The organism is Pseudomonas sp. KB_15 (genome assembly GCF_052114525.1).
Lineage (GTDB): Bacteria > Pseudomonadota > Gammaproteobacteria > Pseudomonadales > Pseudomonadaceae > Aquipseudomonas.
In genome coordinates this window covers 533431-589520 of the sequence record NZ_JBFREX010000003.1, presented here as the reverse complement: position 1 = coordinate 589520, position 56090 = coordinate 533431, and the positions used below count along the sequence as shown (strand labels likewise).

The following is a 56090-nucleotide window of genomic DNA, read 5'->3' as shown; positions in this document are numbered from 1 at the left end:
GCCAAGGCTTTCCTCGAACATGCCGGCGATGGCGGGTTGGCCTGGTGGCTGCGAGCAAAACTGGCGGTGCGCGAGGGCGATAAAAACGCGGCCGCCGCAGCCTATGCCAAAGCAGCCCAGGCCTTCCCGCAGAATGAATCCTGGGGCGAGCGACGGACACCGGACTTCGATTATGAAACACTTCAACCCAAATGCCGGGTCGAGGGTGAAAGTGCGATCCTGGCCCTGCAACGCGGGGACTACCTGCAGGCCTTCGATCAGCTGTATCGCAGCAAAGGCATTTACTGGTTCGACGCCGCCACCGTCGCCGAGCGCGTGTTGACCCTCGAAGAACTCAAGCACTACGTCGACACACAAGTGCCGGCCCCGCCGCCGCTCAGCCAGCAAGACCGCGACAATTACGTGCCCTTGCCGGTGGCGGCGAGCCTGCGCAATCTGCTGGGCCGGCGTTTGTTGCGCGAGGGGCATTACGAGCAAGCGCCAGCGTACTTCGATAATGACGGCTTGCGGCACAAGGCCAGGCTGTATGGCGAGCAACGTCTGGCGGCTGATTCAGCCTGGTGGCCGACCCGTCGCGCCGCCGCGCTGTTCAATGCGGCCTGGACGGCGCGCGAGTGGGGCATGGACATTCTGGGCTATGAAACGGCGCCGGATTACGCCACGTTCGGCGGTAACTTCGTTCTCGAAAACGCCGAACTCAAAGTCGGTCCATTGGTGGCCGAGGACGAAGTGAAGCGTCAGCAGGCCAGCGCTGCCCAGCCAGATCGGCGTTACCACTATCGCTTCGTGGCCACGGCGCTGGCGAGCAAGGCCGCGGATAACTTGCCTCACACCAGCCAGGCATTTGCAGCGGTGCTGTGCGAAGCGTCGGGGTGGAACAGCAGCCTTGAGGAGCAAAGTGCGATTTATCAGCGTTATGTCAAAGAAGGGCCTTACGTGGAATGGGCCGCCGATTTCGGCCACCAATGCCCGTATCCCGACTTCGAGAACGCCGACAAACGCTACGTGACTCAAGTCACCGACGCTGCGCGTTCGGCCTTGCGGCCGTACAAGACACTGTTACAGATTGGTGGCGTACTGGCGGTCGCGGCAGCCGCGCTGTTCTGGTTCAATCGCCGCCGCAAGGCGCAGTAAGGTTCAAGCCTGTTGCACGAAGGTCAGCCGTACGGCGAAACCGATCAACAGGCTACCGAACAACCATTGCTGCAAGCGCTGGGCAGAGGGGCTGCGTTGCAGCCACCGGCCGAGTGCCGCGCCGACCAGGGCGTAAGTGCTGTCGAACAGCAAACCAACGCCGACCAGCACCACGCCCAAGGTCACAAATTGCCCGAGCACTGGCCCGGCCTGTGGATTGATGAATTGCGGTAGCAGCACCGAGCAGAACAACAGTGCCTTGGGGTTGAGCAGGTTGGTCAACAGTCCACGCCGGATGGCTGCGCCCCAGCGCGGTTTTTCGCCGGTTGTGTCGGTGTTGGTCAAGCTCGGCAGCATCGTGGTTCGCAGGCACTGAATACCGATCCACAGCAGATACGCGGCGCCTGCCAGGCGCACCACGTCGAAGGTCCAGGGCGCAGCCTTGAACAGTGCTGCCAGCCCCAGCGCCGCCAATGCCACATGACAACCGCGGGCGATGCCCAGGCCCACTGCCGTGGCCAGCGCGGCGCTTTTGCCCTGGCGGGCACCGGTCTGCAGCAGCAGGATCATGTCAGGCCCCGGCAAGAGATAGACCACTGCCAATGCCATGAAAAACAGCCAGAGCCCTTGCATGTTGCACCCCATTCGTTGTCGATTCGGTCGTGCCAGTCTAGGGCCGGAGGGTGGGGCAGGTGCTTGCGTTGTCAGCTTCTATCGGAGTCTGTATTGGCATAATCTGCCACTTTATTTCGCTTGAACCATCGGGATCTGCCAAACCATGAAACTTGACGCCTACGACCGCAAGATTCTCGCGGCACTGCAACGGGACGGTCGCCTGAGCAATGTGCAACTGGCAGACGAGATCGGCCTGTCGGCATCGCCTTGTTTGCGCCGGGTCCGGATGCTTGAAGAGGCGGGGGTTATTCGCGGCTACCAGGCCAATCTGGATCGCGACGAAGTGGGGTTGGGGCTGACGGTGTTTGTCGGGGTCAAGGTCGAGCGTCATAACGACGAACAAGCCGAATCCTTTCGTCTGGCGGTGACGGCATTGCCCGAGGTGATTTCGGCGTTTCTGGTGTCAGGGGAGTCGGACTTTCTGCTGCAGGTGGTGGTGCCGGACTTGCGTGCTTATGACCGGTTTCTCACCGGGCGTTTGTTGAAGCTGCCGGGTGTGAGCGACATCCGCAGCAACTTTGCGATTCACACCGTGAAGGCACCGGGGGCGTTGCCGTTGGAGCATTTGCCGCTTTAGACCGAGTCGTTTGCATCGTCGGAACGCCGCCCGGAGCAAGCTCGCTCCTACAGGGTTTGCGCTGTTCCTGTAGGAGCGAGCCTGCTCGCGAAGGCGATAGATCAGTCACTGCAACTCTTCAAGCCTTACATCTGCGTCGCCATCCCCTCCACATTCATCGCCGCCTGACGCAACGCCTCGGAGCGGGTCGGGTGTGGGTGGCAGGTCAGGGCGATGTCTTCGGCCGAGGCGCTGAATTCCATGGCCACGCAATACTCGCCGATCATTTCACTGACACTCGGGCCAACCAGATGCACGCCGAGGATTTCGTCCGTGCGCTCATCGGCCAGCACTTTGGCGAAGCCTTCGGTTTCGTGGTTAATCTTCGCCCGGCTGTTGGCGGTGAAGGGAAACTTGCCGACCTTGTACGCCCGGCCTTCAGCCTTGAGCTGTTCTTCGGTCTTGCCGACGCTGGCCAGTTCCGGTTTGGTGTAGACCACGCTGGGGATCAGGTCGTAGTTGACCTCGCCAGCCTTGCCGACGATCTGCTCGACGCAGGCCATGGCTTCGTCCTCGGCCTTGTGCGCGAGCATGGGACCTGAGGTCACGTCACCAATCACCCAGACCCCGGCGGCTTCGGTGCGATGCCCCTTGTTGGCGAGGATGCCGCGCTTGTCCGTGGTGAGGCCGACGTTTTCCAGGCCCAGGCCCTGTGTATAAGGTCGGCGTCCGATGGCCACCAGCACGTAATCGGCTTCCAGCAACTCGGCAGCACCGCCTGCGGCAGGCTCGATGCTGAGCTGAACGCCATTGGCGGAGCTGGTGGCGCTGGTCACTTTCGAACTCAACCTGAAACTCAAGCCTTGCTTGCTCAGGGAGCGTTGCAGGGTTTTGCCGGCTTCGATATCCACGCCGGGGCAGATCCGGTCAAGGAACTCGACCACGGTCACCTGCGCCCCCAGGCGCCGCCATACCGAACCCAGCTCCAGGCCGATCACGCCGGCGCCGATCACCACCAGATGCTTGGGCACCTCGGTCAGCGCCAGGGCGCCGGTGGAGTCGAGGATGCGTTTGTTATCGATGTCCACGCCGGGCAGGGGAGTGGGTTCGGAGCCGGTGGCGATGATGATGTCCCTGGCGCTCAGTTCGGTCTTGCCACCGGCGCTATCGGTCACCGTGACTTTGCCCGGTCCGTCGATGTGGCCCCAGCCTCTGATCCAGTCGACTTTGTTTTTGCGGAAAAGAAACTCGATACCCTTGGTCAGCCCGGTAACGCTTTCATCCTTTTGTTTCATCATCTGGGCGAGGTTGAGACTGGGTTTGACTTCGATCCCCAGGTTAGCGAATTCCGCGCCCATGGCTGCGTCGTAAAGTTCGGAGGCATGCAGCAACGCCTTGGATGGCATGCAGCCGACGTTCAGGCAGGTGCCGCCGAGTGTGGCGCGTCCTTCCACGCAGGCGGCTTTCAGACCCAGTTGTCCGGCGCGGATCGCCGCGTTGTAACCGCCGGTGCCACCGCCGAGTATCACAACGTCATAGGTGCTCATGGATGTACTCCTGGATCGAAAGGGGAAGGGATGGGTAAAAGTAGTTCCTGGATAAAATTACGAACGTAATATGTGCGTTCTGCCGCATTTCGGTCAAGGCTTCAGGTACGCGACAGGCTGGGCATCTTTAGATGGCGCGCTTGAATACGGAAATTTCACCATTTTCGTTATATCGTAACGAATTGCAATGTTAGCGAAGACACTCTGGGGTGGTATGCAAGTCGATCTCGATGTTGATGAAGCGCCGTTAGCCGGGTTGCCGCGCTTTCAGCAGGCGGTCATACAAGGGCGACGGTTACGCCAGTTCGCCATCGGTGCGGGAATACTCGCGACGGTAGGTGTGCTGCTGGCATCTTTTGCCTGGCTGTTTTCTTCGCAAACACTGTGGCCAGCGTTGCTGCTGAACCTGAGCGCGGCGTCTGTGGTGTTGATGGCGGGTGCGCAATCGGCCTGGTGGGTGGCCCAGTGGCGTGCCCGCGCAATGAATCCCGTGGTGCCGGAGGGCGTTGTCGACGAATCTGTCGCGCCTTCGGGGTGGTATGAACGCTTGCTGGACCGGATCAGCCGGCAATCGCAGCACCTGCTCAGGCAAATAGGCGCGCCGACGCTGTGGCTTGGCGGTTGGGCCGTGTTGGCGCTGGTGGGTGTCGAACAGGCCTGGAACCTCACGTTGCCCCCGGCAGCGTTGGGCCTGGCAGCCACTGTCGGGGCGGCGTGCTCCTTGCTGTTGGCGTTCGGTCTGTTGGTGATGGAGCGCCATCTGGCGCAGGAAAACACTGCGCAATGGCCGGAAGCCGCCGCGTTGGCGCAATTGACGCGTGTGGCGATCATCAGCCTGGTACTCGCTGCTTTTTGCCTGTTGTTTGCCGATGAAACCTCGGTATGGCCTGTACGCCTGGCGGTGTTGATCGGACTGCTGCCGGGGTTGGTGGCAGCAGAACTGTTGCTGCGCGCGGTGTTGTCATTGTTCAGTCCGCGCCGCGAACGCCTGGAACCGGAGCTGCTGGCACGCAGTTTTGTCGCCGACATGCTGCGCTGGCCACCACAGCCCTTGCTGGCGTTGCAGCACGAATTGCATAACCGCTTCGGCATCGATCTGCGGCAGATCTGGGCCTTCACTTACATGCGTCGGGCGTTTCTGCCGGTATTGGCGGTGGTTTCGCTCGTTGGCTGGTCGCTGACTGGCATTCACGAAATTGCGCTGCAAGGGCGTGGCATCTACGAACGATTCGGCAAGCCGGTGGAGGTGTTTGGCCCGGGTTTGCATATGGGTTTGCCGTGGCCATTGGGCCGTGTGTTGAGCGTCGAGAATGGCGTGGTTCACGAGTTGGCCACCAGTATTGGCGAAACCTCGGCCCCCGCTCAGGCCGACCCTGCTGAAGGCCCGGCCCCGGCGATTGCCAATCGCTTGTGGGACGCCAGCCATGTGAACGACAAATCCCAGGTGATCGCCAGCAGTCGAGCCGACAAGCAGAGCTTTCAGATCGTCAACATGGACGTGCGCTTCGTCTATCGCATCGGTCTGAGCGATGAGGCGGCGTTGGCCGCGACCTATAACAGTGCCGATGTGCCGATGTTGATTCGCAGCACCGCCAGCCGAATTCTGGTTCACGACTTCGCCTCACGCACCCTCGACGGTTTGCTGGGCGAGGACAGGGTAGGGCTGGCTGAAGAAATCGGTCGTGCCGTCCAGGCTGACTTGCAAAAACTCGACAGCGGCGTGGAAATTCTCGCCACGGTGGTCGAGGCGATTCACCCTCCGGCCGGTGCTGCCAATGCCTATCACGGCGTGCAAGCGGCGCAGATTGGTGCGCAAGCCTTGATCGCCCGTGAACGCGGCGCCGCTGCCGAGGCCACCAACCAGGCGCAGTTGCAGGCCAGTATCGCCCGCGATCAAGCGACAGCCAGCGCGCGGGAAATCAATGCCGGCGCCCAGGCAGCGGACCTGAAATTCAATGCCGAGCGAAAAGCCTATGCCAGCGCTGGCCAGGCCTTTGTGCTGGAGCAGTATTTCAGTCAATTGTCCCTGGGTTTGGTCAACGCCAAATTGCTGGTTCTCGATCATCGTCTGGGCGGCAGCAGCAATGCGCCGACCATCGACCTCCGTACTTTCACGCTGCCGGTTGACCCTGCGCCGTCGCGTAAAACCGCTCAGCCAGGAGCTGCCAATTGAGCCAGTCCCATACACACGATCACGATGACCACAGCGGCCACGATCACGGCCATGGCGGGCATCACCACCACGGCCATCACCATCATCACCATCATGGCGATCCTCAGGAGGCCGGACCGTTTCCATGGCGCCGCATGGGTTGGGCTGCTTTGTTGGTGGCGTTTGCTGTCGCTGCCGCGAGCCTGGTGCAGGTGCGTTCGGGTGAGGCCACGGTGATCACACGCTTCGGCAACCCTTCACGAGTCTTGCTGGAGCCGGGGCTGGGCTGGCGCTGGCCGGCGCCGTTCGAGGCGGCAATCCCGGTGGATCTGCGGCTGCGCACCACCTCCAGCGGTTTGCAGGACGTGGGCACGCGGGACGGTTTGCGCATCATCGTTCAGGCTTATGTGGCGTGGCAGGTGCAGGGCGACCCGGACAATGTGCAACGTTTCATGCGTGCAGTGCAGAACCAGCCCGATGAAGCAGCGCGGCAGATTCGCACCTTTGTCGGTTCCGCACTGGAGACCACCGCCAGCAGTTTTGATCTGGCGAATTTGGTGAATACCGATGCCAGCCAAGTGCGCATCGCCGACTTCGAAGCCCAACTGCGCAAGCAAATCGATCAACAGCTGCTCACCACTTATGGCGTGCGTGTGTTGCAGGTTGGTATCGAGAGGTTGACGTTGCCATCGGTGACGCTCACCGCGACTGTCGACCGGATGCGTGCCGAGCGTGAAACCATCGCCACTGAACGCACGGCCATCGGCAAGCGTGAAGCTGCACAAATTCGTTCCGCCGCCGAGCGTGATGCACGAATTGTGCAGGCCGATGCCACAGTGAAAGCCGCGGATATTGAAGCGCAATCACGCGTCGAAGCGGCACAGATTTATGGTCGCGCCTACGCGGGATCGCCGCAGCTCTACAACCTGCTGCGCTCGCTCGACACCTTGGGCACGGTAGTGACGCCGGGGACCAAACTGATTCTGCGCACCGATGCTGCACCGTTCCGGGTGTTGGTTGACGGTCCGCCGAGCCTCGACAACAAGTCCGGATCGCAGCCATGAGTTTGGTTCCACGTGGAACAAATGAGTTGAGCAGTCCCTGGATTCAGGCCGGGCGCTTGGCGTTTATTGCCCTCTACGCGGTGACGGTGTTGGCGGCGTTGGCGTGGGCGTTTTCCAATGTGCGGCAGATCGATCCGCAAAATCGCGCAGTCGTTTTGCATTTCGGCGCGTTGGATCGCATTCAGAATGCAGGGTTGTTACTGGCCTGGCCGCAACCGTTCGAGCAGGTGATTTTGTTGCCCGCGGCGGATCGGGTGATCGAGCGTCGAGTGGAAAACTTGTTGCGCAGTGGTGCCGCGATACAGGCGGATCGCGTGGCCAGTTTTGCCACACCGATCAGCGATGCCCTAGCAGGCTCCGGCTATCTGTTAACGGGGGACGCCGGGGTGGTGCAACTCGATGTGCGGGTTTTCTATAAAGTCACTGAGCCCTATGCGTTCGTGCTTCAGGGCGAACATGTGTTGCCGGCACTGGATCGGCTGGTGACCCGCAGTGCCGTGGCGCTCACGGCCGCACGGGATCTGGACACTATTCTGGTCGCTCGCCCGGAGTTGATTGGAGCCGATAGCCAGGCGGCGGAAAGACGCGAGCGCTTGCGCGGTGATCTGGTGCAGGGCATTAACCAGCGCTTGGCTGAGCTCACTGCGACAGGGCAGGGTTTGGGGATCGAAGTGGCGCGGGTCGATGTGCAATCGAGTCTGCCCAGTCCTGCGGTCAACGCCTTCAACGCGGTGCTGACGGCCAGCCAGCAAGCCGATAAAGCCGTCGCCAACGCACGCACAGATGCCGAGAAGTTAACGCAGACCGCCAACGAGCAAGCCGACCGCACGCTGCAGGTGGCCCATGCCCAGGCGAGTGAACGACTGGCCAAAGCGTCTGCTGATACCGCCACTGTGTTGAGCCTGGCCAAGGCTCAGCAGCAAGGTACCGACCCGCAAATGTTGCTGCGCATCTATCGCGAGCGGATGCCGAAAATTCTCGGCCAGGCCGGATCGGTCACGACGGTCGATCCCAAAGACGATTCCCGCCTGATCATTCAGGGAGCTGCACAATGACCGCTCAAACCGCCGCCGCACCGAGCCTGTTGTCGTCGACCGAACAGCGCCGCGCCGCGCGCCAGTTGACCCTGGCCATGCTCGCATTGGGCCTTCTCGCGCTGGGTTTGATCTGGCATTGGCTGGCGCCGCAGCAGAGTGGCGTCAGTCAACTGCTGCTGGGTTTTGCCTCGGTGCTGGTCGCCGTGCCGGTCATGCGCTCGGCCTGGTACAGCCTGCGTTATCCAAGCCTGCACGGCATCACGGATCAATTGATTGCCCTGGCCATGCTGGGTGCCTGGGCCACCGGGGATCTGCTGACGGCAGCCCTGTTGCCGATCATCATGATCTTCGGACACGTGCTGGAGGAGCGCAGCGTGATCGGTTCCCAGGAAGCGATTCACGCCCTCGGCAAACTGACGCGCAGCCACGCACGCAAGGTTCAGGCGGACGGCTCCATCATCGAAGTCGACAACGGCACGCTCAAGGCCGGCGATCTGGTCGAAGTGCGCGCCGGGGACCGGGTGCCGGCGGATGGCCGGGTGTTAGCCGGCCAGGCCAGTCTGGACACCGCCTCAATTACCGGCGAATCCGTGCCGATGGAGGCCGGCGTCGGCATGACGGTGTTCGGTGGCGCGATCAACCTTGACGGTCTGCTGCGAATCGAAGTGACCCGCACCGGCCATGAATCGACCCTGGGCAAAGTCATCGCCCTGATGCAAAACGCCGAGCGCTCGAAGCCGCCGATCACCCGTCTGCTGGAGCGTTACGCCGGCAGCTATATGGTACTGGTGTTGCTGCTGGCCGCCGTGACCTGGTTCATCACCAACAACGCTCAAGCGATGCTCGCGGTGTTGGTGGCGGCCTGTCCTTGTGCGCTGGTGTTGTCGGCACCGGCCACGGCGATTGCCGGGGTGGCCGTGGCGGCGCGGCACGGGATTCTGATCCGCAGCTCTGCGTTCCTTGAAGAGTTGGCGGACCTGACTTCGCTGGTGGTCGACAAGACCGGGACGCTGACTTTCGGCACCTTGCGCCTGCAATCCATCGACAGTCCGCTGGAGGATCGCAGCCATGTCCTGAAACTCGCCGCCAGCCTCGGCTCGGCCAGCAGTCACCCGGTCAGCCGTGCGCTCGCGGGGTTGGTGACCCAGGAACATTTCCTGCTGCTTTCTGACATTCATGAACGCCAGGGCCTGGGCGTGGTGGCGATGACCGGGCAGGGTGAAGCGGCGCTCGGCCGGCCGGAGTTGTTCGCGCAACTGGGCATCAGCACAACGGCGGTTCCCGATCACGACGGTCCGATTGCAGGGCTGGCGCTCAACGGGGAGTTTCTTGCCTGGCTGTTGCTGGCCGACAGCGTCAAACCCGAGGCGCAGTTTGCCTTGGGTGAGTTGCGTGAACTGGGTCTGGGCCGTCAGTTGTTGCTCACGGGGGACCGCCATAGCGTCGCACAGACACTCGCCCGGGATGTCGGGATCAGTGACGTCGAAGCGCAAGCCCTGCCCGAAGACAAACTGAACCGCGTGCTCAAGGAAATCGACAGCGGCTTCCGGCCAATGGTGGTCGGCGATGGCATCAACGACTCCCTGGCCCTCAAGGCTGGCGTGGTGGGTGTCGCCATGGGTGCCGGCGGCGCAGACATCGCCCTGGCTTCGGCTGACATCGTGTTGATCGGCAGTGACCTGCGCCGCCTCGGCACCTGCGTGCGCCTGAGTCGTCAGTGCCGTCAGACGTTGCAGGTCAATGTGATTATCGGACTGGGCTGGACCCTGGCGATCGTGGCCTTCGCCGCGTTCGGCTGGCTCGGCGCTGCCGGGGCGATGATTGCGGCGTTGCTGCATAACCTCAGCACTTTGTTGGTGTTGGGTAATGCCGGTCGTTTGCTGCGGTTCCAGGAGCCGTTGCTCAAACTCAAGGATGAAGCCTGAAGGCGAATGCTCTAAACCGGGTAATCACGGTGCTTCAACTTTTTAGAACTGTGCGCGCGCTTTGTAGTCATTGGAGATGAGGGCACATCATTTTGTGCATTCGCGGCGGCAGGTTTAGGCGTCGCGAATCATTGAAAGCGGCTATTAATTCGATAGCCAGCTATTTTTCAAAGATGGTCTACCCTCTGATCAGACGTCTGAAACAAGGGGAATTTCCATGCTCGCGCAACTTCCACCGGCCTTACAGAATCTGCAATTACCGCTTCGCCTGAGACTCTGGGATGGCCATGAATTCAATCTGGGGCCGACACCCAGCGTCACGATTGTGGTCAAGGACCCACAAATGGTCACCCAGTTTACCCATCCAAGCCTGGACGCCCTTGGCGCTGCATTTGTCGAAGGCAAACTGGAACTCGAAGGTTCCATCAGCGATGTGATCCGCATCTGCGATGAATGGAGCCAGGCATTGCTGGATGAAGGCGACGACAATCAGCCGGTTCGTAGCGTCCACGACAAAGAGACGGACGCCAAGGCGATTTCCTACCACTACGACCTTTCCAACGCGTTCTATCAGCTGTGGCTCGACAGCGACATGGCGTATTCCTGCGCTTACTTCGAGACCGGCAGCGAAAGCCTCGAGCAGGCCCAGCAAGCCAAGTTCCGTCATTTGTGTCGCAAGCTGCGCCTGCAACCCGGCGAATATCTGCTGGATGTGGGGTGTGGTTGGGGCGGATTGGCGCGTTTTGCTGCGCGAGAGTTTGGCGCGAAAGTGTTCGGTATCACCCTCAGCAAGGAGCAGTTAGCCCTGGCCCGGGAACGTGTAAAAGCGGAGGGCCTGGACGACCTGGTCGAACTGCAACTGCTCGACTATCGAGATCTGCCGCAGGATGGCCGTTTCGACAAGGTGGTCAGCGTCGGCATGTTCGAACACGTTGGACACGCCAATCTGGCGGAGTACTGCAAGACTCTGTTCGGTGCGGTGAAAGAGGGCGGCCTGGTGATGAACCACGGGATCACCGCCAAATACACCGATGGCCGTCCGGTGGGGCGCGGTGCCGGTGATTTCATCGGGAAATATGTGTTCCCCAACGGCGAACTGCCGCACCTGTCGATGATCTCTGCGGAGATCAGTGAGGCCGGGCTGGAAATCGTCGATGTCGAAAGTTTGCGCCTGCACTATGCGCGCACCCTGGATCACTGGAGCGAACGCCTGGAGGATAACCTCGAAGCGGCGTCCAGACTGGTGCCTGAGCACGTGCTGCGGATCTGGCGGCTTTATCTGGCCGGTTGCGCTTATGCGTTCGCCCGGGGCTGGATCAACCTGCATCAGATTCTGGCGGTGAAGGCCCACGCCGATGGCAGTCATGAACTGCCATGGACCCGTGACGACATCTACCTCTAGAGAATCGGTGAAATCAGCCGGGCGACCCGCATGCCGACCTGCTGCAGGCGGTGGGTCTCCCGGCCTTCTTCTTTGGCGATTTCGTGGGCGTTGGCGAAGTCATCGTTGAGCATCAGCTCCACCTCGGCGGCAAACGCGCGGTCGACGGTTAGCAACATCACTTCGAAATTCAGCCGGAACGAACGGTTGTCCATGTTGGCGCTGCCAATGGCGCTGATTTCGCTGTCGACCAACACCACTTTCTGATGCAGGAATCCGGGTTCGTATCGAAATACCCGCACTCCGGCGCGCACCGCTTCGAAGGCATAGAGGCTGGAGGCGGCGTAGACGATGCGGTGGTCAGGTCGTGACGGCAACAGCAGGCGCACATCCACACCGCGCAGTACCGCCAGGCGCAAAGCTGCGGATACGGCTTCGTCGGGGATGAAATACGGGCTGGTAATCCATACTCGTTCCGTCGCCGCATGGATGGCTTCGACAAAGAACAGTGAACAGGTTTCGTAGGAATCTGCCGGCCCGCTGGCGAGTAACTGGCACAGCACGCCATCTTCCGGATAAACCTCGGGCAGGATCAGTGGCGGCAGTGCACGAGCCGCCCAGAACCAGTCTTCAGCGAAAGACTCCTGCATACACGCCACCACCGGCCCGCGCACTTGTACGTGGGTATCGCGCCATGGTGCCAGGGGCGGCTTCTCGCCCATGTACTCGTCACCGACGTTGTGGCCGCCGACGAAGCCCAGAATACCGTCTACCACCACGATCTTGCGGTGGTTGCGGAAGTTCACCTGAAAGCGATTGAGCCAGCCACTGCGGGTGGCGAAGGCTTTGACTTCGACCCCGCCATCACGCAAGGCCTGCACATAGCCGTGGGGCAGGGAGTGGCTGCCGATTCGGTCATACAACAGGTAAATCGGTACGCCTTCGGCGGCCTTCTTTAACAACAGGGTTTGCAGGCGTTGGCCGAGGTGGTCGTCGTGAACGATGAAAAACTGGATCAGCACGGCATTTTTCGCCTGGCTGATGGCATCGAAAATGGCGTCGAATGTCTGCTGGCCGTTGATTAACAGCCGCATCTCGTTATTGGCCAGGCACGGCATGTTTCCCAGTTTCGGCAGCGCTCTGAGTGAGGCATACGCCGAGGAAGCGCGAGCGGTGAGGGCTTCTTCCACCCAGGGTCGCCAGTTGAGTTCGGAGATGGCCTTGCGCATTTCCTCGTTGGCCTGCCGTCGGGCCTTGATGTAGCCATCGAACGTGCTGCGGCCGAACACCAGGTACGGGATCAGCGTGAGGTAGGGGATGAAAAACAACGACAGGGCCCAGGCAATCGCACCTTGGGCGGTACGAACGGTCAACACGGCATGTATGGCCGCGATCATGCCCAGCGAGTGCAGCAGGGCGATGGTATAACCGAAAATATGCGGTCCGAAATAATCCATGGGGGGCTGCCTTGCTCCTGAAGATTCAGTGCTTAACAGACCATGTTCCGTGCAGAATGTCGCTAATTAATTGGCCCATGAACCGAAGCCTGCGGCGGACGTCTAACGGCCACAACTGATCAGGAGTTACTCGATGAACGTTCGTCTGCTGGGTTTGGCCATGGCACTGGGTTTGGCACTTCCTGTGGCGGCTCACGCGCAAATGCTGCAACCAGGATTGTGGGAGCTGACCACGAGCAACATGAAGGTCGATGAGCAGAATATGCCGGACCTGCAATTGATCCTCGGTCAGCTCCAGAGCCAGATGACCCCTGAGCAGCGTGCACAGCTGGAAAAACAGGGCATCACCATGGGTGGTAAAGGGATCCGGGCGTGCCTGACCCCGGAACAGGTCAAGACCGATAACATTCCGCTGACCGATCCGCAGTCGGGCTGCAAGCAGGAAATCACCGACCGCTCCGGCAATCAGTGGAAATTCCGTTTCAGCTGCCCTAGAGCCCAGGGGGCGGGCGTGGCGACATTCCTCAGTGATCGCGAGTTCACCACCAAGGTCAACGGGACGTTCAACGCCACCGGGATTCAGCAGAAGGGCAGCCTCGAATCCCGTGCCGTCTGGCTGGGGCAGGATTGCGGCACTGTGAAGCCAAGAGCTTAAAAGCTTCGTCGGATCGCCGCCCGGAGCAAGCCCGCTCCCACATTGATTGTGTGTCGAACACAAATCCCCTGTGGGAGCGAGCCTGCTCGCGAAAGGTCCGCACGGCCCTCTAAATCCCGGACCGACTCAACCACTCACACGCCGCCTCGACAGCCATCCGGCCAAAATCCTCCCCGGTGCGACTGCGCACACTGACAAATCCGCCCGCCTGTTCTTTTTCGCCAACCACTACCAGGTACGGCACGGACCGGCTGTGCTGGCGAATCTTGTAGTGGACCTTTTCGCTACGCAGGTCGGCCCTGGCGCGCACGCCCCTTTGGCGCAAGGATTCGGTCACCGCTTGTGCATAAGTCGCCTGGCGGTCATCCATGCTCACGACGACCACGTGGGGTGGAACGCGCCAGTGTTGCAGTTCCTGATGGCTCGACCAGCAGGTGCCGTAGATCCGTTGTTGCAACGTGCCGCTGATGTGATCCAGGGCAAACGCCTGCAAGACTTTGGTGGTTGGGACGTGCGGCCCATGGCTCTGGTACTCGGTGTCTCTCAGACGGTACAGCGACACCTCTTCGCGCGGTGGCTGACGACGGATCGAGTGATTGGTCGCTGCCAGTGACTGCATGCGCGCTTCGATGAGGGGCAGGTCTGCCGGGGTCAGCGGTCGCTCGACTGCAAACTCGTAAAAGAAGCCATCGCCCAACTCCTTGCCCGCGTGCATTTGCGCATGTGGGTAAAGTTGCTTGATCGCCATGGCCAGCATCAATGCACAGGAGCGGCGCAGGATCTCCAGGCCGTCCGGCTCCCGGGGGGTGACAATGCTGACCCGGGCATCCGCCTCGATCATGTATTCGCAGTCCACCAGTACACCATTGACCCGACCCGCTACGGCCGCGCTGGCCAGTTCGGAGCCGATGCTGGCAGCTAATTCGTGCACGGAGAGCGGTTGGTCGTATTCACGCAATGAACCATCGGGCAGGGTGATCTGGATCATGGTCGGCGTACTCAAGTGCTTCTTACGAGCGCTATTGCATAAACCGTAGGCGCAAACCCTGGCAGCTGTCATTACGACGTTTGTCGTGCCAGGAAAATTGCCCCGACACGATCACGGTGCTGATGCTGTGCCGAAAGCTCCGGCGGGCGAAGGGGGCGGCCGCATTGCGACCGGATTGGTTGCCTGGAAACGGCAACGCCGCCGGGCTCGGGCTTGATCAGCGCCCGATCTGCCCAATCGCCTTCTCGAAAATAACCGCGATCGGGAATGGCGAACAGGTCGGTGTGGGGTTCTTGCGGATCATGGCTTGCTCAACGCGTTGTACAGGGTGTTGAGGTTGTACTCGAACAACCCGGTGAAGGTGCTGGCCGGACCGCTCGCCGCAAGGGCATCGGAGTACAGCGTGCCGCCGATCTGTGCGCCGCTTTCATCCGCGATCTGCTTGAGCAGGCGGGCGTCCTTGATGTTTTCCATGAACATGGCTTTGACTTTGGCCTGACGAATCTGGGTGATCAGTGCGGCCACCTCGGTGGCTGAAGGTTCGCGCTCGGTGGACAGGCCTTGAGGCGCCATGAATTCGATACCGTAGGCTTGGCCGAGATAACCGAAGGCGTCATGGGACGTCACGATCTTGCGGTTGCCCGGTGGCAGTGAGCCGAGTTTTGTCTTGGCTTCGGCGAGCAAGGTGTAGACCTGTTTCAGGTACACCTGGCTGTTGTGCTCATAGTCGGCTGTGTTCGCCGGATCAGCAGCGATCAGCGCCTTGGTGATGTTCGCGATGTACAACTCGGCGTTCGCCAGGTTATGCCAGGCGTGCGGGTCGGGAACGGTTTCGCCGTCTTCATCCAGGCTACGCGGTATGACTCTGTGGCTCGCGCTGATGACCGGCGCCTTGGTCTCGGTGCTGGTCACCAGGCGATCCAGCCAGGGCTCGAAACCCAAGCCATTCTTGATGATGAGTTTGGCTTTGAGCAGTGCTTTGGCGTCGTCCGGTGTCGGCTCGTACGTGTGTGCATCCGCGTCCGGGCCGACCATGTTGGTGATCTGGATATGATCCTTGCCGACCTGTCGGGTCATGTCGGCCAGGATGCTGAAGCTGGTGACGACCTGAAGTTTTTCGGCGGCAGACAGCGACATCGACACCATCAAGCTGAACAGCACGAGTAAAGCGCGCATCGGATAACACCTCATTGGGATGTGAGCAAAGGCGGGTGGCGCAGCAAGCCGTGCACCGGTCCGAACATTACGGACAACAGATACCACCCGCCCGCCACCAGCACGATTGCCGGGCCACTGGGCAGTGAGTAATAGAAAGAGATCAACAAACCGAGCCACACCGAGAGGCTGCCGAGCAAGGCGGCAATGACGATCAGCACCGGCAAGCGGCGACTCCAGAAACGCGCCGCAGCGGCAGGCAACATCATCAAGCCGACCACCATCAACGCGCCGATCGCCTGGAAACCGATGACCAGATTCAACACCACCAGCGTCAGGAACACGCCGTGGGCCAGTGGGCCGAGTCGGCTGACGGTTTGCAGAAAAAGCGGGTCGAGGGTGTCGAGCAGCAGTGGTTTGTAGATCAGCGCCATGGCAATCAGGCTCAGGCCCGAAACCCAAAGCATGCCGGTCAAGGTGGGGCCGTCGACAGCCAGCGCCGAGCCAAACAGCAGGTGCAACAGGTCCAGGCGTTTGCCGGCGATGCCGAGAATCAGTACGCCACAGGCCAGGGAAATCGGGTAAATCGCCGCGAGGCTGGCGTCCTCTCGCAGGCCGGTGCGTCGCGTAATCCAGGCCGCGAGGCCTGCCATGCTCAGGCCGGCACCGAGGCCGCCGACGGTCAATGCCGGGAGGCTTAACCCGGCAAACCAGAAGCCTAGAGCCGCACCGGGAAGGATGCCGTGGGCGACAGCATCGCCGATCAGGCTCATGCGCCTCAGGATCAGAAATACCCCCAGGGGCGCCGTGCTGCACGCCAGGACCAAACCACCGAGCAGCGCCCGGCGCATGAAGACGAACTCGTGGAACGGTTGCCAAAATTGCGCAGCAGCGGTCATCAGGCCACCTGCGATTGAGGTTGTTGGCGGATCAGTTCGGCGCTCCGGCCGAGTACGCAACCGCTGCTTTTGATCAGCAGCGTTTGTGGGATGTGCTCGCGGACGGCGGCGAGGTCATGGCACACAACCATCAGCGTCCGGCCTTCGAGGTGCCAATCGTGCAGGTGCTTCCAGAGCAATGCCTGGCCAAGTTCATCGAGGGCCGCGTGGGGTTCATCGAGCAACAACAACGGGGCGTCGGTCAGGCTCAATCGGGCGAGCAGGGCGCGTTGCAATTCGCCGCCGGAGAGGGCCATCAAGGGTCGATCTTCGAGGCCGTTCAGGCACCAGTTTTCGAGGACGGTCTTCAGTCGTTGACTGCGGATCTGCGGTGATTGTTTATTGCCCCAGAATCCGGCGGCGACCAATGCCTGAAGGCTGATCGGAAATTGCCTGTCGAGGTGTTGTTGCTGGGGCAGGAACGACACACTGCCCTTGAGTGGAACACTCAGTCGCACCTTTCCGGCCAACGGTTTTTGCAAACCGGCGATGACCTTCAACAGGCTGCTTTTACCAGAGCCGTTCGCACCGATGATGGCGGTCAGGCTGCCCTTTGGCAGTTCCAGGTTCAGCGCCGGCGTGAGTGGCTGACCCGGTGCGCCCCAACGCAAGGCGTGGCAACCAATCATGCGACCTCCCAGTTGAAACGGCTTTCGGCCACGGCGTCATGGGCGTGCAGGCTTTCGGCGTGGATGACACGGATGTGGAAGGCGTTAATGCCCGTGGAGCGTTTCAGGGCCAGATTCAAACGGCGAGCGGCGTCTTCGCAGAACATCAGGTTCTGACCATTGGCCAGGGCGAAGGCTTGTTCGTCGGCGCGTTTTACCGCTGTTTGAACGGCTGTGCCGAGTGCGGCTTCGGCGTCGTTGATGACGGCGATCAGAGGCAACTCATCGACAAAATCAGCCAGCCGTACGCGCAACTTTGCGCTGCTGCGTTGGCTGTGAGGTGTGGCGACGATGCCGTTTGTGGAGCCGAGCCACGCTAAAACGTCGGCGTGTTGCAGTGGCTTTTTGGCGAAATCATCGACGAACTGCTGCTGAATCAACTGTCGAGACAGAGCTGCGGAACATGGGCAAGTTGAGGAATAAGGCACGTCGATTTTTAGTTCCACGTGGAACATCGCGTTGTTCAAACGTGCTTCGATGCTCACCGGATAGCTTTTCCAGCCTGCCAAAGGACTGATCAACGCTGGCCTTTTCAGCAACAAATCGGCGTGAATGGTTAAGTGAGCTCTGCTGGATAGCCCTTCATGGCTCTCAAGAAAACGCTGCAAAACCCTGCGCAATAGAGCCGGTGAAAGGTTTTCATGCTCCAGTAATTCAAGCGCCAGATAGAGCCGTGACATGTGAATGCCGCGCGCGTTGCCATCGTTGAGACTCACGCCGGCATCGGCCTTTGCATTCAGTCGTTGGCCATCAAACAAAACGGGAAGAGCAATGCCGCACATGCCCACCCACTCCAGTGGCAGGGCTTGGCGTGAGGCCTGCGCGGCGATATCCGGCAGAGTCAGCGCATTCATGAGCAGGTCCATCGTGGGAGTTGATTTGTCATGTTATAGTATAACAATGCAATCCACGATGCCTTTTTCATGAACAGGCTTTCATCATGCACGACGCCACTTGCTCAACCTGATTCTGGCCAGCGCGGTCATTGGCGCGTCGGCTACGCAAATTCGAAGAAAAACAGGCAGGCCTAGCAGCCGGCGATCCGGCTGCAGGTGAACTTGGCGCTGCTGCCGCCGGAGCTGGAAAACCGGTTGATCGTGGTCCAGCCGACGCGCTGGTTGTAGCCAACCCAGGCCTCGCCATCGGAAGCGATGCCGGTGAAAAACGTAAGCTGGCCGTAGCGGCTGTTGGTCTGCACCCAATAGCGCTTTCCGGCCATTTCGAAACCCCGCAGATAGATTGTGCTGCCGGCGGTGTTGACGCTGTAGGCATTGCCATCGGCATCCACGCAGGCCAGCAGGTTGGCGCTGCGGGTGCACCTGGCCAGGCTCGGGATCTGTGCCAGCGCATCGGCAGCCACCAGCAGGGAAAGGATTATCAACGCAGGTTTCAGGGCGTTGCGCATGGGGATTCTCACGAAGGGAACACGTTCAGCATCCTGTCCTTTGCCCTGATGAGCAAGAGGGGATGGCTTGTTTGTATTGTTATATTATAACATCAAAATAAGCCCGACACAGCGACCGGGCATCCCTGTGAGGAATATGCAGATGTCCAATCGACTCCCCGTGACCGTTCTCTCCGGCTTTCTTGGTGCCGGAAAAAGTACACTTCTTAATTACATACTACGTAATCGCGATGGCTTGCGGGTTGCAGTCATCGTCAACGATATGAGCGAAATCAACGTCGATGGCACCGAAGTCCAGCGCGATGTCAGCCTTAATCGGGCTGAAGAACGGTTGGTGGAAATGAGTAACGGGTGTATTTGCTGTACGTTACGTGAAGATCTGCTGGAGGAAGTAAGTCAACTCGCCAGGGACGGCCGCTTCGACTATCTGCTGATCGAATCCACCGGTATTTCCGAACCGCTGCCAGTGGCGGAAACCTTCACCTTCCGCGATGAAAATGGCCAGAGCCTCAACGACATCGCACGTCTCGACACCATGGTCACGGTGGTCGATGGCATGAACTTCCTGCTCGATTACCAGGCGGCCGAAAGCCTGGCTTCCCGAGGAGAAACGCTTGGGGAAGAGGACGAGCGTTCGATTACCGATCTGCTGATTGAGCAGGTCGAGTTCGCCGATGTGATTTTGCTCAGCAAGATCGATTTGATCAGCAGCCACGAACGCGAGGAACTGATCGCCATACTTGAACGGCTCAACGCCCGGGCGGAAATCATTCCGATGGCGATGGGCGAAATCCCCTTGAACAAGATTCTCAACACCGGTCGTTTTGACTTCGAAAAGGCGGCCCAGGCACCGGGATGGTTGCAGGAACTGCGTGGCGAACACGTGCCCGAAACCGAAGAGTACGGCATTGCTTCCAGCGCTTACCGGGCTCGCCGGCCGTTTCATCCGCAGCGCTTCTTCAACTTCATCGACGGCTCTTGGGACAACGGCAAACTGCTGCGCTCCAAGGGCTTTTTCTGGCTGGCAAGCAAGCACATGGACGCCGGCAGCTGGTCCCAGGCCGGAGGTATGATGCGCTATGGTTTTGCCGGGCGCTGGTGGCGTTTCGTACCGAAAAACCAATGGCCGCAGGATGCGGAAAGTACCGCCGGGATCATGAAAAACTGGACTGCCGACAGCGGGGACTGTCGCCAGGAACTGGTATTCATCGGCCAGAGCATCGACTTCACGCAGCTAGCGGCCGAGCTGGATGCCTGCCTGCTGACCGATGAGGAAATGGCGCTCGGTGTGGAAGGCTGGCAATTGCTGCCTGATCCATTCGGCCCTTGGTACGAAGAGGCTGCCTGAGCCTTTACTGTCGCTTCAAGGCTTGAGCCAGGTGCCCTGGCTCTGGGCCTCGCAATACGGCTGCAAATACGCCGCGTCGGTGGCAACGCCGTAATAGTGAATATCTTGCCGGTAGGGCATATTGGCGACTTGGGCGTTGCTGCAGATACCAAATGCGCCGTCGGGGCATTGGTCGACATACTTCACGTCGACTTTTTGCCCCGGCAGGTTCGGTTGGCAGAAACCATCGGCGAAGAGCTTTGGCGGGATGTTGCGGTTCTGCTGGCAAACCTTGATGTCAAGCCGCTCGGCCTGGCTGTGAACCACACAGGCCTGGGCCAGCGCCTCGCCTGAAACGAGCGCCAGGAGCAACAACAAGCCAATCAACCGCATCCATCACCTCCTCAGAAATCATCGACCATGCTGCAGAATATCCCCACTCATGTCATTGCCGGCCCATTGGGCGCCGGCAAGACCAGCCTGATCAAGCACCTGCTGGCCCAGCGCCCGGCAGGCGAGCGGTGGGCGGTGCTGATCAACGAGTTTGGCCAGATCGGTCTCGACGCTGCGCTACTGACCCAGGACTCCGATGGTATCGCACTGGGCGAAGTGGCCGGGGGCTGCTTGTGTTGCGTCAACGGTGCACCGTTTCAGATTGGTCTTGGGCGTTTGTTGCGCAAGGCGCAACCGGATCGGCTGTTCATCGAACCCTCAGGGCTGGGGCATCCGGCGCAGTTGCTCAGGCAATTGAGCGAAGCGCCCTGGCAAGGCGTGTTGGCTGTTCAGCCTTGTGTGCTGGTGCTGGACGCCCAGTCGCTCGCCGCTGGCAATCCCTTGCCGGAAGCGCAACAGCAAGCGCTGAGCCATGCGGGATTATTACTTTTGAACAAGTCTGAAGGTCTCGAAGAAGAATGTCGCCAGCGAATCGCCGCGCAATTGCCGCCGACCCCCCTGTGCTGGACACAACAGGCGGAATTACCGTTGGGCGAGTTGCCGGGGCTGAATGCCAAAGCGCTGGCAGGTGTGGATAACTTCGTCGTGCCCAAGGGATTGGCGCAGTTGCCGGCCGTCTGGAGCGATCGCGCATTGCCCATTTGTTTGAGTCAGGAACAGGACGGTGGCTGGAGCATCGGTTGGCGTTGGCATCCAAGCCAGGTGTTTGATGCCGCTCTGGTTAGCCAGTGGCTTGAAAGCCTTGACTGGAGGCGGGCGAAGTTGGTTATCCACAGTACCCAAGGGTGGATTTCGGCGAACGCGGTGGATAACTCGGTGCTGGACTGGCGGCCCAGTGAATGGCGGCAGGATTCGCGTATCGAGCTGATTTTCAGTGAGCTGCAGAATGCAGAAAGACTGCAGAGTGATTTGGCGGCGTGTCGATCCGGATCGGGTTAATGGCTCAAGGCCGCCACTTGGTATGTTCCTGACGCCACTGGCTCAGCTCGATCACCTCTGCGCGAGGCTTCACCACATCGACCACCGGTTCGGTTTCGTCGAATGGGACCGGGTAGGGCGCCAGCTCAATCTGTGCGCTGTGAGCGCCGAACTGGGTAATGGTGCCGTTGTGGCGGGCTTCACCGGTCACGGTGAATTCGAAGTTATACACACGGGCCAGACGTCGCCGACCACTGGCGTCCCTGATGAACGCGATTTTTTTCAAGGCCACGTTGCCGTCCAGCAATTCGATCCCTAGCTTGCTGCAATGCTGTTTGACCCGCTCCAGCGCACGCTCGCGCAAGCCGTGGTTGTGCCATAGCCATGCGCCTGCAGTGGCGAACAGCATCAGCACGAATATATTTCCAAGGGTCAGCATCAACAGGGTGCTCCAACAAGATAGTGTCAGCTTAACTGTGTCGCTGGTCTGTCGTACAGGCTGCGTTTAGTCGCATACTGCGCGGCTAGAATTTCAATCGTTTTACGGAAATCCACCGCATGAAACGTACTCCGCATTTGCTCGCTATCCAGTCCCACGTGGTATTCGGTCACGCCGGCAACAGTGCCGCGGTTTTCCCGATGCAACGGGTCGGGGTGAATGTCTGGCCACTCAACACTGTGCAGTTCTCCAATCACACCCAGTACGGTCAGTGGGCCGGTGAGGTGCTGGCGCCGCACCAGATTCCTGACCTGGTCGAAGGCATCGCGGCGATTGGCGAGTTGGGCAACTGCGATGCGGTGCTCTCCGGTTACCTCGGCAGTGCGGCCCAGGGCCGGGCGATCCTGACGGGTGTGGCGCGGATCAAGTCGATGAATCCCAAGGCGCTGTACCTGTGTGACCCGGTCATGGGGCATCCAGAGAAGGGCTGCAGTGTTCCGGCGGAAGTCAGTGATTTTCTGCTGGAAGAGGCCGCCGCCGTGGCGGACTTCATGTGCCCGAACCAGCTGGAGCTGGACAGTTTCTCCGGACGCAAGCCGCAATCGCTGTTCGATTGCCTGGCAATGGCGCGTGCATTGCTGGTGCGCGGCCCGAAAGCGGTGCTGGTCAAGCATCTGGACTATCCCGGTAAACCGGCAGAGGTCTTCGAGATGCTGCTGGTGACGGCCGAAGGCAGTTGGCATTTGCAGCGCCCGTTACTGGCGTTTCCGCGTCAGCCGGTGGGCGTGGGCGATCTGACGTCCGGGCTGTTCCTGGCGCGTGTTCTGTTGGGCGACAGTCTGGTGGCGGCCTTCGAGTTCACGGCGTCGGCGGTGCATGAAGTGCTGCTGGAAACCCAGGCCTGTGCCAGCTACGAGTTGGAGCTGGTTCGGGCTCAGGACCGGATTGCCCATCCGCGGGTGCGGTTCGAGGCGACCTCGATCAGCCTTTGATTTTGCGTTGATCCCATTCGCGAGCAAGCCCGCTCCCACAGGTATGGCACTAACCTTGTGGGAGCGAGCCTGCTCGCGATAGCGGTCTGAAGATCGCCAAAGAACAACCCGCCTCAGGCGTCGCCCTTGATGTCCTGATAACGCTTTTCCAGCTCCTGACGAATCTGCCGGCGCTGTTGGGCCTGCATGTAGCGGCGCTTGTCTTCACTGTTCTGCGGTTGCAGCGGTGGTACCGGTGCAGGTTTACGCTGGTCATCCACCGCGACCATGGTGAAGAAGCAACTGTTGGTGTGACGCACCGAGCGCTCGCGGATGTTCTCGGTCACCACTTTGATGCCCACCTCCATGGAGGTGTTGCCGGTGTAGTTGACCGAGGCGAGAAAGGTCACCAGTTCGCCGACATGGATCGGCTCACGGAAAATGACCTGATCAACCGACAGGGTCACCACATAGCGGCCGGCATAACGGCTGGCGCAGGCGTAGGCCACTTCGTCGAGATACTTGAGCAGGGTGCCGCCGTGAACATTGCCAGAGAAGTTGGCCATGTCGGGGGTCATCAATACCGTCATCGACAGCTGGGCGTTTCCGGGTTCCATAGCATTCTCACGGGTCAAGGCCAGGTTTGAGGGATGCACCTCTGCGGGTGCCTCAGCGGTTTTTTCAAACCAACAGTTATCGGGACGCCGGGTGCGGAGTCGCCGTCACGCCGGATCGATCTGTTTCCATATATTGCACCGCCTTTCTGCCCGAAGTCGCGGTGTTACCCTGCAAAAAACCCTGCCTCAAAGGCAATTCCTACGCGCAATCCAGATTTTTGTTCTGCTCGATCAGGCTTTTCCTGCGTCCGGGGATCGAGCAATGTCATCCAGGGAGCCTCACGCCATGCATGCCATCAGTTTCATTCAGGATCTGGCAGTGATCATGTTGATCGCAGGTGTGGTAACCGTGATTTTCCATCGCCTGAAACAACCGGTGGTGCTGGGATACATCGTCGCCGGTTTCATCATTGGCCCGCACACCCCGCCATTCGGCCTGATCCATGACGAAGAAACCATCAAGACCCTGGCCGAACTCGGTGTGATTTTCCTGATGTTCTGCCTGGGCCTGGAGTTCAGCCTGCGCAAGCTGTTCAAGGTCGGTGCCACGGCATTCATTGCAGCGTTCCTGGAAATCGTGCTGATGATCTGGATCGGCTACGAGATTGGTCGCTGGTTCGACTGGAACACCATGGATTCACTGTTCCTCGGCGCGATCCTGGCGATCTCCTCGACCACCATCATCGTCAAGGCGCTCAACGATCTGAAGCTGAAGAACGAGCGGTTTGCACAGCTGATATTCGGTGTGCTGATCGTCGAAGACATCCTGGGCATTGGCATCATCGCACTGCTGTCCAGCATCGCCGTCAGCGGTACGGTCAGTTCCGGTGAAGTGTTCTCCACAGTCGGCAAGCTATCGCTGTTCATGATCGTCGCATTGGTCATCGGTATTCTGATGGTGCCGCGGTTGCTGGCTTACGTGGCCAGATTCGACAGCAACGAAATGCTGCTGATTACCGTGCTGGGCCTGTGTTTTGGCTTCTGCCTGCTGGTGGTCAAGCTTGAATACAGCATGGTCCTCGGGGCGTTCCTGATTGGCGCGATCATGGCTGAATCCCGGCAACTGCTGAAAATTGAGCGCTTGATTGAGCCGGTTCGCGATCTTTTCAGTGCGATTTTCTTTGTGGCCATCGGGCTGATGCTCGATCCGGCGATCCTGCTTCAATACGCGTGGCCAATCGCCGTAATCACCGTAGCCGTGGTGCTTGGCAAGATGCTGTCCTGTGGCCTTGGTGCATTTATCGCCGGCAATGACGGACGCACCTCGCTGCGGGTCGGGATGGGTCTTTCACAGATTGGCGAATTCTCTTTCATCATCGCGGCACTGGGCATGACGTTGCAGGTCACCAGCAACTTTTTATACCCCGTGGCCGTGGCTGTTTCGGTGATCACGACCTTGCTGACGCCTTATTTGATCCGCGCGGCTGATCCATTGTCGATCAAGCTCGCCGGCGTCATGCCGGAGCGCCTGGGACGGGTGCTGGGGATGTACGGCGAATGGCTGCGCAGCATTCAGCCCCAGGGTGAGGGGGCATTGCTGGCGTCGATGATCAGAAGGATTTTGCTGCAGGTTGGGGTCAACCTGGCATTAGTGATCGCGATCTTCCTCTCGGGCGCATTCTTCGCCGAGCGCATGTCGGCCTACGTGCAAGGCTGGATCAGCGACCCGAGCTGGCAGAAGGCATTGATCTGGGGTGGGGCGCTGTTGTTGTCGCTACCTTTTTTGATTGCGGCGTACCGCAAGCTAAAAGCATTGTCGATGCTGCTGGCGGAAATGGGCGTGAAGCCGAAAATGGCCGGGCGCCACACGCAACGAGTGCGTCGGGTGATCGCCGAAGTGATACCGATCCTTTCGCTATTGGTGATCTTTTTGCTGTTGGCAGCCTTGTCGGCCAGTATTCTGCCGACCAACAAGTTGCTGGTGCTGATCGCCGTGGTCGCGGCCGCCGTGGCGGCGCTGCTGTGGCGCTGGTTCATTCGTGTGCATACGCGGATGCAGGTGGCGTTGCTGGAAACTCTCGACAATCACAAAGAGTCGTCCGGGCATTGACCACCCAGCGGCGTTGGCTGGATCAACTTTCCAGCCAGACGTCCCGCGCCCAGTGCCACACCGACTCCCAGGATTCTTCGGTGATCAGCTCTTCTTCGCCGGACCACAACACCACGGTGCCGTCTTCTTCGACGCAGTAGTAATTGTCGCCGTCCTGGCAGATCGGGATCAGGTCGCGTGGTACGCCAGCATCCCAGGCATTTGCGGCCACATCAGGCAGGTAGGTATGCGACTGCGGGTCGGTGACGGTCACCGGCTCCAGGCTGCCATAGACTACGTCGCTGACCGTCAGCAGAAACTCTTTGAAGACGAAAGGAATGTTGATGAATAACTCTTCTTCAACTTCCACCAATTGATCTTCGTCGGGCAACTCCAAGGGGACCGGTACCGGTTCGTTGGCTTCACGCAGTTGTTCGATGATTTCTTCCACGTCCGGGATCCTCTTGCTTGTATGGCGCGGTTTATATGGGGCGGTTTATACAGTAGCTCGCTATAGATGCAACCGCGAAATAGAAAACCCCGGCCGAGGCCGGGGTTTTGTTTACAGCAAGTAAAGCGCCGAGGAGGATCAGCCGTTCTGGCGGATACCGGCCACCAGCCAAGGCTGGTTTTCGCCCTGTGCACGTTCCATGTTCCAGCTTTCACTGAAGACTTCACCCTGGTCGAAACGCGAGGTTTTCGACACGCCAGTGAAGGTCAGGGTGGCGATGGTCTTGTCGGCGCGATCGTCCACACCGTCCAGTTGTACATTGAGGTTATCAATGTAGGTGGACTGGAAACCGTCGCCCAGGTCAGCCCGCTCACGCTTGAGGAACTCCAGCATTTGCGGGGTGACGAATTCGGCGATCTTGTCCATTTCGTTGGCGTCCCAGTGCTGTTGCAGGGACTGGAAATGATTGCGTGCCGCTTCGACGAAGTTACTTTCGTTGAACCAGGCTGGAGCGTTGATCACCGGACGAGCGGCAACAGGCGCTGCCGAACCACCGAAGATCGAACCGCCGGCCGGCTTCTGTTCGAACACTTCTCGTTGCATCGGCGCGTGGCCGGCCGGAGCGTAATGCTCCTGCTGCTTGCGCCGACGGGCGGCGATAAAGCGGAAGACCAGGAACGCAATGACGGCCATGATCAGGATGTCGAAGATCTGCATGCCCTGGAAGCCGCCACCCATGAACATGGATGCCAGCAGGCCACCGGCCGCGATACCGGCCAGAGGGCCGAGCCAGCGCGAAGCGCCACCGGCCTTTGCAGCGGCGCCAGCGGCACCGGCAGCACCAGCGGTCGCCGCGGCGCCGCCCATGCCAGGGGAAGAAGGAGCCATCTGGCTGGTCTGGTGCGTCGGCGCAGCGCCTGCGCTTTTGCCACCACCGAAGCGCTTGGCGGCATTGACGTCGAGACTCATCGTCAGGCCGATGCACAACGCCATGGCGATGCTAAGAAAACGTTTCATAAAGGGAATTCCCATTTGTGGAAGGCACGCGCGCCATGTTGCACAGCTGAAGTGTTACTGGCTAGCGGCAGAGTGTTTCGGGCTTTTGCCTGACAGGTCGTGTTCAGCTTCAGTCAGCGCAATAAGGCCTTTTGACTTTGATATGTCAGATGAGTGGAAAGGTTTTGTAGGACGTTCACCTAGCGTCGCAGGGCCAGCATGACCACCCCGGCCGTGATCAGGCCGATTCCGCCCCATTGGCGCAGGTCGAGTTTTTCACCCAGCAGGACAACGCCAAGAATGGCCACCAGCACCACGCTGAGTTTGTCCACTGGGGCAACCAGTGACGCCGGGCCTACTTTGAGTGCACGGAAATAGCAGATCCACGATGCACCGGTGGCCAGGCCTGACAACAGCAGGAACAGGTAGCTCTTCGCAGAGATCGATCCCAAAGACTGATATTGGCCCGTGGCGTACAAAATCAAGGCCAGACTGACCAATACCACTATCGTACGTAGCAGGGTGGCGAAGTCGGAGTTGACGTTTTCGATGCCAACTTTCGCGAAAATGGCGGTCATCGCCGGGCAGCACCGCGGTTCATCAGAAACACCGCGTGATCGTTCTTCGCGAGCAAGCCCGCTCCCACATTAGACTTCTGGCGGTCTTTTAGATCGCTTCCAGCTTGGCATAACCCAGCATCAGCCACTTGCTGCCTTCGCTGAAGTTCACCTGCACCCGGGCCTGGGCCCCGGCGCCTTCGAAGTTGAGGATCACACCGTCACCGAAAATCGAGTGGCGCACAGTCTGGCCGAGGCTGAAGCCGGTTTCCGGAATCTCGCTGCCGCTGAACAGGTTGCTGCCACTCATTGACTGGTTGCCACCAAAAGGACGGCTGACGCTGTTGGACAACCGCACCTCCTGAATCAGGCCTTTCGGCACCTCGCGTACGAAACGCGACACCTTGTTGTAGGTCTCGCTGCCATAAAGGCGGCGGGTTTCGGCAAAGGTCATCACCAGGTTCTGCATGGCCCGGGTGATGCCGACGTAGGCCAGACGACGCTCTTCCTCAAGGCGGCCGGGTTCTTCCAGGCTCATCTTGTGCGGGAACAGGCCTTCTTCCATGCCCACCAGGAACACATAAGGAAATTCCAGGCCTTTGGCGCTGTGCAGGGTCATCAGTTGAATGCTGTCTTCGTGCTCGTCGGCCTGGGTATCGCCGGCCTCCAGCGACGCGTGACCGAGGAACGCTGCCAATGGCGTCAGGTCTTCGTCTTCTTCGCTGTTTTCGAAGTTGCGCGCAGCGCTGACCAGTTCCTCAAGGTTTTCTACCCGGGCCTGGCCTTTCTCGCCTTTTTCCGCTTCGTGATAGGCAATCAGCCCCGACTGCTCGATGACGGTCTGGGTCATCAGGTGCAGCGGCATTTCCATGCACTTGGCGGCGAGGTTCTCGATCAGCTCGATAAACGCGCCAAGGGCACCGGCCGCACGACCGGTCAGGCCTTTGTTGGCCACCAGTTGGCGCATCGCTTCCCACATTGATACATCGCTGTGGCGCGCATGGTCGCGGATCGCTTCAACGGTTTTCTCGCCGATGCCTCGGGCCGGCACATTGATGACCCGTTCCAGCGCGGCATCGTTGCCCCGTCCTTCGAGCAACCGCAGGTAAGCCATGGCGTTCTTGATTTCCGCGCGTTCGAAGAAGCGCTGACCGCCATAGATACGGTAGGGAATGCGCTCGCGCAGCAAGGCTTCTTCCAGAACCCGCGATTGGGCGTTGGAGCGGTACAGAATCGCTATATCGCTTCGCGACAAGCCGGTTTTCAGCGCGCTTTCGATGGTTTCGACAACGTAGCGGGCTTCGTCGTGTTCGTTGAAGGCGGCGTACAGGTTGATCGCTTCGCCGTCGCCGCCGTCTGTCCACAGCTCTTTGCCCAGGCGCCCGGTGTTGTTGGCGATCAAGGCGTTGGCAGCCTTCAGGATGCCGGCGGTGGAGCGATAGTTTTGCTCCAGGCGAATGGTTTCGGCGTCCGGGAAGTCTTCGGAATACTGGTAGATGTTCTCGATTTTCGCGCCGCGCCAGCCATAGATCGACTGGTCGTCGTCGCCCACCACCATCAGGCTGTCGCCACCCTTGGCCAGCAGACGCAACCAGGCGTACTGCACGGCGTTGGTGTCCTGGAACTCGTCCACCAGAATGTGTCGGAAGCGCTTTTGATAGTGAGCGAGCAGGCCCGGGTGATCGCGCCACAGATCGAGGGCGCGCAGCAGCAATTCGGAGAAGTCGATGACGCCGGCACGCAGGCAGGCGGCCTCGTAGGCTTCATAGATGCCGCGCATGGTCGCCAGGAACAGGTCACCACTGGCTTGAATGTGTTGCGGACGCAGGCCTTCGTCTTTCTGGCCATTGATGAACCATTGGGCCTGACGGGCCGGCCAGCGCTGTTCGTCCAGGCCGAGCTCGCGGATCACCCGCTTGACCAGCCGTTGCTGGTCATCGCTGTCGAGGATCTGGAAGGTCTGGCTCAAGCCCGCTTCCTGCCAGTGTGCCCGCAACAAGCGGTGCGCCAGGCCGTGGAAGGTGCCAACCCACATGCCGGCCGGGTTGATGCCCATCAGCTGCTCGATGCGCTGGCGCATCTCGGCAGCAGCCTTGTTGGTGAAGGTCACCGACAGGATGGAGTGGGGCGAGGCGTTTTCGACCTGGATCAACCAGGCGATACGGTGCACCAGCACTCGGGTTTTACCGGAACCAGCACCGGCCAGGACCAACTGACGACCCACGGGGGCCGCTACGGCCTGGCGTTGGGCATCGTTGAGGGAGTTCAGCAGAAGGGAGAGATCATCGCGCATCAGGGCATTCTAGGGGGCCGCGACACACCGGGCAAACTCCGCTTCGTTTTAGCCGATGAAAGTTATGCAAAGGACGACCGGTCAGTCATCGGCTGCAGGCGTTGGCGGGGCATGCCTTCGGCGTTTTCAGGGGCGTCGGCGGCTGAAAAATTTGGCGATTTGTTGATCAGCAGCAGTTTGGTCCGGGCAATTGCTTGTGTATGCTCCGAGCAGTTTCGGGCCCATGCTCATCATTATAAGAACAAGAACATCGCCTATGACCCTCAGCTTCGACCTGTCGGGCCCCACTGTGGAGCCCCGGGTTATCCGAAAGCAATACGCCATGGAAATGGCGGTCGAACGCACGCGCCTGTTGTATCAGGGCTCGCTGCTGCCCACGTTGTTCATGCTGATCAATGGTCTGGTCTGTGCCGGTTTGCTCTGGAGCCCGCAGCGCTACTTCCTGGTCAGCGTGTGGCTGGTCTGGTTGCTGTCGCTGGTGGCATTGCGGGTCATCCAGGTCGCCGCCTTTGATTCGGCCATTCCCAATCGTCAGGCCCAGCCCATTTGGCGACGGATGTTTTTGTTGGGCTCCGGCCTCACTGGCCTGACCCTGGCCGGTGCCGGCATCGCCCTGGTTCCCGCCGATAACTTCATTCAGCAAGCCTGGGTCTTCGGCCTCATCGGTGCCGCAGCGCTATCGGCCAGCGTGGCTTATGCGGTCAGTTTGCCGGCCTTTCTGTCATTCACCTTGCCCTGCCTGCTGCCAGCCATCGCCTATATGTTTTGGGGCGGCGACGGGCAGCAGCAAGGCTGGGGCTGGTTCGGGCTGATCCTGCTCGGTGCATTGAGCGTGGTTGCCTGGCAGGTCAATCGATTGATCGATCGGGGCTTGATGCGACGCTTTCAGAACCAGGCACTGATCGAGCATCTACAGCAGGCGCAAAGCTGCAGTGATCAGCTCAATCAGAAGCTGGCCAAGGAGGTAGAGCAGCGCCGACGTGCCGAGGACGAGTTGCGAGAGATCCAGATCGACCTGGAAAACCGTGTCGCTCAACGCAGCCTGGAACTGGACGCCGCCAACCAGGCGCTGAGCAAGAGTGAGGCGCGTCTGGCGTTGGCATTGAAGGCCAGCGAGTTGGGGTTGTGGGACTGGAATCTGCAAACCGACGAAGTCCATCACACGCAGATTCAGGAATTGTTCGGTCTGGAGCCGGAACAGGTCACGACAATACTGCGTCACCTCAAGCCGCGCCTTCACCCCGAGGATCTTCCGGCGCTGAAAAGGGCACTGGTCGAGCATTTGAAGGGCCGCACCGAGGACTATCAAATCGAGTATCGCGTGCGGCATGGCGACGGCCACTGGGTCTGGATCGAGGACCGCGGGCGGGCGGTCGAGCGTGCCGAAAACGGCCGGGTGATTCGCATGGTCGGTACTCGCCGCGACATCAGCGTCAGCAAAGGCCTGGAAGAGCAGCAGCAACTGGCGGCGACCGTGTTCGAGGCGGCCAGCGAAGGGATCGTGATCTTCGATCCGAACTATGCCCTGATCGCGATCAATCAATCTTTCAGTCGGGTGACCGGCTATGACATTGAGGACATGATCGGGCGCAATGTCATTGAGTTGCCATGCAGTCGCGATGCGCGTCGGCATTACGCCGCAATACATCAGGCGCTGGAACAGCAAGGCAGCTGGCAAGGCGAATTGGTGGAAACGCGCAAGAGCGGCGAGATGTATCCGCAATGGCTGCAACTGAATGCCGTGCGCGATAGCCGGGGAAATGTCAGCCATATTGTGGGCTTCTTCGCTGATCTCTCGGCTCGCCGGGAATCCGAAGAGCGAATGCGCTATCTGACCCATTACGACGAACTTACCGGTCTGGCCAATCGCTCGATGTTCCGCGAGCGACTCGGCGAGGCTCATCAACGAGTGCGGCAGGGTGGCTATCGCAACCTGGCCTTGCTGCACATCAATCTTGATCGGTTCAAGCAACTCAACGACAGCCTGGGGCATGAAGTTGCCGACCAGTTGTTGCAGAAAATGGCCCGGCGACTGGTGAATGCATTGCCTGAAGCAGACACCATCGCACGCCTTTCTGGTGACGAGTTTGCCGTGCTGTTCAACTCCTACGGCAACCTTTCCAGCCTGGCCCGGGTGGCGACTCGTCTGGCTAACAAGTTGCGTTTGCCGGTGACCATTGAAGGGCATGAGCTGGTGGTCAGCGTGTCGATGGGCATCAGCTTGTTGCCGGACAGCGCCCGGGAAATTTCCGCGTTGGTCAGTCAATCGAACATGGCCATGCAGCACGCAAAACATTTGGGCGGCAACAACTTCCAGTTCTACACCGACAGCCTGCAAGCCAGCACGCTGGAGCGCTTGCAGCTGGAAAACCAGTTGCGCAAAGCCATCGAAGAGAAACAGTTGAAGGTGTTCTACCAACCCAAGCTGTGCCTCGCCACGGGCAAGCTGAATGCTGCCGAGGCGCTGGTGCGTTGGGATCACCCCACCATGGGCCGCGTGCCGCCGGGGGATTTCATCGGCCTGGCTGAAGAAACCGGATTGATCGGCCCGATCGGTGAGTTCGTGCTGCGTCAGGCCTGCTGGCAGGCCTGTGAGTGGCAGCGGCAGGGGCTCGAAGCGATTCGGGTGTCGGTCAATCTGTCGGTGCATCAATTGCGCCAGGGCAAGTTGGTCAGCCTGGTGCGTCAGGTGCTGGAAGAAACCGGGCTGGCGCCGCACTTCCTGGAGCTGGAGTTGACCGAAAGCCAGTTGCTGGACAGCGTCGAGCACATCATCGCGACCTTCCAGCAGTTGCGCGATCTAGGGGTGAAGCTGGCGATAGATGATTTCGGCACCGGTTATTCATCCCTGAGCTACCTCAAGCGCATTCCAGTGGATTACGTGAAGATCGACCAGGCCTTTATCCGCGGGTTAGGAGAGGGCACCGAGGATGCGGCGATCACTCGGGCGATCATTGCCATGGCCCATGGTTTGTCGTTGAAAGTCGTCGCGGAAGGCGTGGAACACCAGGAGCAGCTTGAGTTTCTCAAGCGTGAGCGCTGCGATGAGGTGCAAGGCTATCTGATCAGTCGGCCGGTAGAGGCGCAAGACCTGGCGGGCCAGTTGCGAGGGCAGGGCGCGGATTGACTGAGAGTGCTTCCCGTCAGGCCTTTTGGCGGTCTGACGGGAAGTTTGCAGCAGGTAATTCTTTAATCGGTGATCAGTACTTCATCAATGCGGTGCAGTAACTCTTCTTCGAAGAAAATACTGACGCCAGTAACATTTGATTTGCCGGCTACCCGGTATTCGACAAACCTTTCGGTTAATGCTGGAAGTGAAATTCCGCCGGTGTCTTCAATTTTCAGGTCTAGACGTAAATGATTAGATTTGTCCTGCACTTCGCTCAGCACCAGCTTGGCCGTAATGCCAGAGTTAACAACGGTCACGGTACCGTAAGCACGAAAGAAGGCAGCGCCAGGCATGCGGTTAATTTGGGCGGTCCAGCCTTTGGTTGTAATGTTCATTGTATGTAACTCCTGTAATTAAGATAATTGCGTCCTGCCTATTTAATATATCCATCTTTATTTAATTTGTGGGTGGCGATAGTTAACTTGTTTGTAAGTTGATGTGGGCTGTGTGTTATTGATGAGATAACTAATGTTGACATTTGTACGGGGAGGCTCATTTTTGTCGCAACACCAAAAGGTGAGCGTCGGTGAGCAACTGGAACGCTGGCGATGAGCGCTACATGGAGCGCGCGTGCCTGAATGCCGAGGGATGTGGTTACGTATTGAGCAGGCAAAAAGCCGATTCATGTAGTATAACTACAAGCGTGCTACATCCCCGGCACCTGCCAATAACAAAGAGTCCAGCCCTTTGAATCTGCTGCAACACATCGCCCAGTCTCGCCACCTGTTACGCAAGTCGGAGCTCAAGGTCGCCGACCACGTGCTGCTTGATCCTGCGGCCGTGATGCACAGCTCCATGGCCGACCTGGCCCACAGCGTGGGCATCAGCGAGCCGACCATCGTGCGTTTTTGCCGCGCCATCGGTTGCTCCGGTTTCCAGGACCTGAAGTTGAAGCTGGCCCAGAGCCTGGCGGCGGGTGCGAGTTTCGGCCAGTTCGCGATCCATGAGGATGATTCGGTCGCCGACTACAGCCTGAAAATCTTCGACACCACCCTGCATACGCTGATGGAGGTTCGCGAGAAACTCGATCCGCTGGAATTGCAGCGGGCGGTGACGCTGATGTCCCAGGCCCAGCGCGTCGAGTTCTACGGCTTCGGCGCCTCGGGTGCGGTCGCGGCGGACGCCCAGCACAAGTTCTTCCGCTTGCTGCTCACCGCAGCGGCGTACTCCGACCCGCACATGCAGGCGATGTCGGCCGTGACATTGAAGCCGACCGACGTGGCGATCTGCATTTCCCAGTCCGGGCGCTCCAAGGACCTGCTGATCACCGCCAACCTGGTGCGCGAAAGCGGCGCTTCGTTGATCACGTTGTGCCCAAGCCAGACGCCATTGGCCGAGCTGTCCACCGTCAACCTGGCGATCGATGTGCATGAAGACACCGAAATCTACACGCCGTTGACCTCGCGGATCGCCCACCTGGTCGTCATCGACGTATTGGCGATGGGCGTGGCCATGGCCCGCGGCCCGAGCCTGGTCAACCACCTCAAGAGCGTCAAGCGCAGCCTTCGCAGTTTGCGGTTGTCGCCCAAGTCGGTGAAAGCGCTGGACGACTGACGTCGTCGTAAGGTCGTTCCGACCTTAATCGCGAGCAGGCTCGCTCCCACCTTTGACCGCGATCTCCTGTGGGAGCGAGCTTGCTCGCGATGGCGGCCTCGAATACACCGCAATTTTCATCAGTCTGTAACCCCCGAGCCGCCAAACCGTCATCCCGCGCGCCTATCTTGAAACTCCCGTACTCGCCTTGGGAGACTCGAAATGGCCATGCCCTACGAAGAACGCAACAGCGCTGTCAAAACCCGTCGTCAGCAAGAAGATCAGCGCCGCATGGAATTCCGCCGCGCCATTGAAGATCGCTGCGAACGCCGTCAGCTTCTGGCCGAGATTGGCGATTTTCCGGAGTTGGAACTCAACTTCTGGCAGGCATCTCCCTCGACTTCCCGTCGAAACGCTCAACCAGCGCGCTGATCTGAATGCGTTCGCTACGGATAAACGCCAGGAAGGCGTGAGCCACCGGTGACAGGCGTTTCGCCTTGGCCTGCACCAGGCACCAACTGCGAAACAGTGGCAGCTCTTCGACCGGTAGCTCGACCAGCCCACCAGTTGCCAGCTCAAGGTTCAGGGCGTGGCGCGTCAACAGCGCAACGCCCAGACCTGCCAGTACACATTCACGCTGAGCTTCGGCAGACGAGACTTCCTGAGTCTGGTTGAAGTGCACGCGCTTCTCTTTGAAGTATTCTTCGCACGCAAGCCGCGTCCCGGAGCCTGGCTCGCGCAGCAGCAGTGTGTAGGGCTCGAGATCCTGCAAGCGTAGCGGCCCCATATGGCACAGCGGGTGATCCGGTGGCGCCACGGCGACGATCGGGTTGTTCAGGAACGGCAGGAATTCCAGGCCCATGTCCTGGGGCACCATGGACATGATCACCAGATCGTCGCGGTTGTCCGACAGGCGCCGAATGACCTGGCCGCGATTGACCACCGTCAGTTGCAGGTTCACTTCCGGGTGCTGGCGTTTGAATGCGGCAAACAAGTGCGGCACGAAATACTTGGCGCTGGATTCCACCGCCAGTTTCAGTTGCCCCTGCAGCGAGCCCTGCATGTCCGACAGCTGCATATCGAGGTTTTCCAGGCGTCCGAAAATATCCCGACTGGCCCGCTGTAACGCTTCAGCCGCTTCGGTCATGTAGAGTTTTTTGCCGACATAATCGAACAAAGGCTGGCCAATCAGCTCTTCAAGTTGACGAATCTGTAGGCTGACGGCAGGTTGTGTGAGCGACATTTCCTCGGCCGCACGGCTGTAGGAACGCAAATCACAGACTTCATTGAAGATCTGCAATTGCCGCAAAGTCATACGCATCAATGACTTACGCATTATCTGGTCACTCTCGTCGCTGGCTGATGAATCAACTATAAGTCTTTACTTATGCACGACCCAATTTTTATTCATTTTTGTTAATCCCTTGTGGGCGCTAGTGTGGACCTGCGACCAAACTGAAACATTTGGTCACTCGTCGACCTGGGTCTAGCAGGTCGTGGGTACCACCGGCTCAAGGGAAACTCCAAGTGATAACAAAGATCCTGATCGCCAACCGTGGTGAGATTGCCGTACGAATCGTACGTGCCTGCGCCGAAATGGGCATTCGCTCGGTCGCGATCTACTCCGACGCCGACCGTCATGCTTTGCACGTCAAGCGTGCGGACGAGGCCCACAGCATTGGTGCCGAGCCGCTGGCTGGTTACCTGAACCCGCGCAAGCTGGTGAACCTGGCTGTGGAAACCGGCTGCGATGCACTGCACCCCGGTTACGGATTCCTTTCGGAAAACGCCGAACTGGCAGAGATCTGCGCCGAGCGCGGGATCAAGTTCATCGGTCCATCGGCTGAAGTCATTCGCCGCATGGGCGACAAGACCGAAGCCCGCCGCAGCATGATCAAGGCCGGCGTCCCGGTGACCCCGGGCACCGAAGGCAACGTGTCGGGCATCGAAGAAGCCCTGACCGAAGGCGATCGCATCGGCTACCCGGTGATGCTCAAGGCCACTTCCGGTGGCGGCGGCCGCGGCATTCGTCGCTGCAACAGCCGCGAAGAACTCGAACAGGCTTTCCCTCGCGTGATTTCCGAAGCCACCAAGGCATTCGGTTCGGCGGAAGTGTTCCTGGAAAAATGCATCGTCAATCCGAAACACATCGAAGCGCAGATTCTTGGCGACAGCTTCGGCAACGTGGTGCACCTGTTCGAGCGTGACTGCTCGATCCAGCGCCGCAACCAGAAGCTGATCGAGATCGCCCCGAGCCCGCAACTGACCCCGGAACAGCGCGCCTACATCGGCGACCTGTCGGTGCGTGCAGCCAAGGCCGTGGGTTACGAGAACGCCGGCACCGTGGAGTTCCTGCTCGCCGAGGGCGAGGTGTACTTCATGGAGATGAACACCCGGGTGCAGGTGGAACACACCATCACCGAAGAAATCACCGGCATCGACATTGTCCGCGAGCAGATTCGCATTGCGTCTGGCCTGCCGCTTTCGGTGAAACAGGAAGATATCCAGCACCGTGGTTTCGCCCTGCAATTCCGGATCAACGCCGAAGACCCGAAAAACAACTTCCTGCCGAGCTTCGGCAAGATCACCCGCTACTACGCTCCCGGTGGTCCCGGCGTGCGTACCGACACGGCGATCTATACCGGCTACACCATCCCACCGTTCTACGACTCCATGTGCCTGAAACTGGTGGTGTGGGCGCTGACCTGGGAAGAGGCGATGGACCGTGGCTTGCGCGCCCTGGACGACATGCGTCTGCAAGGGGTCAAGACTACCGCCGCGTATTACCAGGAAATCCTGCGCAACCCGGAATTCCGTAGCGGCCAGTTCAACACCAGCTTCGTTGAAAGCCACCCTGAACTGACCAACTACTCGATCAAGCGCAAACCCGAAGAGCTGGCCCTGGCCATCGCCGCCGCCATCGCCGCCCACGCAGGCCTGTGAGGAATAGAACAATGAGCAAACAAATCCACGTTACCGACACGATCCTGCGCGACGCCCACCAATCGCTGCTCGCGACCCGCATGCGCACCGAAGACATGCTGCCGATTTGCGACAAGCTCGACAAAGTCGGCTACTGGTCGCTGGAGTGCTGGGGCGGCGCGACATTCGACGCCTGCGTACGCTTCCTGAAAGAAGACCCGTGGGAGCGTCTGCGCCAACTGCGCGCCGCGCTGCCTAACACCCGCCTGCAAATGCTGTTGCGCGGCCAGAACCTGCTGGGCTACCGCCACTACAGCGACGACGTGGTCAAGGCTTTCGTCGCCAAGGCAGCGGTCAACGGCATCGACGTGTTCCGCATCTTCGACGCCATGAACGACGTGCGTAACCTGCGCGTGGCCATCGAAGCGGTAAAAGCCGCCGGCAAACACGCCCAGGGCACCATCGCCTACACCACCAGCCCGGTGCACACCATCGAGGCCTTCGTGAACCAGGCCAAGCAAATGGAAGCCATGGGTTGCGACTCGGTGGCGATCAAGGACATGGCCGGTTTGCTGACCCCATACGCCACCGGCGAACTGGTCAAGGCTCTGAAAGCCGAGCAATCGCTGCCAGTGTTCATTCACTCGCACGACACCGCTGGCCTGGCCGCGATGTGCCAAATGAAGGCTATCGAAAACGGCGCGGACCACATCGATACCGCAATCTCCAGCTTCGCCTGGGGCACCAGCCACCCGGGCACCGAGTCGATGGTCGCAGCGCTTAAAGGCAGCGAGTTCGACACCGGCCTGAACCTTGAACTGCTGCAAGAGATCGGTCTGTATTTCTACGCCGTGCGCAAGAAGTACCACCAGTTCGAAAGCGAATTCACCGCCGTTGACACCCGCGTTCAAGTCAACCAGGTGCCGGGCGGGATGATTTCCAACCTGGCCAACCAGTTGAAAGAGCAGGGCGCACTCAACCGCATGAACGAAGTGCTGGCGGAAATCCCGCGGGTTCGCGAAGACCTCGGCTTCCCGCCGCTGGTGACCCCGACCTCGCAGATCGTCGGCACCCAGGCGTTCTTCAACGTGTTGGCCGGCGAGCGCTACAAGACCATCACCAACGAAGTGAAGCTGTACCTGCAGGGCGGCTACGGCAAGGCGCCGGGCACCGTGAACGAACAACTGCGTCGCCAGGCCATCGGCAGCGAAGAAGTGATCGACGTGCGCCCGGCCGACCTGCTCAAGCCGGAAATGACCAAGCTGCGTGCCGATATCGGTGCACTGGCCAAGTCTGAAGAAGACGTGCTGACCTTCGCCATGTTCCCGGACATCGGGCGCAAGTTCCTTGAGGAGCGTGCTGCGGGCACCCTGACGCCGGAAGTGCTGTTGCCAATTCCTGAAGCCGGCGGTGTTGCCTCGGCTGGTGGTGAGGGCGTACCGACGGAGTTCGTCATCGACGTGCACGGCGAAACCTACCGCGTCGACATTACCGGTGTTGGCGTCAAGGCCGAAGGCAAGCGTCACTTCTACCTGTCCATCGACGGCATGCCGGAAGAAGTGGTGTTCGAGCCGCTCAACGAATTCGTCGGCGGCGGCAGCAGCAAGCGCAAGCAAGCCACTGCACCGGGTCATGTCAGCACCACCATGCCGGGCAACATCGTCGACGTGCTGGTCAAGGAAGGCGACACCGTCAAGGCGGGCCAGGCAGTGTTGATCACCGAAGCGATGAAGATGGAAACCGAAGTCCAGGCGGCCATCGCCGGTAAAGTCACCGCCATTCACGTGGCCAAGGGCGACCGGGTCAACCCGGGCGAAATCCTGATCGAGATCGAAGGCTGAGTTAACAGCCTCGATACAACGCTTTAAACCTCGGGGGGGCATGTGCTCCCCTTTTTTTATCCATGGCAAAGCAAGAGCTTGTGGGAGTCAGCGCGCCTTGGATGCGTTTAGCCGCGGCACTCAACGAGGCTTTTCAACTGCCCCGACCCCGTCTGGTTCTCATCACTCAACCACTTCTCAAACCCGGCCCCAATCGCCGGCCATTCTGAATCCAGGATCGAGTACCACGCGGTATCGCGGTTCTGCCCCTTGACCATCATGTGCTGGCGAAACACACCCTCAAAACTGAAACCCAAACGCTCGGCCGCATATTTGGAGCGGGCGTTGGCATTGTTGCATTTCCATTCCAGGCGACGGTAGCCGAGGGCGAAGGACTCCTTGGCCAGCAGGTAAACCGCCTCGGTGCTTTTCGGCGAGCGCTGCATCGGGGCACCGAAGGTGACGTGGCCGATCTCGATGCGGCCCTGGGCCGGGACGATGGACATCAGGCTGAGGATTCCCTGGACCTCGCCGCTGGCGCGATCGATCACGCTGAAGAAGTAGGGGTCGCTATTGGCCGCGTGGTTGTTCAGCCAGTCGTTGAAGGCGCTGCGCTCCGGGAAGGGGCCGTATGGCAGATAGTCCCAAAGTTTCGGGTCGGCGCCCGGGCCTTGCAGGGCTTTGAACAGATCGTCGCCGTGGCGCGCCGGGTCGAGTTTTTCCAGGCGGATGAAGCGTCCTTCGATCATTTGTGTCGTGGGGGCCGGGACGCCTTTCCAGTTGGCGAGTGAAGTCGACATGTTGTTCTCCTTGAATCTTAAATGGCTTTGCGAAACTGGATGAAACCGGGGCGTTCTGCAATGCGCTCGTAGAGCTGGATCGCGGTGGCGTTGGTTTCGTGGGTCAGCCAGTGCACCTTGTTGCAGCCGTCGGACTTGGCCGTGGTGTAGACGAATTCGATCAACTGGCGGCCGACGCCGGTGCCACGGGTTTCCGGGACCACCAGCAAGTCTTGCAGGTAGCAGGAGTTTTCGATGGCCCAGTTCGAACGATGGTAGATGAAATGCACCATGCCCACCGCTTTGCCATCGGCCCAGGCGAGGGCGGCATGAGTCGTCTCGCTCGGGTCGAGCAAGCGCTGCCAGGTACTTTGGGTGACCGCTTCAGGCAGCTCGGTGTTGTAGAAGCGCAGATAGGCTTGCCACAGTGGCAGCCAGGCAGCGTGGTCGTCGGCAGTGACCTGGCGGATCTCGATCTGACTCATGTTCATTCCTTAACGCATCAAGTGAGCGAGGGCCTGGTCATGCGCGTCCGGGCTGGCGGCCAGTCCTTCGCGCACACCGGCGATATCAGCAGGGTTACGGTTCTGGCTGAGCTTGCGCTTGCCTTCAAGGCGTTCGATCGGCACGGCAAAACCGACGATGGCCTTGAGCATGCCGTCGATGTAGTCGGCGGGGGCATCGGCGACTTTCCATGGCTGGGCGCGGCCGGCCTCATGGCGATCGGTGAGGGTACTAACGATGTCGAGCAGCCGTCCGCCATCGCTGAATGTTTCGGCGCGGCCATAGGCGTGGACGGCGACGTAGTTCCAGGTCGGCACGACTTTGCCGTGCTCGGCCTTGCTCGGGTAAAAGCCAGGGCTGACGTAGGCATCGGCACCGGAGAAAATCAGCAGGGCTTCAGCACCGTCGCGCAGGTCTTTCCACTGCGGATTGGCCTTGGCCAGATGCCCGTACAGCGTGCCGTTCGGACCCTGTTCGCGATGGAGCAATACTGGTACGTGGCTGGCTTGCAATCCGTGCTCGCCGTGAGTCACCAATATGGCGAGGCGAGTGGCGAGGATCAATTCGTGTAATTGGGACAAGTCATCGATGGCAAAGGCGCGTGGCGTGTACATGGAGAAATTTTCCTTGGCGAATGCCTGCATCCTAGGCAGGCTATTGGTCTGTTGTAAGAGCCATTAATGACCAATTTTATAGGTCCAATGCCATGTCGGATTCTCAGTCGCTGTCCTTGTCGTTCAATCCTGCGGGGATTGAACTTGATCGCCGTCAGGGGCTGAGCCGCCAGCTCTATCAGGCGCTGCGCATCCGTGTGCTCGACGGTCGGCTCGCCAGTGGCACGCGTCTGCCGGCCAGTCGTGACCTGGCGGCGGCATTGGCGATTTCCCGCAACAGTGTGGTCCGTGCCTACGATCAGCTGTATGCGGAAGGCTTCATCGAGGGGCGGGTGGGCGACGGGACTTATGTCGCCCAATTGCCGCAAAGTGCATTACCGGCAGAAAAACTATCCACAAAAGTATCCACAGGGTTGTCAACAGGCTTACCCACAGCCTTATCCACAAATTGGCTGGATTTACCTGTTGATTCATCCAGCAAAGTTATCCACAGCGGCGCGTTGGGGCGGGTTGAAAAGAACCATTTGGCACTGCCGCCGAGTGGTCCGCCCCGCGCATTTCGGGTCGGTGTTCCGGCGTTCGATCTGTTTCCATTCGAGGTCTGGGCCAAGCTGAATGCGGCTTTCTGGCGCAAACCGGATCTGCAGCAGCTGTGTTATGGCGATCCGGCGGGCGATGCGCGCCTGCGCGGGATGATCGCCGCGTATTTGCGCAGTTCCCGTGGCATGCAGTGCACGGCTGAACAAATTGTGATCACCAGTGGCGCGCAGCAGGGGATCAGTCTTTGTGCACAGCTGCTGGTGGAGCCCGGTGACGGGGTGGCGATTGAAAATCCGGGGTATCGGGCGGCCGGTCATGCGTTCGCCGTGGCGGGTGCCCGGTTGCATGGAGTCGCGGTGGATAGCGAGGGTATCGACTGTGGCGCACTGACACAGCTCGGCGATTGTCGTCTGACCTACGTCACACCGTCCCATCAGTACCCCACCGGGGTGGTGATGAGCCTGGCTCGCCGCCTGGAGTTGCTGGCCTGGGCCGAATGCACGCAGGGCTGGATCGTCGAGGATGACTATGATGGCGAGTACCGCTACAGCGGTGCGCCGCTGGCGCCTTTGGCGGCACTGGATCGGCAAGGCCGGGTGCTCTACGTCGGCACGTTCGGCAAAGTGGCGTTTCCGGCGTTGCGCCTGGGTTACCTGGTATTGCCGGCAGGGCTGGTGCAGGCGTTTGCCCAACGCCGTGCCGTGGACGTACGCCATTCCGAGGTCAGTACCCAGGCGGTGATGGCCGAATTCATGGCGGCCGGGCACTTCCAGCGGCATATCCGCCGCATGCGGCGTGCGGCATTGAGTCGGCGCAATACTTTGCTCAGCGGTTGGCCGCGGGATATTCCCGGTGTCGGCCAGTTACCCACGATTGCCGCCGGACTGCACATGACCGTGCCTGTCGAGAGCGTGGCGCGCGAGCGTGAGCTGATCGAACTGGCGAACAGCGTCGATGTCGAGATCAACGGTTTGAGCAGTTATTGGTTGCCCCAATCCACCACCCCGATGGATCAACGCGCCGGTCTGGTGTTGGGCTTTGCCGCGGTACCCGAAAAGGCAATCGAGGCGGCGCTGCAACGGTTGCGGGCGGTGTGGCGTACCGGCTGAAGCGCGGGCAAAAAAAGACCTGCGTAAACGCAGGTCTTGATGATGACGGGAACGACGCGGTTATCAGGTACCGGACTTGATCTTGGTCCAGGCCCGGGTTCGCGCGCGTTCGGCATCACGCGGCAGCGGTTGCAGGGTGTAGAGCGTACTCATCGCCGTATCGGTCGGGTACAGGTTCGGGTTGTTGCGGATCGCCGGGTCGACCATTTCCGTGGCGTCCTTGTTCGGGTTCGGGTAGCCCACGAAGTCACTGACCGGTGCAATCACCTGGGGTTGCAGCAGGTAATTGATGAAGGTGTAGGCGTCTTCCGGATTTTTCGCACCCTTGGGGATGGCGAGCATGTCGAACCAGATCGGCGCGCCTTCTTTCGGCAGGCGCATGTCGACGACCACACCGTTCTTGGCTTCCTTGGCGCGGTTGGCGGCTTGCGAGAAACTGCCGGAATAACCGACCGCGACGCAGATGTCACCGTTGGCGATATCGGCCATGTACTTCGAGGAGTGGAAGTAGGTGACATACGGACGGATCTTCATCAGCAGCGCTTCAGCCTTGTCGTAGTCCGCAGGCTTTTTGCTGTTGGGGTCCAGGCCAAGGTGTTGCAGGGCCAGAGGCAGGATCTCCGACGGCGAGTCGAGCAGGGCGACGCCGCACTGCTTGAGCTTGCTGATGTTCTCTTCCTTGAAGATCAGGTCCCAGCTGTCCACTGGTGCGTTGTCGCCGAGCACGGCCTTGACCTTGTCCGGGTTGAAGCCGATCAGGATGGTTCCATACATGTACGGCACGGCGAATTTGTTGCCCGGGTCGTTGGCCTCGATCAGCTTCATCAGCTTGGGGTCGAGGTGGTTCCAGTTCGGCAGTTTGCTGCGGTCCAGGGGCTGGAATACGCCGGCTTCGATCTGCTTGGCGAGGAACACGTTGGACGGCACCACCACATCGTAGCCGGAGTTGCCGGTCAGCAGTTTGGCTTCCAGCGCTTCGTTGGTGTCGAAGATGTCGTAGACCAGTTTGGTCTGGGTGTTCTGCGCCTTGAAGTCTTCCAGGGCCTTGGGGGTGATGTAGTCGAACCAGTTGTAGACGCGCAACGTTCGTTCTTCAGCGTGCACGGCACCGCTGAGCACCATTGCACTCAGGGCAGGCACGATAAAACGCTTGAGCCTTTTCATTGTTCTAATTCCTCATTGAGCGCTTTCAAAACCTTCGAGAACGTTCACGGCGTTGATGCCGATTTCTTCGACCGCGTAACCGCCTTCCATCACGAAAAGCGTCGGCACGCCGAGCTTCGCGATGCGCTTGCCCATGGCCAGGTAGTCCGGGCTGTCGAGCTTGAATTGCGAGATCGGGTCGTCCTTGAAGGTATCGACGCCCAGGGACACGACGATGATGTCGGCACCGTAGTTTTCGATCTCCTTGCAGGCCTGTTCCAGTGCAGCACTCCAGGTGTCCCAGCCGCTGCCGGCGGGCAATGGGTAGTTGAAGTTGAAACCTTCACCGGCGCCTTCGCCCAGTTCATCTTCATAGCCGAGGAAGAACGGAAATTCGGCTTCCGGATGGCCGTGGATCGACGTGAACAACACGTCGCTGCGTTCGTAGAAAATCGATTGGGTGCCGTTGCCGTGGTGGTAATCGACATCGAGGATCGCGACCTTTTTGTGGCCCTGATCGAGGAATGCCTGGGCGGCGATGGCGGCGTTGTTGAGGTAGCAATAACCGCCCATCAAGTCGCCAGCGGCGTGGTGTCCCGGTGGACGGCAGAGGGCGAAGGCGCTGTGGGCGCCGCGTTGAATCTCTGCTTGGGCGGTCAATGCCACTTGCGCCGCGCTGTACGCCGCTTGCCAGGTGCCGGCGGTGATTGGCGCGCCGCCGTCGAAGCTGTAATAGCCGAGTTGACCGTGCAGGCTAGTCGGTTTGATCTGGCGCAAGGTACGGGCGGGCCAGGTGTAGGGCAGCAAGTCACCGTCAGTGTTGAACTCGGTCCAGCGGGCCCAGGCGCCTTTGAAGAAGTCGAGGTAGTCGCGGCTGTGAATGCGCTCGATCGGCCCGAGGCCGAAATCCTTCGGCGCTTCGACCGGGCCCAGGTTTTGTTTCTGCACCCGTGCCAGCACATGATCGGCCCGGGATGGCATCTCGAAGCAGGGCTTGAGTTGTCCGTCGATAAGTTCGCAACGGCCGTGGTGCAGGTGGTGATCGTCCGAGTAGATCGTCAGCATTTTCTTGTTCTCCGCAGGCTGGTTCGGTTGCACACAGTCTTGCGGTGCAGAGGGTTTAGGAGAACGGCAGGAAAGGCCAAAAGGGGATCAAAATGGCCAAAACATTTGACCGAAATTCGCCCCTTACTTGCACGGCTGAGTTCCAGGTGAGTACATGAAATGTTAAACCTGTGGGAGCGGGCTTGCCCGCGAAAGCGGTGTTCCAGCCAATGGAGATGTATCGGTTGTACTGGCCTCTTCGCGGGCAAGCCCGCTCCCACAGGGTTAGCCGTGTGGCCTGAACTGACTCGGCGCCACACCACTCCAGCGTACAAAGGCATGGCGAAAACTCGCGGTCTCGCTGAAGCCCAACGCTTCGGCAATCTGATAGATCGGCAATTGATCCTCGCAAAGCATTTGCTTGGCCTGCTCAAAGCGCAATTCGTCGAGCAGCTCCTGATAGCTGCAACCCATGTCCTTGAGATGCCGGCGCAAGGTCCGCGCCGAACAGTTCATTTGCTCGGCCAGCCCCTCCAGCCCCGGTGCCGCATTCAATTGCGCGCTGAGCAATTGGCGGATCCGTCCCAGCCACGCCTGGCGCCCGGTGAACTCGATGTTCTGCTTGCGGCAGCGTTCGGCCATGGCTTGATGGGTGATGACATCGGCCAGCGGCAGTGGCTGGTCGAGCCAGCGCTTGTCGAAGGCGAAGGCATTGTTACGCGCGCCGAAGTGCAACGGGCAGTTGAAGTGTTCGGCGTAGCTTGATTCGTAGTCGGGCGCGGCATGTTCGAAGCGTGCGCCGAGCAAGGGCAGGGGATGGCCGAGCAGGTCGTCGCAGGTGACCTTCAACGACACCAGGCAGAATTCCGCGTTGAACACCGCCATGGCCGGGCTCTCGCGGTAATCGGCGGCGGCGAACCAGATGCGCTCGCCATCGTCTTCCAGGCTCAACTCGAAAAGTGTTCCCAGCAGCGCCGGATAACGCATCGCCAGACGCAAAGCGTCACCGAAGGTGGCACTGGTGAGCAGGGCGTAACCGAGCATGCCGTAGCAGGAAACGTGCATCCGCCGGCCCAGTTCCAGGCCGATGTCCCGCTTGAGGGCAACGGCGTTGGCGCAGACCTGCATCTCCTGATTGGTGGTGATGTGCGTGTCGGCACGGTTCAGATCCGCCGCACTGATGCCGCTACCGGCCAGCAGCGCTTCGCTGGACAAACCTTCGACCTTGAAGGCGTCGAGTACCAGGGAGACCGCGTTGAGCGTGGTGAGGTGGGAGTGGAGCATAAGGACTTCCAGCCTTGGGATACTGGAATGCGGAGCAAGTTGTATGCCGGACGAGCAAGACTGGTGATGTCCCGGTGAGAGCGAGCTTGCTCGCGATGGCGTCTGGTCAGTCCACACAAATGTTGAATGAACTACCGCTATCGCGAGCAAGCTCGCTCCCACAGGTTTTGTGTTTTGTCAGCTCAGCTCGCCGCAAAGGTCGAGTTCAACGAGTTGACGGACTTCTTGCGGATCAAGCCCTGCACCCAGCAACCCATGCAACTTGCCAAACGCCGCCTCACGGGTCATGCCGCCACCGGACAACACCCCGACGCCACGCAAGCGACTGCCAGCCTCGTACACATCCAGCTCGACACCGCCTTCATGGCACTGCGTCACCGCGACCACCACCACGCCATTGTCGCGCGCACGGCCGAGGCTGGCGAGAAACCCGGGGTTGTCACTCGGCCCGGTGCCGCTGCCGTAACACTCCAGTACCAGGCCCTGAATGCCGCTGTCGAGCAAACCATCCAGCACCTCGGCGCTGATGCCGGGAAACAGCGGCAGCACCGCGACGTTGGCCAATTGCCTGGGCTGGTTGTAGTTCAGCTGCGACGCAACCGAAGTCGCCTTCACTCCGCCACCCTGACGCTCCAGGCGCTTGAACGGATGACGGCCAAAACTGCGTACCTTCGCGCAACGGGTCGGGTCCAGCAGTTCGCCGTGGAAGTACAGATGCACGCCCGGCGCCAGGCCTTGGCCCAGGGCGACCAGTGCGCCACTGAGGTTTTCCCAGGCATCGCTGTCGGTCACACCGGCCGGCAACATCGAGCCGGTGAAGCACACGCGGGCATGCAGGCCGAGCAACTGGAAGCTCATGGCGGCGGCGCTGTAGGCCAGAGTGTCGGTGCCATGCAGGATCAGCACGCTGTCGCAGCCCTGCACATCCACAGCGTCGACTACCGCTTCACGCAGTTGCTGCCAATACGCAGGAGTCATGTTCGCGCTGTCGATCAGCGGTGACATCTCACGAAAGCGCCACTGCGGCACCACCAGCTCGGGTTGGCTGTGCAGGTAGTCACGCATCCGCGCTTCGAAACCGGACGCCGGGGCCAGGCCATGGGCGCTGGCCTGCATGCCGATGGTGCCGCCGGTGTAGAGCACCATGACGTGCTGGGCGGCAGGATAGGTCGACAAATTCATGAAGATTCTCCGAGAGGAAGAGTTCCTGTGGGAGCGAGCTTGCTCGCGATAGCGGTATGTCAGACATCGCTATGTTGACTGACAGTGCGCCATCGCGAGCAAGCTCGCTCCCACAGTTTTTTGAACTTTAACTGACAGGCGCGCGAGATGCGCCCGTCATTCACCTGTCAGCGTTGCGCTGCGGGTATACCTTGCGGCTCAACTTCAGTCTTGCCGGCAGCGGCAGGGGGATTGGCCGGCCAGGCCTGGCGATCCAGATCCAGATCCGGGAACCTGGCGGAGTCGAACACCGGGGTCTTGATCCCGGCGGCGCGCTGGTCATCGTAGTCACGCAGGATGCGCATGCCGACCTTGAACAGCAGGAACAGCGCGATCAGGTTGACGAACGCGAGCATGGTCATGGTGATGTCGGCGAAGGCGAACACGGTGCCGAGGTTTTCGATGGCACCCCAGAAAATCAGCACCAGTACCAGCGCGCGATAGCCCATCAGCGCCTTGCGGTTTTCGCCGATCAAAAAGCGCAGGTTGCTCTCGCCCAGGTAGTAGTTGTAGAGGATCGAGGTGAACACGAACAACGCCAGGGCCACGGAGATGAACATCCGGCCCCAGTCACCGACCACGGCGGCCAGCGAGTTCTGGGTCAGGGCAATGCCGTCGCCCTCGAAGCCCGGGGTGTAAAAACCGGAGAGCAGGATCAGCAACGCGGTGCAGGTGCAGATCACGAAGGTATCGAGGAACACGCTGAACGCTTGAACCACGCCTTGCGCTACCGGGTGTTCGACCGCCGCCACCGCCGCCACGTTCGGCGCACTGCCCAGGCCCGCTTCGTTGGCGAACACGCCACGCTTCACACCCATGATGATGGCGCTGCCAATCAGGCCACCGAACGCTTGATCCAGTCCGAAGGCGCTTTTGACGATGGTCATCAGCATGCCCGGCACCTGATCAAACTGCAGCACGATCACGTAGATGGTCACGCCGATGTACACCAGGGTTTTCACCGGCACCAACAGGTCAGCGACCTTGGCGATGCGCTTGATCCCGCCAATGAACACCAGGCCCAACAACACGGCCAGGCCGATGCCGGTGTAGGTGGTGTCGAGGCCGAACGCGTTGTTCAGCGAGTGGGTCACAGCGTGGGATTGCAGGCCGTTGAAGGCGAAGCCGAAAGTGATCAACAGCAGGAACGCCATGATCATTCCCAGCCAGCGTTTTTGCAGGCCGTACTGGATGTAATAAGACGGGCCGCCACGGAACTGGCCTTCGGAATCGCAGCGCTTGTAGAGCTGGCCGAGGGAGCATTCGAAGAAGCTGCTGGACATGCCGACCAGTGCGGTCACCCACATCCAGAACACGGCACCGGGACCGCCGAGGGTCACGGCGATGCCGACACCGGCGATGTTGCCCGCACCGACACGGCCGGCGAGGCTGAGCATCAGGGCCTGAAACGAACTGAGTTGTCCGGCGCTGCTTTTGAGGCTGTCGCGGAACACCGCGAACATGTGGAAGAAGTGACGCAATTGAACGAAACGCGAGCGGATCGTGAAGTAGCTACCGAGCCCGACAATGAGCACGATCAGTACTTTCCCTGAGAGGAAGTCGTTAATGACTTCGAGCATGGATTATTCCTCGCTGTTTTTTGTGTAGGCAAATGTTGGCCGGACAGACACATCGAGTTACACCCCTTGGCGCACGGCACAACGGGCGGTACGAAGTTCGTCCCGGTTTCATATCGCGGGTTTGTTATTAGTTCGGGTTTCGCATGGGTTGTGGCCTCGCTACCGACGACCGCTCATGCGAAGAGGGGCGGCACTATACCGATGACGGTGCCGTCCGTCTGCACGGTTGTGGTGCAAGCGGTGAAACGAAGCCTTTGAAACACCTGACATTTTTGCTGTCAGGCTATGTGGGAACTGCTCTTGGTGGGAGCGGGCTTACTCGCGAAAGCGGTCTATCAGACACATCATTGTTGAATGTGCCGCCGCCTTCGCGGGCAAGCACGCTCCCACATTGGTCAGTCCCCAGACATACGGTTTTCACTGGCAAACAGTTAAAAAAAAGGGCCTGGAGATTGATCTCCAAGCCCTCAAAAGGTGAGAGGTGTCTAGTCCCTCGACCTGGTGAGCGGTGCTACAAGTAACGCGTCGGGTTATGCCTTCAGTGGCACCAGGCGCGGAGCAATCATGTTTTCCGGGCGCAGGATGTCGGCGAGCATGGCTTCGTCGAGCAGGCCTTCTTCGCGCACCAGTTCCAGCACGCCGCGGCCGCTTTCGAGGGCGATACGGGCGATGCGGGTGGCGTTTTTGTAGCCGATGTACGGGTTCAGTGCGGTGACCAGACCGATCGAGTGCTCGACCAGTTCACGGCAGCGTGCTTCGTTGGCGGTGATGCCGACGATGCAGTGCTCGCGCAGCATGTCCATGGCGCGTTGCAGCAGGCGGATCGAATCGAGGATCTTGAAAGCGATCAGCGGTTCCATCACGTTCAGTTGCAGCTGGCCGCCTTCGGCCGCCATGGTCAGCGCCAGATCGTTACCGATGACCTGGAACGCCACCTGGTTAACGGCTTCCGGAATAACCGGGTTGACCTTGCCGGGCATGATCGAGCTGCCTGGCTGACGCGCTGGCAGGTTGATTTCGTTGATGCCGGTGCGTGGGCCGCTGGACAGCAGGCGCAGGTCGTTGCAGATCTTCGACAGCTTGACCGCAGTACGCTTGAGCATGCCGGAGAACAGCACGAAGGCGCCCATGTCGGAGGTAGCTTCGATCAGGTCGGCGGCCGGAACCAGCGGCTGACCGCTGATCAGGGCCAGGCGCTGTACAGCCAAGGCCTGATAACGCGGGTCGGCGTTGATGCCGGTGCCGATCGCGGTGCCGCCCAGGTTCACTTCAGTCAGCAGTTCCGGGGCCAGCGTCTTCAGACGGGCCAGGTCTTCGCCCATGGTGGTGGCGAACGCACGGAACTCTTGACCCAGGGTCATCGGTACGGCGTCTTGCAGCTGGGTACGACCCATCTTCAGGACGTGGTTGAATTCTTCACCCTTGGCCGCGAACGCCTGAATCAGGCTGTCGAGGCTGGCGAGCAGGGCATCGTGACCAAGCAACAGACCCAGACGAATCGCCGTCGGGTAGGCGTCGTTGGTCGACTGCGCCATGTTCACGTCGTCGTTCGGGTGCAGGTACTGGTATTCGCCTTTCTGGTGGCCCATGGCCTCCAGTGCGATGTTGGCGATCACTTCGTTGGCATTCATGTTGGTCGAAGTGCCAGCGCCGCCTTGAATCATGTCCACCACGAACTCTTCGTGGAAGTCGCCGCGGATCAAACGTGCACAGGCTTCGCTGATGGCAGCGTGCTTGGCTTCGCTCAGGTGACCCAACTCACGGTTGGCGTCAGCAGCGGCCTGTTTGACCATGGCCAGACCGACAACCAGTTTCGGGTAGTGCGAAATCGGAACGCCCGAAAGGCGGAAGTTATTCACCGCTCGCAGGGTCTGGATACCGTAATACGCTTGAGCCGGTACTTCGAGGGCGCCAAGCAGGTCATTTTCTGTGCGGAATGATGCAGCGGAGGACATGATAGAAATCATCTCAATATGGACCCGGTCTGTGCCGGAACGCTGTGAATGCTAGGCTTGTGCGAAATTTTGGGCCAATGCTGTTAAACACTAGCCTATGCACATTCGGCATAATGCCCGTGTGACGCCGCGTTGACGGCAAGCGTGCGACCTAAATTGGTGCGTGTCCGGGAGGACGTGATGAATCTGGAAAGTAAATGGCTTGAGGACTTCAGTGCCCTGGCCGCCACCCGCAGCTTCTCCCAGGCCGCGGAACGACGCTTCGTGACCCAACCGGCCTTCAGCCGACGGATCCGCAGCCTCGAAGCCGCGTTGGGACTGACTTTGGTCAACCGTTCACGCACGCCGGTCGAGCTGACGGCGGCGGGGCAATTGTTTCTGGTCACTGCGCGCACCGTGGTTGAACAGCTAGGCGAAGTGCTGCGCCATCTCCATCATCTGGAAGGCGGGCAGGGCGAGGTGATGCAGGTCGCCGCTGCTCACTCATTGGCACTGGGTTTTTTCCCGCGCTGGATCGCGCAATTGCGCAACGAAGGCTTGAACATCGCAACGAGACTGGTCGCGACCAACGTTGGTGACGCCGTGCATGCCTTGCGTGAAGGCGGCTGCGATCTGATGCTGGCGTTCTACGACCCGGACGCGGCGATGCAGATGGACCCGGAAATTTTCCCGTCGCTGCACCTTGGCCACACCGAAATGCTGCCGGTCTGCGCGGCGGACGCGGATGGCAAGCCGTTGTTCGATCTGGAAGGTGAGGCAAGCGTGCCGCTGCTGGCGTACAGCGCCGGTGCGTTTCTCGGGCGTTCGGTGAACGGTTTGTTGCGCCAGCGTCAACTGCGGTTTACCACGATCTACGAAACCGCCATGGCCGACAGCCTCAAGAGCATGGCTCTGGAAGGCCTCGGTATCGCCTGGGTGCCGCAGCTAAGCGTGCGCGCTGAACTGGCACGCGGTGAACTGGTGGTTTGCGGCGGTGCGCAATGGCATGTGCCGCTGGAGATCCGCCTGTATCGCTGCGCACTGGTACGCAAGGCCAACGTGCGGTTGTTGTGGCGCAAGCTGGAAGGTGGTGCGGCACAGGGCACGACCGGTTCCTGAAACCGATGAAAACCCAATGTGGGAGCGGGCTTGCTCGCGAAGAGGCCGGTACATTCAACATCGATGTTGATTGAACCACCGCTTTCGCGAGCAAGCCCGCTCCCACAGGAAATTCGAGGTGTATTCAATTGACCTTCAAGTCAATAAAATCGGGGCTTTGCGGCAGATGACAGATGGTCGCAACGGGGGCTGTTTATTGGCTTCATTGAGGTATACTGCGCGGCCTTCGGCCGGTTACGACCGGCCATAATTCGTACAATCAAGCCACGCATCCTGCGTGGCTTGTTGTTTTTTGATGCGCCTGCGGGCGCCCAGAGAGAAGAGGCACGACGATGAGTGCACTGGTTGGCGTGATCATGGGCTCCAAGTCCGATTGGTCCACCCTTAGCCACACCGCCGATATGCTGGAAAAGCTCGGCATCCCCTACGAGGTGAAAGTGGTTTCTGCCCACCGTACCCCGGACCTGCTGTTCCAGTACGCCGAAGAGGCCGAGGCACGAGGCATCGAGGTGATCATCGCCGGTGCCGGCGGCGCGGCCCACTTGCCAGGCATGTGTGCAGCCAAGACCCACTTGCCGGTGCTGGGCGTACCCGTTCAGTCCGCAATGCTTTCGGGCGTCGATTCGCTGCTCTCCATTGTGCAGATGCCTGCGGGCATTCCTGTTGCCACCCTGGCCATCGGCAAGGCCGGTGCGATCAACGCCGCGCTGTTGTCGGCGAGTATCCTGGGCGCCAAGCACCCACAGTTCCACGCGGTGCTGAAAACCTTCCGTGCTGAGCAGACAGACAGCGTCCTGGAAAATCCAGACCCACGCATCGCCTGAGGTTGTTGACGATGAAGATCGGTGTAATCGGTGGCGGCCAGTTGGGTCGCATGTTGGCGCTGGCGGGCACTCCGCTGGGCATGAACTTCGCTTTTCTGGACCCGGCGCCGGATGCTTGCGCAGCCGCATTGGGCGAACACCTGCGCGCCGATTATGGCGATCAGGATCACCTGCGTCAGCTGGCCGATGAAGTCGATCTGGTGACCTTCGAGTTTGAAAGCGTGCCGGCCGAGACCGTGGCCTTCCTGTCGCAATTTGTCCCGGTCTACCCGAGCGCCGAAGCCCTGCGCATCGCCCGCGATCGCTGGTTCGAGAAGAGCATGTTCAAGGACCTGGGGATTCCTACCCCGGCGTTCGCTGACATCCAGTCCCAGGCCGATCTGGACGCCGCCGTGGCTTCCATCGGTCTGCCGGCGGTGCTGAAGACCCGTACCCTGGGTTACGACGGCAAGGGTCAGAAAGTCCTGCGCACCCCTCAAGATGTGGTCGGCACCTTCGCCGAGCTGGGCAGCGTGGCCTGCCTGCTGGAAGGCTTCGTGCCGTTCACCGGTGAAGTCTCGCTGATTGCCGTGCGTGCCCGCGACGGTGAAACCCGCTTCTATCCGCTGGTGCACAACACCCACGACAGCGGCATCCTCAAGCTGTCCGTGGCCAGCACCGATCACCCGTTGCAAGCCCTGGCCGAAGATTACTCCAGCCGTGTGCTCAAGCAGCTGGATTACGTCGGCGTGATGGCGTTCGAATTCTTCGAAGTCGACGGTGGCCTCAAGGCTAACGAAATCGCCCCGCGCGTGCACAACTCCGGGCACTGGACCACCGAGGGCACCGAGTGCAGCCAATTCGAAAACCACCTTCGGGCCGTTGCCGGTCTGCCGCTGGGTTCGACCGCCAAGGTCGGCGAAAGCGCGATGCTCAACTTCATCGGTAAAGTGCCGGACGCCGAGAAAGTCCTGGCCATCGCCGATTGCCATTTGCATCACTACGGCAAGGCATTCAAGGTCGGCCGCAAGGTCGGGCACGCCAACCTGCGTTGTGCGGACCGCGAGACGCTGGCTGCGCAGATCCTCAAGGTCGAAGCGCTCATCGCCGAATAGTTTCATGTGGCAGCGGCGGAACCATTCAGGGACCGCCGTTCTCTCATGGCAGGATGCCAAAGTCTGGCTAGGCTATAGCCAATCAATCAGAGGGAAATGCCATGGGAATTATCGGAACCATCTTTATCGGCTTGATCGTCGGCCTGCTGGCGCGGTTCCTGAAACCGGGCGATGACAGCATGGGCTGGATCATGACAATCCTGCTCGGTATCGGCGGTTCGCTGGCGGCCACTTACGGCGGTCAAGCCCTGGGTATCTATCAGGCCGGCCAGGGCGCAGGCTTCATCGGTGCGCTGGTGGGTGCCATTGTGTTGCTGGTGATCTACGGGCTGGTCAAAAAGAACTGATCCAGGCGACAAAGCCCTCTCCGCCAAACCGGTCGGGAGGGCTAGAATGCTCGGCGTTTCCTGTTCTTCCCTTTACCGAGCACCTTCATGCGCCGTCTTTTGTTGACTCTTGTTTTATTGGGTTCGGGCCTTGCCCATGCCGGCGAACTGCCGGAAACCGACTGGCTCGAATTGATGCCCAAGTCGGACCAGAAAGCCCTCGAGGCCATGCCCGAAATCGACCACAACTCCCCCGAAGCCAATGGCACTTTCACCGACAAGGGTGGGATGAAGCAGGCCAAAGGCTTGCCGGCGGTAATGTACTCGACCAAGACCGTTGCGTCGATGAACGACAAGAGCATCCGCATTGGTGGTTACCCGGTGCCTCTGGAGTCCGACGCCCAAGGCCGCAGTACGTTGTTCTTCCTGGTGCCGTACCCGGGCGCCTGCATTCACGTACCGCCACCACCGCCCAACCAACTGGTGCTGGTGCGCTATCCAAAGGGCCTGAAGCTCAACGACATCTACACGCCGCTGTGGGTCACCGGCACGCTGAAAGTCGAGAAGGTCAGCAATGACCTGGCCGATGCGGCGTATGCGCTGGATGCGCAGAAGGTGCGGGTGGTGAAAGAGTCGGATTTGTAAGGACAGCACCAAACCAATGTGGGAGCGAGCTTGCTCGCGATGAGGCCATAACATTCAACTTAGAGGTTGCCTGTTACGCCGCCATCGCGAGCAAGCTCGCTCCCACAGTGATTTATGGTGTTAGAGAGATTTGCTGCCTACGCTCACGCCCAAGGTGTGACTGGCCCCTGGTTTCAGGCTCACCACATCGTCCATCACGTTCGCCGTCTCGATGCACAGCATGCGCTGCCAGCCGTCGGCGGCCATGTCGCTGAACGCGGTGGCGCGGTCGATCCACGGGTTCCAGATCACTGCCGTACGCGATCCGCTGCTGGTCAGTTCGATGCGTCGCTCCCAGGCCGGATCGACGATGCTCAACTGCGGCGGGACGTCGAGGTAGATGCGATCGGTCTCGCCGGTAAAACGCAGATCACCGCTTTGGGTCACGGTTTTCCAGTTGTCCAGGGTTTCGATGTAGTTGAGGCCGTCCACGCCTTCGACGTGCACGTCGCGCACGTCGCTGACGGCAAAGTAGCTGTGCAGCGCCTGGCTGATGCTGACGGTTTCAGAACCCCGGTTGTGGCTGGTCAGATGGATGTGCAGTTGCTCGTCGAGGCGAATGCTCAGCGTCAAGTCCACCTGGTGCGGCCAGCCGGGAAAGCCGCCTTCGGGGTAGGGCAGGAGGAATTCAACCTTCAGGCTTTCGCCTTCGGCTTCGATGCCGCCCAGTTCCCAATCCATCGCTCGCACGAAGCCGTGAGCCGACGGCGCTTCACCGCTGACATGCATCGCCTGCACGCTTTGCGGGTTGCGCGCAAAGTTGCCGAACCACGGCCAGCACACCGGCACGCCGGCACGGATGCTTTTGCCGGTCTTGAACACGGCCTCGTCGTTGAGCCAGATCAGCGGCGGTTGGCCGGCCAGTTGATAACTGAGGATGTGCGCACCTTGCTGGGCCACCAGTAATTCGGCCTGACCGTGGCGGATACGCCAGCAGTTCAGTTCATCCAGTTTTACGGCTTCAACATTGGGCGTACTCATGGGACAGCTCTCGATCAGTAACGTGGACGACTATCGACCGCAAAACGGCTACCAGGTTTAGAAGCTCTTTATCGAGCC

The 56090-nt window shown here is 60.1% G+C and carries 52 protein-coding genes and 1 pseudogene (2 of these 53 only partly in view); 23 read left to right on the top strand and 30 right to left on the bottom strand.

Annotation, left to right across the window (positions count from 1 at the left end; genetic code table 11):
• On the top strand, positions 1-1134 hold the 3' portion of the coding sequence (locus tag AB4Z35_RS06935) for a hypothetical protein (RefSeq protein WP_442096427.1). The gene continues 981 nt to the left of window position 1, outside the view; the window shows 1134 of its 2115 coding nt (coding positions 982-2115); the start codon falls outside the window, past its left edge; its stop codon occupies positions 1132-1134.
• A 3-nt stretch (positions 1135-1137) separates the two neighbouring features.
• Here AB4Z35_RS06935 and AB4Z35_RS06930 read toward each other — a convergent pair whose 3' ends face one another.
• Complete coding sequence (locus tag AB4Z35_RS06930; RefSeq protein WP_442096426.1) at positions 1138-1767, bottom strand: LysE family translocator; 630 nt, start codon at positions 1765-1767, stop codon at positions 1138-1140.
• Positions 1768-1912: 145 nt separating this feature from the next.
• On the opposite strand from AB4Z35_RS06930, the gene AB4Z35_RS06925 reads away from it, so the two are divergent.
• The gene (locus AB4Z35_RS06925; protein ID WP_085723574.1) at positions 1913-2386 is read left to right on the top strand and encodes an Lrp/AsnC family transcriptional regulator; all 474 of its coding nucleotides are present in this window, start codon (positions 1913-1915) and stop codon (positions 2384-2386) included.
• A gap of 125 nt (positions 2387-2511) precedes the next feature.
• On the opposite strand, the gene lpdA is transcribed toward AB4Z35_RS06925, so the two are convergent.
• A complete protein-coding gene (lpdA, locus tag AB4Z35_RS06920; RefSeq protein WP_442096425.1) occupies positions 2512-3912 on the bottom strand; it encodes a dihydrolipoyl dehydrogenase in 1401 nt (466 codons plus the stop codon).
• Between the two features lie 214 nt (positions 3913-4126).
• Here lpdA and hflK (AB4Z35_RS06915) point away from each other — a divergent pair, with 214 nt between their 5' ends.
• From hflK (AB4Z35_RS06915) to cfaB, 5 genes are all read left to right on the top strand, one after another.
• A complete protein-coding gene (hflK, locus tag AB4Z35_RS06915; protein ID WP_442096469.1) occupies positions 4127-6085 on the top strand; it encodes a protease modulator HflK in 1959 nt (652 codons plus the stop codon).
• Complete coding sequence (gene hflC, locus AB4Z35_RS06910) at positions 6082-7128, top strand: protease modulator HflC (protein WP_442096424.1); 1047 nt, start codon at positions 6082-6084, stop codon at positions 7126-7128. Before hflK (AB4Z35_RS06915) ends, hflC begins: the two co-directional genes overlap by 4 nt.
• Positions 7125-8183: a protease modulator HflK gene (gene hflK / locus AB4Z35_RS06905; RefSeq protein ID WP_442096423.1), complete on the top strand. Its 1059-nt coding sequence runs from the start codon at positions 7125-7127 to the stop codon at positions 8181-8183. Before hflC ends, hflK (AB4Z35_RS06905) begins: the two co-directional genes overlap by 4 nt.
• A complete protein-coding gene (locus AB4Z35_RS06900; RefSeq protein WP_442096422.1) occupies positions 8180-10090 on the top strand; it encodes a cation-translocating P-type ATPase in 1911 nt (636 codons plus the stop codon). The genes hflK (AB4Z35_RS06905) and AB4Z35_RS06900 overlap by 4 nt, the downstream gene beginning before the upstream one ends.
• Positions 10091-10307: 217 nt before the next feature.
• The gene (gene cfaB / locus AB4Z35_RS06895; protein WP_442096421.1) at positions 10308-11492 is read left to right on the top strand and encodes a C17 cyclopropane fatty acid synthase CfaB; all 1185 of its coding nucleotides are present in this window, start codon (positions 10308-10310) and stop codon (positions 11490-11492) included.
• Here cfaB and cls read toward each other — a convergent pair.
• Positions 11489-12928, bottom strand: a complete 1440-nt coding sequence (gene cls, locus AB4Z35_RS06890) for a cardiolipin synthase (RefSeq protein ID WP_442096420.1) — start codon at positions 12926-12928, stop codon at positions 11489-11491. The genes cfaB and cls overlap by 4 nt on opposite strands.
• Before the next feature lie 133 nt (positions 12929-13061).
• Here cls and AB4Z35_RS06885 point away from each other — a divergent pair, with 133 nt between their 5' ends.
• A complete protein-coding gene (locus AB4Z35_RS06885) occupies positions 13062-13583 on the top strand; it encodes a DUF3617 domain-containing protein (protein WP_007971671.1) in 522 nt (173 codons plus the stop codon).
• 109 nt (positions 13584-13692) lie between these two features.
• On the opposite strand, the gene AB4Z35_RS06880 is transcribed toward AB4Z35_RS06885, so the two are convergent.
• The 7 genes and pseudogenes from AB4Z35_RS06880 to AB4Z35_RS06850 all read right to left on the bottom strand — a co-directional run bounded on the left by AB4Z35_RS06880 (position 13693) and on the right by AB4Z35_RS06850 (position 18737).
• Entirely contained in the window at positions 13693-14571 is an 879-nt protein-coding gene (locus tag AB4Z35_RS06880; RefSeq protein ID WP_442096419.1) for a His/Gly/Thr/Pro-type tRNA ligase C-terminal domain-containing protein, read from the bottom strand.
• Between the two features lie 31 nt (positions 14572-14602).
• A pseudogene (locus AB4Z35_RS06875) lies at positions 14603-14852 on the bottom strand (dihydroorotase); the annotation flags it as partial.
• A gap of 19 nt (positions 14853-14871) precedes the next feature.
• Entirely contained in the window at positions 14872-15747 is an 876-nt protein-coding gene (locus tag AB4Z35_RS06870) for a metal ABC transporter substrate-binding protein (RefSeq protein WP_442096418.1), read from the bottom strand.
• A gap of 11 nt (positions 15748-15758) precedes the next feature.
• Entirely contained in the window at positions 15759-16625 is an 867-nt protein-coding gene (locus AB4Z35_RS06865) for a metal ABC transporter permease (RefSeq protein ID WP_442096417.1), read from the bottom strand.
• The gene (locus AB4Z35_RS06860; RefSeq protein ID WP_442096416.1) at positions 16625-17293 is read right to left on the bottom strand and encodes a metal ABC transporter ATP-binding protein; all 669 of its coding nucleotides are present in this window, start codon (positions 17291-17293) and stop codon (positions 16625-16627) included. Before AB4Z35_RS06860 ends, AB4Z35_RS06865 begins: the two co-directional genes overlap by 1 nt.
• Positions 17290-18186 carry a GTP cyclohydrolase FolE2 gene (folE2, locus tag AB4Z35_RS06855; RefSeq protein WP_007998387.1) on the bottom strand — a complete coding sequence of 299 codons (897 nt, stop codon included), beginning with the start codon at positions 18184-18186 and terminating at the stop codon, positions 17290-17292. Before folE2 ends, AB4Z35_RS06860 begins: the two co-directional genes overlap by 4 nt.
• A 173-nt stretch (positions 18187-18359) precedes the next feature.
• A complete protein-coding gene (locus tag AB4Z35_RS06850) occupies positions 18360-18737 on the bottom strand; it encodes a hypothetical protein (RefSeq protein ID WP_007998388.1) in 378 nt (125 codons plus the stop codon).
• Positions 18738-18879: 142 nt separating this feature from the next.
• Here AB4Z35_RS06850 and zigA point away from each other — a divergent pair, with 142 nt between their 5' ends.
• Positions 18880-20085: a zinc metallochaperone GTPase ZigA gene (gene zigA, locus AB4Z35_RS06845; protein ID WP_007998389.1), complete on the top strand. Its 1206-nt coding sequence runs from the start codon at positions 18880-18882 to the stop codon at positions 20083-20085.
• A gap of 15 nt (positions 20086-20100) precedes the next feature.
• Here the strand turns inward: zigA and AB4Z35_RS06840 are convergent, their stop codons facing one another.
• Positions 20101-20457 carry an NADH:ubiquinone oxidoreductase gene (locus AB4Z35_RS06840; protein WP_442096415.1) on the bottom strand — a complete coding sequence of 119 codons (357 nt, stop codon included), beginning with the start codon at positions 20455-20457 and terminating at the stop codon, positions 20101-20103.
• Between the two features lie 27 nt (positions 20458-20484).
• On the opposite strand from AB4Z35_RS06840, the gene AB4Z35_RS06835 reads away from it, so the two are divergent.
• Positions 20485-21456, top strand: a complete 972-nt coding sequence (locus AB4Z35_RS06835) for a CobW family GTP-binding protein (RefSeq protein WP_442096414.1) — start codon at positions 20485-20487, stop codon at positions 21454-21456.
• 4 nt (positions 21457-21460) lie between these two features.
• Here AB4Z35_RS06835 and AB4Z35_RS06830 read toward each other — a convergent pair whose 3' ends face one another.
• The gene (locus AB4Z35_RS06830) at positions 21461-21874 is read right to left on the bottom strand and encodes a DUF3301 domain-containing protein (RefSeq protein WP_116262390.1); all 414 of its coding nucleotides are present in this window, start codon (positions 21872-21874) and stop codon (positions 21461-21463) included.
• Positions 21875-21993: 119 nt separating this feature from the next.
• Between AB4Z35_RS06830 and pdxY the strand changes: the two genes are divergently transcribed.
• Complete coding sequence (gene pdxY, locus AB4Z35_RS06825; RefSeq protein ID WP_007998397.1) at positions 21994-22866, top strand: pyridoxal kinase PdxY; 873 nt, start codon at positions 21994-21996, stop codon at positions 22864-22866.
• A gap of 113 nt (positions 22867-22979) precedes the next feature.
• On the opposite strand, the gene AB4Z35_RS06820 is transcribed toward pdxY, so the two are convergent.
• A complete protein-coding gene (locus AB4Z35_RS06820; protein ID WP_007989648.1) occupies positions 22980-23462 on the bottom strand; it encodes an acyl-CoA thioesterase in 483 nt (160 codons plus the stop codon).
• A 286-nt stretch (positions 23463-23748) separates the two neighbouring features.
• On the opposite strand from AB4Z35_RS06820, the gene AB4Z35_RS06815 reads away from it, so the two are divergent.
• Positions 23749-25512: a cation:proton antiporter gene (locus AB4Z35_RS06815; RefSeq protein ID WP_442096413.1), complete on the top strand. Its 1764-nt coding sequence runs from the start codon at positions 23749-23751 to the stop codon at positions 25510-25512.
• Positions 25513-25534: 22 nt separating this feature from the next.
• Here the strand turns inward: AB4Z35_RS06815 and AB4Z35_RS06810 are convergent, their stop codons facing one another.
• From AB4Z35_RS06810 to uvrD, 4 genes are all read right to left on the bottom strand, one after another.
• Complete coding sequence (locus AB4Z35_RS06810; protein WP_007995855.1) at positions 25535-25942, bottom strand: SMI1/KNR4 family protein; 408 nt, start codon at positions 25940-25942, stop codon at positions 25535-25537.
• A 138-nt stretch (positions 25943-26080) separates the two neighbouring features.
• Complete coding sequence (locus tag AB4Z35_RS06805; RefSeq protein ID WP_204932548.1) at positions 26081-26959, bottom strand: Tim44 domain-containing protein; 879 nt, start codon at positions 26957-26959, stop codon at positions 26081-26083.
• Between the two features lie 179 nt (positions 26960-27138).
• On the bottom strand, positions 27139-27516 hold the full coding sequence (locus tag AB4Z35_RS06800) for an EamA family transporter (protein ID WP_442096412.1): 378 nt from the start codon (positions 27514-27516) through the stop codon (positions 27139-27141).
• Between the two features lie 88 nt (positions 27517-27604).
• Entirely contained in the window at positions 27605-29788 is a 2184-nt protein-coding gene (uvrD, locus tag AB4Z35_RS06795; RefSeq protein WP_442096411.1) for a DNA helicase II, read from the bottom strand.
• Between the two features lie 256 nt (positions 29789-30044).
• On the opposite strand from uvrD, the gene AB4Z35_RS06790 reads away from it, so the two are divergent.
• Positions 30045-32915, top strand: a complete 2871-nt coding sequence (locus tag AB4Z35_RS06790; RefSeq protein ID WP_442096410.1) for a putative bifunctional diguanylate cyclase/phosphodiesterase — start codon at positions 30045-30047, stop codon at positions 32913-32915.
• Positions 32916-32977: 62 nt separating this feature from the next.
• Here AB4Z35_RS06790 and AB4Z35_RS06785 read toward each other — a convergent pair whose 3' ends face one another.
• Positions 32978-33292, bottom strand: coding sequence for a hypothetical protein (locus AB4Z35_RS06785; protein WP_442096409.1), 315 nt, complete (start codon positions 33290-33292; stop codon positions 32978-32980).
• Between the two features lie 352 nt (positions 33293-33644).
• On the opposite strand from AB4Z35_RS06785, the gene hexR reads away from it, so the two are divergent.
• Together hexR and AB4Z35_RS06775 are read left to right on the top strand one after the other, a co-directional pair.
• On the top strand, positions 33645-34511 hold the full coding sequence (gene hexR, locus AB4Z35_RS06780; protein WP_007954250.1) for a transcriptional regulator HexR: 867 nt from the start codon (positions 33645-33647) through the stop codon (positions 34509-34511).
• Positions 34512-34712: 201 nt separating this feature from the next.
• Entirely contained in the window at positions 34713-34922 is a 210-nt protein-coding gene (locus tag AB4Z35_RS06775) for a PA3496 family putative envelope integrity protein (protein ID WP_007971698.1), read from the top strand.
• Here AB4Z35_RS06775 and AB4Z35_RS06770 read toward each other — a convergent pair.
• On the bottom strand, positions 34864-35826 hold the full coding sequence (locus tag AB4Z35_RS06770) for a LysR family transcriptional regulator (protein ID WP_007995845.1): 963 nt from the start codon (positions 35824-35826) through the stop codon (positions 34864-34866). The genes AB4Z35_RS06775 and AB4Z35_RS06770 overlap by 59 nt on opposite strands.
• A gap of 191 nt (positions 35827-36017) precedes the next feature.
• Between AB4Z35_RS06770 and AB4Z35_RS06765 the strand changes: the two genes are divergently transcribed.
• Complete coding sequence (locus tag AB4Z35_RS06765) at positions 36018-37433, top strand: acetyl-CoA carboxylase biotin carboxylase subunit (protein WP_007971702.1); 1416 nt, start codon at positions 36018-36020, stop codon at positions 37431-37433.
• Between the two features lie 11 nt (positions 37434-37444).
• Positions 37445-39253: a sodium-extruding oxaloacetate decarboxylase subunit alpha gene (gene oadA / locus AB4Z35_RS06760; protein ID WP_116262383.1), complete on the top strand. Its 1809-nt coding sequence runs from the start codon at positions 37445-37447 to the stop codon at positions 39251-39253.
• A 107-nt stretch (positions 39254-39360) separates the two neighbouring features.
• Here the strand turns inward: oadA and AB4Z35_RS06755 are convergent, their stop codons facing one another.
• From AB4Z35_RS06755 to AB4Z35_RS06745, 3 genes are read right to left on the bottom strand one after another with little or no spacing between them, the layout of a single operon-like run.
• Positions 39361-40032 carry a GNAT family N-acetyltransferase gene (locus AB4Z35_RS06755; protein WP_442096408.1) on the bottom strand — a complete coding sequence of 224 codons (672 nt, stop codon included), beginning with the start codon at positions 40030-40032 and terminating at the stop codon, positions 39361-39363.
• Between the two features lie 17 nt (positions 40033-40049).
• A complete protein-coding gene (locus AB4Z35_RS06750; RefSeq protein ID WP_442096407.1) occupies positions 40050-40496 on the bottom strand; it encodes a GNAT family N-acetyltransferase in 447 nt (148 codons plus the stop codon).
• Positions 40497-40505: 9 nt separating this feature from the next.
• A complete protein-coding gene (locus AB4Z35_RS06745; protein WP_007995836.1) occupies positions 40506-41129 on the bottom strand; it encodes an FMN-binding negative transcriptional regulator in 624 nt (207 codons plus the stop codon).
• Between the two features lie 92 nt (positions 41130-41221).
• Here AB4Z35_RS06745 and pdxR point away from each other — a divergent pair, with 92 nt between their 5' ends.
• Positions 41222-42778: a MocR-like pyridoxine biosynthesis transcription factor PdxR gene (pdxR, locus tag AB4Z35_RS06740; protein WP_442096406.1), complete on the top strand. Its 1557-nt coding sequence runs from the start codon at positions 41222-41224 to the stop codon at positions 42776-42778.
• Positions 42779-42841: 63 nt separating this feature from the next.
• Here the strand turns inward: pdxR and AB4Z35_RS06735 are convergent, their stop codons facing one another.
• The 6 genes from AB4Z35_RS06735 to aspA all read right to left on the bottom strand — a co-directional run bounded on the left by AB4Z35_RS06735 (position 42842) and on the right by aspA (position 51005).
• Positions 42842-43942: a polyamine ABC transporter substrate-binding protein gene (locus AB4Z35_RS06735; RefSeq protein WP_442096405.1), complete on the bottom strand. Its 1101-nt coding sequence runs from the start codon at positions 43940-43942 to the stop codon at positions 42842-42844.
• A gap of 12 nt (positions 43943-43954) precedes the next feature.
• Entirely contained in the window at positions 43955-44986 is a 1032-nt protein-coding gene (locus AB4Z35_RS06730; RefSeq protein WP_108230931.1) for a histone deacetylase family protein, read from the bottom strand.
• Between the two features lie 264 nt (positions 44987-45250).
• Positions 45251-46249: an AraC family transcriptional regulator gene (locus tag AB4Z35_RS06725; protein ID WP_277533114.1), complete on the bottom strand. Its 999-nt coding sequence runs from the start codon at positions 46247-46249 to the stop codon at positions 45251-45253.
• Positions 46250-46426: 177 nt separating this feature from the next.
• Positions 46427-47431: an asparaginase gene (locus tag AB4Z35_RS06720; RefSeq protein ID WP_442096404.1), complete on the bottom strand. Its 1005-nt coding sequence runs from the start codon at positions 47429-47431 to the stop codon at positions 46427-46429.
• A 167-nt stretch (positions 47432-47598) separates the two neighbouring features.
• Entirely contained in the window at positions 47599-49050 is a 1452-nt protein-coding gene (locus AB4Z35_RS06715) for an alanine/glycine:cation symporter family protein (RefSeq protein ID WP_442096403.1), read from the bottom strand.
• A 530-nt stretch (positions 49051-49580) separates the two neighbouring features.
• Entirely contained in the window at positions 49581-51005 is a 1425-nt protein-coding gene (aspA, locus tag AB4Z35_RS06710) for an aspartate ammonia-lyase (protein ID WP_003229645.1), read from the bottom strand.
• Between the two features lie 180 nt (positions 51006-51185).
• Between aspA and AB4Z35_RS06705 the strand changes: the two genes are divergently transcribed.
• The 5 genes from AB4Z35_RS06705 (at position 51186) to AB4Z35_RS06685 (ending at position 54992) form a co-directional block, all read left to right on the top strand.
• Positions 51186-52103 (top strand): LysR substrate-binding domain-containing protein, encoded by a 918-nt coding sequence (locus tag AB4Z35_RS06705; RefSeq protein ID WP_442096402.1) that lies wholly within the window; start codon positions 51186-51188, stop codon positions 52101-52103.
• Positions 52104-52435: 332 nt separating this feature from the next.
• A complete protein-coding gene (purE, locus tag AB4Z35_RS06700) occupies positions 52436-52927 on the top strand; it encodes a 5-(carboxyamino)imidazole ribonucleotide mutase (RefSeq protein WP_007971731.1) in 492 nt (163 codons plus the stop codon).
• A gap of 11 nt (positions 52928-52938) precedes the next feature.
• Entirely contained in the window at positions 52939-54021 is a 1083-nt protein-coding gene (locus AB4Z35_RS06695; RefSeq protein WP_007995828.1) for a 5-(carboxyamino)imidazole ribonucleotide synthase, read from the top strand.
• Between the two features lie 101 nt (positions 54022-54122).
• Positions 54123-54368 (top strand): GlsB/YeaQ/YmgE family stress response membrane protein, encoded by a 246-nt coding sequence (locus AB4Z35_RS06690; protein WP_007995826.1) that lies wholly within the window; start codon positions 54123-54125, stop codon positions 54366-54368.
• 87 nt (positions 54369-54455) lie between these two features.
• Entirely contained in the window at positions 54456-54992 is a 537-nt protein-coding gene (locus AB4Z35_RS06685) for a DUF3299 domain-containing protein (protein ID WP_442096401.1), read from the top strand.
• 120 nt (positions 54993-55112) lie between these two features.
• On the opposite strand, the gene AB4Z35_RS06680 is transcribed toward AB4Z35_RS06685, so the two are convergent.
• Complete coding sequence (locus AB4Z35_RS06680; protein ID WP_442096400.1) at positions 55113-56012, bottom strand: D-hexose-6-phosphate mutarotase; 900 nt, start codon at positions 56010-56012, stop codon at positions 55113-55115.
• 68 nt (positions 56013-56080) lie between these two features.
• Positions 56081-56090: the final stretch of an acyl-CoA thioesterase gene (locus AB4Z35_RS06675; protein WP_007942704.1), read on the bottom strand. It continues 395 nt past the right edge of the window; 10 of the gene's 405 nt are visible here — the last part of the coding sequence; the start codon falls outside the window, past its right edge; its stop codon occupies positions 56081-56083.

Bases quoted from the DNA above. Each gene is read 5' to 3' on its own strand.
- AB4Z35_RS06930 (WP_442096426.1), bottom strand. From the start codon at position 1,767: ATGCAAGGGCTCTGGCTGTTTTTCATGGCATTGGCAGTGGTCTATCTC.
- AB4Z35_RS06925 (WP_085723574.1), top strand. From the start codon at position 1,913: ATGAAACTTGACGCCTACGACCGCAAGATTCTCGCGGCACTGCAACGG.
- lpdA (WP_442096425.1), bottom strand. From the start codon at position 3,912: ATGAGCACCTATGACGTTGTGATACTCGGCGGTGGCACCGGCGGTTAC.
- hflK (WP_442096469.1), top strand. From the start codon at position 4,127: ATGCAAGTCGATCTCGATGTTGATGAAGCGCCGTTAGCCGGGTTGCCG.
- hflK (WP_442096423.1), top strand. From the start codon at position 7,125: ATGAGTTTGGTTCCACGTGGAACAAATGAGTTGAGCAGTCCCTGGATT.
- AB4Z35_RS06900 (WP_442096422.1), top strand. From the start codon at position 8,180: ATGACCGCTCAAACCGCCGCCGCACCGAGCCTGTTGTCGTCGACCGAA.
- cfaB (WP_442096421.1), top strand. From the start codon at position 10,308: ATGCTCGCGCAACTTCCACCGGCCTTACAGAATCTGCAATTACCGCTT.
- cls (WP_442096420.1), bottom strand. From the start codon at position 12,928: ATGGATTATTTCGGACCGCATATTTTCGGTTATACCATCGCCCTGCTG.
- AB4Z35_RS06885 (WP_007971671.1), top strand. From the start codon at position 13,062: ATGAACGTTCGTCTGCTGGGTTTGGCCATGGCACTGGGTTTGGCACTT.
- AB4Z35_RS06880 (WP_442096419.1), bottom strand. From the start codon at position 14,571: ATGATCCAGATCACCCTGCCCGATGGTTCATTGCGTGAATACGACCAA.
- AB4Z35_RS06870 (WP_442096418.1), bottom strand. From the start codon at position 15,747: ATGCGCGCTTTACTCGTGCTGTTCAGCTTGATGGTGTCGATGTCGCTG.
- AB4Z35_RS06865 (WP_442096417.1), bottom strand. From the start codon at position 16,625: ATGACCGCTGCTGCGCAATTTTGGCAACCGTTCCACGAGTTCGTCTTC.
- AB4Z35_RS06860 (WP_442096416.1), bottom strand. From the start codon at position 17,293: ATGATTGGTTGCCACGCCTTGCGTTGGGGCGCACCGGGTCAGCCACTC.
- folE2 (WP_007998387.1), bottom strand. From the start codon at position 18,186: ATGAATGCGCTGACTCTGCCGGATATCGCCGCGCAGGCCTCACGCCAA.
- AB4Z35_RS06850 (WP_007998388.1), bottom strand. From the start codon at position 18,737: ATGCGCAACGCCCTGAAACCTGCGTTGATAATCCTTTCCCTGCTGGTG.
- zigA (WP_007998389.1), top strand. From the start codon at position 18,880: ATGTCCAATCGACTCCCCGTGACCGTTCTCTCCGGCTTTCTTGGTGCC.
- AB4Z35_RS06840 (WP_442096415.1), bottom strand. From the start codon at position 20,457: ATGCGGTTGATTGGCTTGTTGTTGCTCCTGGCGCTCGTTTCAGGCGAG.
- AB4Z35_RS06835 (WP_442096414.1), top strand. From the start codon at position 20,485: ATGCTGCAGAATATCCCCACTCATGTCATTGCCGGCCCATTGGGCGCC.
- AB4Z35_RS06830 (WP_116262390.1), bottom strand. From the start codon at position 21,874: ATGCTGACCCTTGGAAATATATTCGTGCTGATGCTGTTCGCCACTGCA.
- pdxY (WP_007998397.1), top strand. From the start codon at position 21,994: ATGAAACGTACTCCGCATTTGCTCGCTATCCAGTCCCACGTGGTATTC.
- AB4Z35_RS06820 (WP_007989648.1), bottom strand. From the start codon at position 23,462: ATGGAACCCGGAAACGCCCAGCTGTCGATGACGGTATTGATGACCCCC.
- AB4Z35_RS06815 (WP_442096413.1), top strand. From the start codon at position 23,749: ATGCATGCCATCAGTTTCATTCAGGATCTGGCAGTGATCATGTTGATC.
- AB4Z35_RS06805 (WP_204932548.1), bottom strand. From the start codon at position 26,959: ATGAAACGTTTTCTTAGCATCGCCATGGCGTTGTGCATCGGCCTGACG.
- AB4Z35_RS06800 (WP_442096412.1), bottom strand. From the start codon at position 27,516: ATGACCGCCATTTTCGCGAAAGTTGGCATCGAAAACGTCAACTCCGAC.
- uvrD (WP_442096411.1), bottom strand. From the start codon at position 29,788: ATGCGCGATGATCTCTCCCTTCTGCTGAACTCCCTCAACGATGCCCAA.
- AB4Z35_RS06790 (WP_442096410.1), top strand. From the start codon at position 30,045: ATGACCCTCAGCTTCGACCTGTCGGGCCCCACTGTGGAGCCCCGGGTT.
- AB4Z35_RS06785 (WP_442096409.1), bottom strand. From the start codon at position 33,292: ATGAACATTACAACCAAAGGCTGGACCGCCCAAATTAACCGCATGCCT.
- AB4Z35_RS06775 (WP_007971698.1), top strand. From the start codon at position 34,713: ATGGCCATGCCCTACGAAGAACGCAACAGCGCTGTCAAAACCCGTCGT.
- AB4Z35_RS06770 (WP_007995845.1), bottom strand. From the start codon at position 35,826: ATGCGTAAGTCATTGATGCGTATGACTTTGCGGCAATTGCAGATCTTC.
- oadA (WP_116262383.1), top strand. From the start codon at position 37,445: ATGAGCAAACAAATCCACGTTACCGACACGATCCTGCGCGACGCCCAC.
- AB4Z35_RS06755 (WP_442096408.1), bottom strand. From the start codon at position 40,032: ATGTCGACTTCACTCGCCAACTGGAAAGGCGTCCCGGCCCCCACGACA.
- AB4Z35_RS06750 (WP_442096407.1), bottom strand. From the start codon at position 40,496: ATGAGTCAGATCGAGATCCGCCAGGTCACTGCCGACGACCACGCTGCC.
- AB4Z35_RS06745 (WP_007995836.1), bottom strand. From the start codon at position 41,129: ATGTACACGCCACGCGCCTTTGCCATCGATGACTTGTCCCAATTACAC.
- pdxR (WP_442096406.1), top strand. From the start codon at position 41,222: ATGTCGGATTCTCAGTCGCTGTCCTTGTCGTTCAATCCTGCGGGGATT.
- AB4Z35_RS06735 (WP_442096405.1), bottom strand. From the start codon at position 43,942: ATGAAAAGGCTCAAGCGTTTTATCGTGCCTGCCCTGAGTGCAATGGTG.
- AB4Z35_RS06730 (WP_108230931.1), bottom strand. From the start codon at position 44,986: ATGCTGACGATCTACTCGGACGATCACCACCTGCACCACGGCCGTTGC.
- AB4Z35_RS06725 (WP_277533114.1), bottom strand. From the start codon at position 46,249: ATGCTCCACTCCCACCTCACCACGCTCAACGCGGTCTCCCTGGTACTC.
- AB4Z35_RS06720 (WP_442096404.1), bottom strand. From the start codon at position 47,431: ATGAATTTGTCGACCTATCCTGCCGCCCAGCACGTCATGGTGCTCTAC.
- AB4Z35_RS06715 (WP_442096403.1), bottom strand. From the start codon at position 49,050: ATGCTCGAAGTCATTAACGACTTCCTCTCAGGGAAAGTACTGATCGTG.
- aspA (WP_003229645.1), bottom strand. From the start codon at position 51,005: ATGTCCTCCGCTGCATCATTCCGCACAGAAAATGACCTGCTTGGCGCC.
- AB4Z35_RS06705 (WP_442096402.1), top strand. From the start codon at position 51,186: ATGAATCTGGAAAGTAAATGGCTTGAGGACTTCAGTGCCCTGGCCGCC.
- purE (WP_007971731.1), top strand. From the start codon at position 52,436: ATGAGTGCACTGGTTGGCGTGATCATGGGCTCCAAGTCCGATTGGTCC.
- AB4Z35_RS06695 (WP_007995828.1), top strand. From the start codon at position 52,939: ATGAAGATCGGTGTAATCGGTGGCGGCCAGTTGGGTCGCATGTTGGCG.
- AB4Z35_RS06690 (WP_007995826.1), top strand. From the start codon at position 54,123: ATGGGAATTATCGGAACCATCTTTATCGGCTTGATCGTCGGCCTGCTG.
- AB4Z35_RS06685 (WP_442096401.1), top strand. From the start codon at position 54,456: ATGCGCCGTCTTTTGTTGACTCTTGTTTTATTGGGTTCGGGCCTTGCC.
- AB4Z35_RS06680 (WP_442096400.1), bottom strand. From the start codon at position 56,012: ATGAGTACGCCCAATGTTGAAGCCGTAAAACTGGATGAACTGAACTGC.